Annotated in this window: 57 protein-coding genes, 1 riboswitch and 1 other annotated feature (2 of these 59 only partly in view); of the genes, 19 read left to right on the top strand and 38 right to left on the bottom strand. The window is 55.8% G+C overall.

Going from position 1 to position 56,083, the window contains the following annotated elements; all coding sequences use genetic code 11:
- A protein-coding gene (locus ACFFK0_RS12125; RefSeq protein ID WP_377470458.1) for a hypothetical protein crosses the window boundary here: on the bottom strand, positions 1 to 709 show its 5' portion. 152 nt of this gene lie to the left of the window's left edge; 709 of the gene's 861 nt are visible here — the first part of the coding sequence; the start codon lies at positions 707 to 709; its stop codon lies off the left edge, out of view.
- An 86-nt stretch (positions 710 to 795) separates the two neighbouring features.
- Complete coding sequence (locus ACFFK0_RS12120) at positions 796 to 2,574, bottom strand: diguanylate cyclase (RefSeq protein WP_377470457.1); 1,779 nt, start codon at positions 2,572 to 2,574, stop codon at positions 796 to 798.
- A gap of 360 nt (positions 2,575 to 2,934) precedes the next feature.
- Here ACFFK0_RS12120 and rpsD point away from each other — a divergent pair, with 360 nt between their 5' ends.
- Entirely contained in the window at positions 2,935 to 3,534 is a 600-nt protein-coding gene (gene rpsD, locus ACFFK0_RS12115) for a 30S ribosomal protein S4 (protein ID WP_377470455.1), read from the top strand.
- A gap of 55 nt (positions 3,535 to 3,589) precedes the next feature.
- On the opposite strand, the gene tyrS is transcribed toward rpsD, so the two are convergent.
- Positions 3,590 to 4,846, bottom strand: coding sequence for a tyrosine--tRNA ligase (tyrS, locus tag ACFFK0_RS12110; protein WP_377470454.1), 1,257 nt, complete (start codon positions 4,844 to 4,846; stop codon positions 3,590 to 3,592).
- A gap of 53 nt (positions 4,847 to 4,899) precedes the next feature.
- Positions 4,900 to 5,182, bottom strand: a binding site (T-box leader).
- A 126-nt stretch (positions 5,183 to 5,308) separates the two neighbouring features.
- On the opposite strand from tyrS, the gene ACFFK0_RS12105 reads away from it, so the two are divergent.
- A complete protein-coding gene (locus tag ACFFK0_RS12105; protein ID WP_377470452.1) occupies positions 5,309 to 8,491 on the top strand; it encodes a transglycosylase domain-containing protein in 3,183 nt (1,060 codons plus the stop codon).
- Between the two features lie 85 nt (positions 8,492 to 8,576).
- On the opposite strand, the gene acsA is transcribed toward ACFFK0_RS12105, so the two are convergent.
- Positions 8,577 to 10,301, bottom strand: a complete 1,725-nt coding sequence (gene acsA / locus ACFFK0_RS12100) for an acetate--CoA ligase (protein ID WP_377470451.1) — start codon at positions 10,299 to 10,301, stop codon at positions 8,577 to 8,579.
- Between the two features lie 332 nt (positions 10,302 to 10,633).
- Between acsA and ACFFK0_RS12095 the strand changes: the two genes are divergently transcribed.
- Complete coding sequence (locus ACFFK0_RS12095; RefSeq protein ID WP_377470485.1) at positions 10,634 to 11,272, top strand: GNAT family N-acetyltransferase; 639 nt, start codon at positions 10,634 to 10,636, stop codon at positions 11,270 to 11,272.
- 40 nt (positions 11,273 to 11,312) lie between these two features.
- The gene (locus ACFFK0_RS12090) at positions 11,313 to 12,491 is read left to right on the top strand and encodes an acetoin utilization protein AcuC (RefSeq protein WP_377470450.1); all 1,179 of its coding nucleotides are present in this window, start codon (positions 11,313 to 11,315) and stop codon (positions 12,489 to 12,491) included.
- 50 nt (positions 12,492 to 12,541) lie between these two features.
- On the opposite strand, the gene ACFFK0_RS12085 is transcribed toward ACFFK0_RS12090, so the two are convergent.
- From ACFFK0_RS12085 to ACFFK0_RS12075, 3 genes are all read right to left on the bottom strand, one after another.
- Positions 12,542 to 13,243 (bottom strand): 5'-methylthioadenosine/adenosylhomocysteine nucleosidase, encoded by a 702-nt coding sequence (locus ACFFK0_RS12085; RefSeq protein ID WP_377470449.1) that lies wholly within the window; start codon positions 13,241 to 13,243, stop codon positions 12,542 to 12,544.
- Between the two features lie 108 nt (positions 13,244 to 13,351).
- Positions 13,352 to 14,359, bottom strand: coding sequence for a catabolite control protein A (gene ccpA / locus ACFFK0_RS12080; RefSeq protein WP_377470448.1), 1,008 nt, complete (start codon positions 14,357 to 14,359; stop codon positions 13,352 to 13,354).
- A 119-nt stretch (positions 14,360 to 14,478) separates the two neighbouring features.
- The gene (locus ACFFK0_RS12075) at positions 14,479 to 14,859 is read right to left on the bottom strand and encodes a hypothetical protein (RefSeq protein WP_377470446.1); all 381 of its coding nucleotides are present in this window, start codon (positions 14,857 to 14,859) and stop codon (positions 14,479 to 14,481) included.
- Between the two features lie 224 nt (positions 14,860 to 15,083).
- On the opposite strand from ACFFK0_RS12075, the gene ACFFK0_RS12070 reads away from it, so the two are divergent.
- Positions 15,084 to 15,608: a type 1 glutamine amidotransferase domain-containing protein gene (locus ACFFK0_RS12070; protein ID WP_377470445.1), complete on the top strand. Its 525-nt coding sequence runs from the start codon at positions 15,084 to 15,086 to the stop codon at positions 15,606 to 15,608.
- 7 nt (positions 15,609 to 15,615) lie between these two features.
- Here the strand turns inward: ACFFK0_RS12070 and ACFFK0_RS12065 are convergent, their stop codons facing one another.
- From ACFFK0_RS12065 to ACFFK0_RS12025, 9 genes are all read right to left on the bottom strand, one after another.
- Positions 15,616 to 15,984 (bottom strand): hypothetical protein, encoded by a 369-nt coding sequence (locus ACFFK0_RS12065; protein ID WP_377470443.1) that lies wholly within the window; start codon positions 15,982 to 15,984, stop codon positions 15,616 to 15,618.
- 86 nt (positions 15,985 to 16,070) lie between these two features.
- Positions 16,071 to 16,172, bottom strand: a riboswitch (cyclic di-GMP riboswitch).
- 79 nt (positions 16,173 to 16,251) lie between these two features.
- Positions 16,252 to 18,003 (bottom strand): phosphoenolpyruvate--protein phosphotransferase, encoded by a 1,752-nt coding sequence (gene ptsP, locus ACFFK0_RS12060; protein WP_377470442.1) that lies wholly within the window; start codon positions 18,001 to 18,003, stop codon positions 16,252 to 16,254.
- Positions 17,996 to 19,888 carry a glucose PTS transporter subunit IIA gene (locus tag ACFFK0_RS12055; protein ID WP_377470441.1) on the bottom strand — a complete coding sequence of 631 codons (1,893 nt, stop codon included), beginning with the start codon at positions 19,886 to 19,888 and terminating at the stop codon, positions 17,996 to 17,998. Before ACFFK0_RS12055 ends, ptsP begins: the two co-directional genes overlap by 8 nt.
- A gap of 103 nt (positions 19,889 to 19,991) precedes the next feature.
- Positions 19,992 to 20,663 (bottom strand): hypothetical protein, encoded by a 672-nt coding sequence (locus tag ACFFK0_RS12050; protein ID WP_377470440.1) that lies wholly within the window; start codon positions 20,661 to 20,663, stop codon positions 19,992 to 19,994.
- 465 nt (positions 20,664 to 21,128) lie between these two features.
- Positions 21,129 to 21,554: a CoA-binding protein gene (locus ACFFK0_RS12045; RefSeq protein ID WP_377470439.1), complete on the bottom strand. Its 426-nt coding sequence runs from the start codon at positions 21,552 to 21,554 to the stop codon at positions 21,129 to 21,131.
- Positions 21,555 to 21,568: 14 nt separating this feature from the next.
- Positions 21,569 to 22,393, bottom strand: a complete 825-nt coding sequence (locus tag ACFFK0_RS12040; protein WP_377470438.1) for a C39 family peptidase — start codon at positions 22,391 to 22,393, stop codon at positions 21,569 to 21,571.
- Positions 22,394 to 22,420: 27 nt separating this feature from the next.
- The gene (gene aroA, locus ACFFK0_RS12035; protein WP_377470437.1) at positions 22,421 to 23,716 is read right to left on the bottom strand and encodes a 3-phosphoshikimate 1-carboxyvinyltransferase; all 1,296 of its coding nucleotides are present in this window, start codon (positions 23,714 to 23,716) and stop codon (positions 22,421 to 22,423) included.
- Between the two features lie 14 nt (positions 23,717 to 23,730).
- Positions 23,731 to 24,090, bottom strand: coding sequence for a fluoride efflux transporter CrcB (gene crcB, locus ACFFK0_RS12030; protein WP_377470436.1), 360 nt, complete (start codon positions 24,088 to 24,090; stop codon positions 23,731 to 23,733).
- A complete protein-coding gene (locus ACFFK0_RS12025; RefSeq protein WP_377470435.1) occupies positions 24,087 to 24,470 on the bottom strand; it encodes a fluoride efflux transporter FluC in 384 nt (127 codons plus the stop codon). The genes crcB and ACFFK0_RS12025 overlap by 4 nt, the downstream gene beginning before the upstream one ends.
- A gap of 214 nt (positions 24,471 to 24,684) precedes the next feature.
- Here ACFFK0_RS12025 and ACFFK0_RS12020 point away from each other — a divergent pair, with 214 nt between their 5' ends.
- Positions 24,685 to 24,984 (top strand): rhodanese-like domain-containing protein, encoded by a 300-nt coding sequence (locus tag ACFFK0_RS12020; protein WP_377470434.1) that lies wholly within the window; start codon positions 24,685 to 24,687, stop codon positions 24,982 to 24,984.
- On the opposite strand, the gene ACFFK0_RS12015 is transcribed toward ACFFK0_RS12020, so the two are convergent.
- Positions 24,981 to 25,511, bottom strand: coding sequence for a shikimate kinase (locus ACFFK0_RS12015; protein ID WP_377470432.1), 531 nt, complete (start codon positions 25,509 to 25,511; stop codon positions 24,981 to 24,983). The genes ACFFK0_RS12020 and ACFFK0_RS12015 overlap by 4 nt on opposite strands.
- 193 nt (positions 25,512 to 25,704) lie before the next feature.
- Here ACFFK0_RS12015 and ACFFK0_RS12010 point away from each other — a divergent pair, with 193 nt between their 5' ends.
- Positions 25,705 to 26,031 carry a hypothetical protein gene (locus ACFFK0_RS12010; protein WP_377470431.1) on the top strand — a complete coding sequence of 109 codons (327 nt, stop codon included), beginning with the start codon at positions 25,705 to 25,707 and terminating at the stop codon, positions 26,029 to 26,031.
- Here ACFFK0_RS12010 and gnd read toward each other — a convergent pair.
- The 8 genes from gnd to ilvD form a co-directional block, all read right to left on the bottom strand.
- Positions 26,028 to 27,440: an NADP-dependent phosphogluconate dehydrogenase gene (gene gnd / locus ACFFK0_RS12005; RefSeq protein ID WP_377470429.1), complete on the bottom strand. Its 1,413-nt coding sequence runs from the start codon at positions 27,438 to 27,440 to the stop codon at positions 26,028 to 26,030. The two genes, ACFFK0_RS12010 and gnd, sit on opposite strands and share 4 nt — an antisense overlap.
- A gap of 31 nt (positions 27,441 to 27,471) precedes the next feature.
- Positions 27,472 to 28,239: an SDR family oxidoreductase gene (locus ACFFK0_RS12000; protein WP_377470428.1), complete on the bottom strand. Its 768-nt coding sequence runs from the start codon at positions 28,237 to 28,239 to the stop codon at positions 27,472 to 27,474.
- 77 nt (positions 28,240 to 28,316) lie between these two features.
- The gene (locus ACFFK0_RS11995; protein ID WP_377470427.1) at positions 28,317 to 29,867 is read right to left on the bottom strand and encodes a gluconokinase; all 1,551 of its coding nucleotides are present in this window, start codon (positions 29,865 to 29,867) and stop codon (positions 28,317 to 28,319) included.
- Positions 29,864 to 31,141 (bottom strand): nickel pincer cofactor-dependent isomerase, group 22, encoded by a 1,278-nt coding sequence (locus tag ACFFK0_RS11990; protein ID WP_377470426.1) that lies wholly within the window; start codon positions 31,139 to 31,141, stop codon positions 29,864 to 29,866. Before ACFFK0_RS11990 ends, ACFFK0_RS11995 begins: the two co-directional genes overlap by 4 nt.
- Before the next feature lie 28 nt (positions 31,142 to 31,169).
- Positions 31,170 to 32,192, bottom strand: a complete 1,023-nt coding sequence (locus tag ACFFK0_RS11985; protein WP_377470425.1) for a LacI family DNA-binding transcriptional regulator — start codon at positions 32,190 to 32,192, stop codon at positions 31,170 to 31,172.
- 108 nt (positions 32,193 to 32,300) lie between these two features.
- Positions 32,301 to 32,897, bottom strand: a complete 597-nt coding sequence (locus ACFFK0_RS11980; protein ID WP_377470424.1) for a YkzI domain-containing protein — start codon at positions 32,895 to 32,897, stop codon at positions 32,301 to 32,303.
- Between the two features lie 233 nt (positions 32,898 to 33,130).
- On the bottom strand, positions 33,131 to 34,006 hold the full coding sequence (locus tag ACFFK0_RS11975; protein WP_377470423.1) for a stalk domain-containing protein: 876 nt from the start codon (positions 34,004 to 34,006) through the stop codon (positions 33,131 to 33,133).
- A 178-nt stretch (positions 34,007 to 34,184) separates the two neighbouring features.
- Entirely contained in the window at positions 34,185 to 35,855 is a 1,671-nt protein-coding gene (ilvD, locus tag ACFFK0_RS11970; RefSeq protein WP_377470484.1) for a dihydroxy-acid dehydratase, read from the bottom strand.
- A gap of 197 nt (positions 35,856 to 36,052) precedes the next feature.
- On the opposite strand from ilvD, the gene ACFFK0_RS11965 reads away from it, so the two are divergent.
- From ACFFK0_RS11965 to ACFFK0_RS11955, 3 genes are all read left to right on the top strand, one after another.
- Positions 36,053 to 36,904, top strand: a complete 852-nt coding sequence (locus ACFFK0_RS11965; RefSeq protein WP_377470422.1) for a WGxxGxxG-CTERM domain-containing protein — start codon at positions 36,053 to 36,055, stop codon at positions 36,902 to 36,904.
- A gap of 104 nt (positions 36,905 to 37,008) precedes the next feature.
- The gene (locus ACFFK0_RS11960; protein WP_377470421.1) at positions 37,009 to 37,665 is read left to right on the top strand and encodes a DUF1054 domain-containing protein; all 657 of its coding nucleotides are present in this window, start codon (positions 37,009 to 37,011) and stop codon (positions 37,663 to 37,665) included.
- Between the two features lie 107 nt (positions 37,666 to 37,772).
- Positions 37,773 to 38,489 carry a hypothetical protein gene (locus ACFFK0_RS11955; RefSeq protein WP_377470420.1) on the top strand — a complete coding sequence of 239 codons (717 nt, stop codon included), beginning with the start codon at positions 37,773 to 37,775 and terminating at the stop codon, positions 38,487 to 38,489.
- A gap of 152 nt (positions 38,490 to 38,641) precedes the next feature.
- Here ACFFK0_RS11955 and ACFFK0_RS11950 read toward each other — a convergent pair whose 3' ends face one another.
- Entirely contained in the window at positions 38,642 to 39,970 is a 1,329-nt protein-coding gene (locus tag ACFFK0_RS11950; protein ID WP_377470418.1) for an MFS transporter, read from the bottom strand.
- A 109-nt stretch (positions 39,971 to 40,079) separates the two neighbouring features.
- Between ACFFK0_RS11950 and ACFFK0_RS11945 the strand changes: the two genes are divergently transcribed.
- A complete protein-coding gene (locus ACFFK0_RS11945) occupies positions 40,080 to 41,549 on the top strand; it encodes an aminotransferase class I/II-fold pyridoxal phosphate-dependent enzyme (RefSeq protein ID WP_377470417.1) in 1,470 nt (489 codons plus the stop codon).
- A gap of 64 nt (positions 41,550 to 41,613) precedes the next feature.
- Positions 41,614 to 42,042 (top strand): DUF1885 family protein, encoded by a 429-nt coding sequence (locus ACFFK0_RS11940; protein ID WP_377470416.1) that lies wholly within the window; start codon positions 41,614 to 41,616, stop codon positions 42,040 to 42,042.
- 567 nt (positions 42,043 to 42,609) lie between these two features.
- Here the strand turns inward: ACFFK0_RS11940 and ACFFK0_RS11935 are convergent.
- The 4 genes from ACFFK0_RS11935 to ACFFK0_RS11920 form a co-directional block, all read right to left on the bottom strand.
- Positions 42,610 to 42,915 carry a DUF1292 domain-containing protein gene (locus ACFFK0_RS11935; protein WP_377470415.1) on the bottom strand — a complete coding sequence of 102 codons (306 nt, stop codon included), beginning with the start codon at positions 42,913 to 42,915 and terminating at the stop codon, positions 42,610 to 42,612.
- A 111-nt stretch (positions 42,916 to 43,026) separates the two neighbouring features.
- Complete coding sequence (locus tag ACFFK0_RS11930) at positions 43,027 to 43,650, bottom strand: stalk domain-containing protein (protein ID WP_377470414.1); 624 nt, start codon at positions 43,648 to 43,650, stop codon at positions 43,027 to 43,029.
- Between the two features lie 99 nt (positions 43,651 to 43,749).
- On the bottom strand, positions 43,750 to 44,652 hold the full coding sequence (locus ACFFK0_RS11925; RefSeq protein ID WP_377470413.1) for an alpha/beta hydrolase: 903 nt from the start codon (positions 44,650 to 44,652) through the stop codon (positions 43,750 to 43,752).
- Positions 44,653 to 44,684: 32 nt separating this feature from the next.
- Positions 44,685 to 45,170, bottom strand: coding sequence for a CcdC family protein (locus ACFFK0_RS11920; RefSeq protein WP_377470412.1), 486 nt, complete (start codon positions 45,168 to 45,170; stop codon positions 44,685 to 44,687).
- Positions 45,171 to 45,334: 164 nt separating this feature from the next.
- On the opposite strand from ACFFK0_RS11920, the gene ACFFK0_RS11915 reads away from it, so the two are divergent.
- From ACFFK0_RS11915 to ACFFK0_RS11900, 4 genes are all read left to right on the top strand, one after another.
- Complete coding sequence (locus ACFFK0_RS11915; RefSeq protein ID WP_377470411.1) at positions 45,335 to 46,078, top strand: MBL fold metallo-hydrolase; 744 nt, start codon at positions 45,335 to 45,337, stop codon at positions 46,076 to 46,078.
- 127 nt (positions 46,079 to 46,205) lie between these two features.
- The gene (locus ACFFK0_RS11910) at positions 46,206 to 46,439 is read left to right on the top strand and encodes a DUF3892 domain-containing protein (protein WP_377470410.1); all 234 of its coding nucleotides are present in this window, start codon (positions 46,206 to 46,208) and stop codon (positions 46,437 to 46,439) included.
- Between the two features lie 26 nt (positions 46,440 to 46,465).
- The gene (locus ACFFK0_RS11905; protein ID WP_377470483.1) at positions 46,466 to 47,395 is read left to right on the top strand and encodes a cation diffusion facilitator family transporter; all 930 of its coding nucleotides are present in this window, start codon (positions 46,466 to 46,468) and stop codon (positions 47,393 to 47,395) included.
- A 231-nt stretch (positions 47,396 to 47,626) separates the two neighbouring features.
- Complete coding sequence (locus tag ACFFK0_RS11900; protein ID WP_377470409.1) at positions 47,627 to 49,231, top strand: ATP-binding protein; 1,605 nt, start codon at positions 47,627 to 47,629, stop codon at positions 49,229 to 49,231.
- 72 nt (positions 49,232 to 49,303) lie between these two features.
- Here the strand turns inward: ACFFK0_RS11900 and ACFFK0_RS11895 are convergent, their stop codons facing one another.
- A complete protein-coding gene (locus ACFFK0_RS11895) occupies positions 49,304 to 49,741 on the bottom strand; it encodes a GNAT family N-acetyltransferase (protein WP_377470408.1) in 438 nt (145 codons plus the stop codon).
- Positions 49,742 to 49,935: 194 nt separating this feature from the next.
- Here ACFFK0_RS11895 and ACFFK0_RS11890 point away from each other — a divergent pair, with 194 nt between their 5' ends.
- Complete coding sequence (locus tag ACFFK0_RS11890) at positions 49,936 to 50,364, top strand: CBS domain-containing protein (protein WP_377470407.1); 429 nt, start codon at positions 49,936 to 49,938, stop codon at positions 50,362 to 50,364.
- A 60-nt stretch (positions 50,365 to 50,424) separates the two neighbouring features.
- On the opposite strand, the gene ACFFK0_RS11885 is transcribed toward ACFFK0_RS11890, so the two are convergent.
- From ACFFK0_RS11885 to ACFFK0_RS11865, 5 genes are all read right to left on the bottom strand, one after another.
- Positions 50,425 to 51,663, bottom strand: coding sequence for an ArnT family glycosyltransferase (locus tag ACFFK0_RS11885; protein WP_377470406.1), 1,239 nt, complete (start codon positions 51,661 to 51,663; stop codon positions 50,425 to 50,427).
- Entirely contained in the window at positions 51,660 to 52,004 is a 345-nt protein-coding gene (locus tag ACFFK0_RS11880; protein ID WP_377470405.1) for a DUF2304 domain-containing protein, read from the bottom strand. Before ACFFK0_RS11880 ends, ACFFK0_RS11885 begins: the two co-directional genes overlap by 4 nt.
- Entirely contained in the window at positions 52,001 to 52,708 is a 708-nt protein-coding gene (locus ACFFK0_RS11875) for a glycosyltransferase family 2 protein (RefSeq protein WP_377470404.1), read from the bottom strand. The genes ACFFK0_RS11880 and ACFFK0_RS11875 overlap by 4 nt, the downstream gene beginning before the upstream one ends.
- Positions 52,709 to 52,994: 286 nt before the next feature.
- The gene (locus ACFFK0_RS11870; RefSeq protein ID WP_377470403.1) at positions 52,995 to 53,537 is read right to left on the bottom strand and encodes a hypothetical protein; all 543 of its coding nucleotides are present in this window, start codon (positions 53,535 to 53,537) and stop codon (positions 52,995 to 52,997) included.
- Positions 53,538 to 53,650: 113 nt separating this feature from the next.
- On the bottom strand, positions 53,651 to 54,043 hold the full coding sequence (locus tag ACFFK0_RS11865) for a VOC family protein (protein ID WP_377470401.1): 393 nt from the start codon (positions 54,041 to 54,043) through the stop codon (positions 53,651 to 53,653).
- A gap of 215 nt (positions 54,044 to 54,258) precedes the next feature.
- Here ACFFK0_RS11865 and lepB point away from each other — a divergent pair, with 215 nt between their 5' ends.
- On the top strand, positions 54,259 to 54,864 hold the full coding sequence (lepB, locus tag ACFFK0_RS11860) for a signal peptidase I (RefSeq protein ID WP_377470399.1): 606 nt from the start codon (positions 54,259 to 54,261) through the stop codon (positions 54,862 to 54,864).
- A gap of 134 nt (positions 54,865 to 54,998) precedes the next feature.
- The gene (locus ACFFK0_RS11855; protein ID WP_377470481.1) at positions 54,999 to 55,754 is read left to right on the top strand and encodes an MBL fold metallo-hydrolase; all 756 of its coding nucleotides are present in this window, start codon (positions 54,999 to 55,001) and stop codon (positions 55,752 to 55,754) included.
- 54 nt (positions 55,755 to 55,808) lie between these two features.
- Here ACFFK0_RS11855 and ACFFK0_RS11850 read toward each other — a convergent pair whose 3' ends face one another.
- Positions 55,809 to 55,991, bottom strand: coding sequence for a hypothetical protein (locus tag ACFFK0_RS11850; RefSeq protein WP_377470398.1), 183 nt, complete (start codon positions 55,989 to 55,991; stop codon positions 55,809 to 55,811).
- Positions 55,992 to 56,040: 49 nt separating this feature from the next.
- Positions 56,041 to 56,083, bottom strand: partial view of a YolD-like family protein gene (locus tag ACFFK0_RS11845; RefSeq protein ID WP_377470397.1) — the final stretch only. The gene runs 284 nt beyond the window's last position; 43 of the gene's 327 nt are visible here — the last part of the coding sequence; the start codon falls outside the window, past its right edge — the gene reads right to left on this strand; it ends in the stop codon at positions 56,041 to 56,043.

The following is a 56,083-nucleotide window of genomic DNA, read 5'->3' as shown; positions in this document are numbered from 1 at the left end:
ATAGCGTGATTGTCCCTTCCGCCTGCAGACCGCCTAGAGACTCGTCCAAACGCCGGATCGCAGCCTGTGCAGCCTCCGTCATAGCCGCATCGCGAGCCGCCGCCTGTGCGGCGCTCAAGCCCTGAGGCACCGCGTTCCGTTCCGCCAAGAGCTTAGCTTCCAATCCGTTGCGCTCCCGTGTCAGCTCATCGGTCACGAGCCGCTTGACCTCGGAGGACTCCAGTGCAATCGTGACCGCTCTCGTCTCTGCGTCAGATTGCTTGGCGTCAAGGGCAGCCTGCCTCTTTACTTGCGGCAGCTGCTCCAGCCATGGAAGCGGGTTCCAGTTCAGCATCGTGAGTCCGCTGTTCTCCGCATTATTTTCCGTCGTCCAAACCCCGGCGCTGCCTCGCGTATATACCGTTTCTTCTCTCGTTCCATTGGCCGCCGCGTCGGGTCTTATTTCCAGCACTAAACGCTGCCCGCTGGTCACCGTCCCCGCAAAGGACGGGGATGTCGGAAGCGCGTGACCATTCACGCTCGTACTCGAAACTCCTTGATATACGAGCTCCTTCGCCTCGATGATAGAGCGAATTGCAGTGCCGGCCAGATCGTCGGCACCCGCCGGTTCTCCAGCGACGGCACAACCGGACAAGCCGATACCGATCCAAATCAACACAAAGCCGGCCGCCGCGGATGCTCGATGACCTAAGGAAACGTGATCGCCCATACGTAAATCTACCTTTCTGGGATCAGGCTTTACGCAAGTAGCTTTTCCTGAATAGGCTCGCTTCATCCGGCAGCGCCGGCTTTCGGTTAACCGACCTTTACTTGATTGCGGCCGCCGTGTTTCGCTTCGTATAGAGCCATATCCGCTCTATAGACGAGCGACTCCACACTAATTTTCTCATCTTCCCAGTTCCAATCCGATACCCCGCAGGACACCGTAACTTGCGGCTCCGTCTCCGTGCTGACCCGCTGCCGGATGCGCTCGGCTATGCGAACGGCCTGATCGCGTCCGACCTGCGGCAAATAAACGGCCAGCTCTTCCCCGCCCCAGCGGGCTGCGATATCGCTGTCGCGGATACTCGTCTTGATTATGGAACTAACAAGAATAAGAATTTTATCGCCGACCTGGTGTCCGAACGTATCGTTCACCCTTTTGAAGTGGTCCACATCGACGAGAATGAGCGATCCGCAGTAATCTTTTTTCTGCAGCACATTCACCTGCTCATCCAAATAATGCCGTACATACAAGCTCGTCAGACGGTCGGTGATGACCATACGCTGAACCTCTGCATGCAAAGATGCATTCGACATGGCTAATCCGATGTGGACGGACAGCACTTGCAGCAGCTTGAAATTCTCATAGGAGAAAAAGTTCGGACGGTGATGCGTAACATGAATTAAACCAATCACTTGCCCTTTAACTGTAATCGGAGCGGATATGAGTGAACGCGCGCCCGTGACCTCCATAAGTCGCGAAGGCACTTTGCGTCCAGTCTCGTAATCCGATACGATAACCGGTTCATTGGTAGCGAATACGATTCCGGAATAGTCCTGATCGATCGGATACTGTTCGTGAAACAGTTCCGGCAGCGTACCCGCCTTGACGATAAATTGACGGTTCGCCTCGTCAGCTTGCAAAATGCAGCAGCAGTCGGCATGAAACACTTTGCATAGCTCGGTCGAAGCATAATGAAATATTTCGTTCAAGCTTAAGCTCTGATTCAACCGCTTCGTAATTTCGTTAATCAGTCTCAACTCGGTAATAAGCAGGTTGGACTGCTCGTACAGCTTCGCGTTCTCGAATGCATTGCCCGCAATGTCGGCCAGCATCGAAATAAACTGCAGGTCGGTGGAATCGAAGCAGTCGTTCGGCGTTACAAGGTGAAGGATTCCGTATACCCCTTGCTTCCCCGTCAATGGAGCCGCGAGCTGCGAGCAAGGTATGCCGTTCTCGTCGTCTCTGGCTACGTAGATCAATTGTCCTTCCATGAACGCACGCGTACAAATGTCGTTTTCCGGATCCTCGAACGAAAGCAGCTTGACCGGAACTTGTGTCGTCGGATTATCCTGCGACAACAACAGCTCGGCACGAACTTGCGGATATACGCTCTGAATGCTGGACATCACTTCCTGAAGGACGCTGTCGACATCGATTTTGTCGTGCAGTTTCTTAGCCGAAAGAAACAGCATTTCATGACGTCTGGACTCTTTGTAAGCATCCATCTGGCGATTGGCCTGTTCCAGCTTCTCGCTCTGCAGAAGCGCCAGCTGGCACGACTGAACAAACGCAACGGCAATGAATTTGCGCTGCGACGAATCGGTGACGCCGGGAGGAAAGCACAGCTTTCCTGCCCATTGTCCGTTATTGGTATAAAGCTCAAGGCAGAAGCCGGCTCCGACTGCGCATTCGTTCGGCTCTGTCGTTAATACCAAACGGTCCGCGAAAGGAATCGCCTGTTCGCCGAGCTGTTGAACGTAATATGCAAAGCCGCTGCGCAGCGTCTGCCGGATCTGCTGTAATTCGGAACCGAGCGGCGGCAGGGTGTACGTATCTATCTTAGGAGCTTCATGATGTGTATTGGTCATACGAACGTTCTCCTTTGTCGACTCCTTGGATAAGATAGCAGGAAGTCCGCTTATTCCGAGGGTCTAAACACCTACTACTACTATACTATGTTTTTGGTATCGTTGCACCGTTAAATTGTTTTTACTTGACACCTAACATCGTATTTTATAAAATTAGAAGTCGAGTACTACCAAGACACGGTGAAGGACTGCGTGTTTCACCCTCTCTGATACACTCCAGACGGGACAGCGGCTGAATTACATTCCCGTTTGGCGCTGCCGGCCTCCAATCCGGCATTGCTGCGGAGTCGTATCGGGCACGAGCGTTCACCAACAGCATCGCTCACCCAAACTTACAATTAAAAGGAGTGCGTATCGCACATGGCACGTTATACAGGCCCTAAATTTAAGTTAAGCCGCCGCCTCGGCATCTCCCTTAGCGGCACAGGTAAAGAATTGAAGCGTCCTTTCCCTCCAGGCCAGCACGGCCCGGGCCAACGCAAGAAGCTGAGCGGTTACGGCGTACAGCTGCAAGAGAAGCAAAAGCTTCGCCACATGTACGGTCTCGGCGAGAAGCAGTTCCACAACCTCTTCGTGAAAGCTTCCAAGATGGCCGGCAAATCCGGTGAGAACTTCATGTTCCTGCTCGAAAGCCGTTTGGACAACCTGGTATACCGCCTTGGCTTCGCGAACACTCGCGCCGGCGCTCGCCAGCTCGTTTCCCACGGTCACGTTACCGTTAACGGCAAGAAGGTTGACATCGCTTCCTACATCGTATCGACTGGCGACGTTGTCGGTCTTCGCGAAAGAAGCCGCAACCTGACTTCGATCAAAGAAGCTGTTGCTAACCGTCATCACGTTCCTGCATACCTCGAGTTCAACGAGCAAGCTATGGAAGGCCGTTACGTCCGTCTTCCTGAGCGCGCAGAGCTCTCCCAAGACATTGACGAGAAGCAAATCGTCGAGTTCTACAGCCGATAATCAGATGAAAATCCCCCTTGGATCTCAGATCCAGGGGGATTTTTTTGTGTGTATGTTATTTGAAACGAATCAGGTAGTAATTTTTCTTGCCGCGGCGCAGGACGAGATATTTGCCTTCGATACGGTCTTCCGCACGGAGTACGGCATCAAGCTCCGTCATTTTGTTGCCGTTTACCGCTACGGCGCCCTTCTCGATAAATTCCCGCGCTTCGCGCTTGGACGAGGCTGCCTTCGCCGTAATCAGCAGGTCGACGAGCGCAATCGGCTCGTCCGCCAGCTCCGTTGACGGCTCATCCTTGAACGCCTCTTCGATTTCCGCCGCCGTCAGCTCGCCGACGCTTCCGTCAAAGAGCGCTTTGGTAATGTTCATGGCGCTTTCCAGTGCCGCCTGTCCGTGAACGAGTGCCGTTACTTCCCGGGCCAGCACGCGCTGCGCTTCCCGCTTCTCCGGCGCCGTCCGCACTTCCTGCTCCAGACGTTCGATCTCCGACCGCTCCAGGAACGTGAAATATTTCAGAAACTTGACGACATCGTTATCGTCTGTGTTGATCCAGAATTGATAGAACTGGTACGGAGTCGTCTTTGCCGGATCAAGCCAGACCGCCCCGCCTTCCGACTTCCCGAACTTTTGACCGTCGCTCTTGGTCACGAGCGGCATCGTCAAGCCGAACGCGCGCGCGCCCGACGTTTTGCCGATCAGCTCCAGCCCCGCCGTAATGTTGCCCCATTGATCGCTGCCGCCTACCTGAAGCGTACAGCCGTGCGTTTCGTTCAGCTGGAGGAAATCGTAAGCCTGCAAAATCATGTAGCTGAATTCGGTAAACGAAATCCCCTTCTCAATCCGCGAGTCGACGGAGTCTTTGGCCAGCATGTAATTGACCGTGAAATTTTTCCCGACATCCCGCAGGAAACCGATCACATCCAGCTTGCTTAACCAGTCATAGTTATTCGCCATCATCGCGCCGTTGTCACCGCTGTCGAAGGAAAGAAAACGCGACAGCTGTTTGCGCAGGCTTTCGGTCCACCCCGCAACCGTTTCCGGCGAATTCAGCGTCCGCTCGTTCGCTTTACCGCTCGGATCTCCGATCAGACCGGTGCCGCCCCCGACCAAGGCAATCGGCCGATGACCGGCCAGCTGGAAGTGGCGAAGGCAAAGGATCGGCAGCAGATGCCCGACATGGAGACTGTCCGCCGTCGGATCAAATCCGGCATACAGCGTAACCCGCCCTTCGGACAGCTTCTTCTCCAGCTCCTCGCGGTCTGTTGTCTGTTTAATCAGACCTCTGAACTCCAATTCTTGCAAAATGCTCATGTCATCCACTCCTTGTGTATTATCTCGCGACAACATAAAAAGCCTTCTCATCCCCAAGGGACGAGAAGGCTGCTCTCGCGGTACCACCCTAATTAAAGCAGCGCTGCCGAATCGATATCGGAACACGCCTGCTTTCGCTCGGAGCCCGGTAACGTGGGCAAATCGGAAAAAGCTACTGATCGGACCGCGGGCGCATCTTGCCTGTTCCCGGTATCCGATGTTCCCCTCTTCTGCTCCGGAGTGTAATTCACTGCGTCCGCCGCCGCCGGTTCGCACCATCCACCGGCTCTCTGAGGGCAAATCAAACGCGCTACTGCTCTCCATCGTCGCAATCATTTTTGTTTATCTTACAGAAGCCGCCGGCAATTGTCAACCGTCGCCGCGGTCGCTATCGACGGATGTCCACATATAACGGAATATGGTATAATGGAAACGGTTGTTCGAAGGAGGATTTTGGAGTTCATGAATACTATATCGGCATTTTTTAAGAAAAAATGGGTTCGCATGACCGGAGCCATCACGCTGGCTACCTTCAAATGGCTCATCATCTTCATTGTGCTCGGCGGCATCGTCGGCGGAGGCGCAGCCTTCGGCTATGTCTCGGCTTTGGTCAAGGACGATCCGGTCCGCAGCCGCGAGTCCATGATGCAGCTCATTGAAGAGAATTCGATCACCGGCTTCGTCCACTTTGCCGACGACACCATCATCGGACAATTGCGGACCGATGAAGACCGCCGGATGGCTAAGCTGAGCGATATCCCGCAGGTGCTGCTGGACGCCGTGCTCGCGATCGAGGATAACAGCTTCTACGAGCATTTCGGCATCGACGTTCGGGCTACTACGCGGGCGGTGTTTCAGAAAGTGCTGAAAGACGATGTGCAAACCGGCGGCTCCACGATTACCCAACAGCTAGCCAGACGCGTCTTCCTGACTCTGGACCGCGACGAGGGACGGAAAGCCAAAGAAATTTTACTCGCGATGCGCATGGAAAGGCTTATGTCGAAGGAAGAGATTTTGCTGGCGTATTTAAACAAAATCCCTTACGGCAACGGATCAAGCGGCTACAACCTGTACGGCGTCAAGGCTGCCGCCAAGGGCATCTTCGACATCGACGATCTCAGCAAGCTGAATGTGGCGCAAGCGGCTTACCTCGCCGGATTGCCGCAGCTGCCGAGCAATTATACGGCGTTCACAAGCAAAGGCGAGTTCGATCAAGCCGGCTTTAACCGTGCCGTAGCACGGCAGCGGCTCGTGCTGAAACGAATGCTCGAAGAAGGGAAAATTACCTCGAGCCAGCATGACGAGGCGGTCGCCTTCGACCTGAAGGGCTCCCTGGCCAAGCCGCAGGAGAAAGCGTACAATACATATCCATATCTGATGATCGAAGCGGAACGCGAAGCGACGGAAATTTTATTGAAGCAGCAGAAGCCGGACCTGGATCCCGTCAAGCATGCGGCCGACTACAAGGAAGCCTATAATGCGATGCACGAGAAACTGCTGCACGGCGGCTACCGTGTGTATACGACGATCGATAAGACGATTTATGACGCCATGCGCGACATTGCGGAGAATCCGAAAAACTTCCTGCCTAACGATCCTAAGGATCCTAAGAAAATTGAACAGGTCGGCGCCATCATGCTCGACAACCGGACGAGCGCGATTCTGGGCATGATCGAAGGCCGCGATTTCCAGGTGGAGCAGCTGAACCATGCCACACAGGCGCTTCGCCAGCCAGGCTCGACGATGAAGCCGATCGCCGCATTCATCCCTGCCCTGGAGAAGGGGCTCATCCAGCCGGCCAGCGTGATCGACGACGTGCCCGTTATTCTCAAGGACGGCTCCAAAAATTCCGGCGGCTACCATCTGCCGGAAAACTGGGACAACAAGTTCCACGGTCTGATTACGGCGCGCAGGGCACTGAATCAATCATACAATATTCCGGCCATCAAGCTGTATTTGGACGTCGTCGGTATCAATCAGGCGTGGGACTTCGCCAAGAAGATGGGCATAACGTCAATCCATAAAGATGATTACAGCGCGCAAACGGGGGTTATCGGCGGTCTGAAGTATGGAACGTCGGTGAAGGAGCTTACGAATGCGTATGCGACAATCGCCAACAAAGGCGTATTCAACGAAGCGCACATGATTAGGAAAATTACCGATCCGAACGGTAAGATCATTTATGAGCACAAGCATAATCCGAACACGGTGTTTTCACCGCAGACGGCTTACCTTATGACCGATATGCTGCGTACGGTCATCACAGAGGGCACGGCTACCGATCTGAAGTCCAAATTCGCTTATTACGGTCAAATTCCCGTTGTCGGCAAGACAGGCTCGACGCAGGACGATACGGACGCCTGGTTCGAAGGCTTCAGTCCCGACATTACGACTGGCGTATGGATCGGGTATGATCAGCCGGTCAATAAGCTCAGCAAGAGGAACGGTTCGACGGAGCACGCCAAAAACATATGGGCGCAGGTCATGAACGTCACAGTCGAGAGACGCAATGACCTGTTCAAGACGAAGAGCTTCGAGAAGCCGGACGGCATCGTTTCCGCGACCGTTTCCAATTTGTCCGGCAAGCTGCCAAGCGAGCTGACGACGAAGTCGGGCCATGCCGTTACCGACATTTTCAATAAAGATTACGTGCCTACCGAGCAAGACGATGTCATGGTCGGCGCCAGAATTATCGCCTACAACGGCAGAAACTATTTGGCGCAGTCCACAACTCCGGACGACATGACACAGAATCGTACGGTCATTAAGCGAGCCAAGCCGATCAATCAGCTGCTCGATGAAATTCAGAGCATTATGGCGAAGCTGCCCCCGGATCGTCAGCGGTCCATCGACAGCTACAAGCCGCTTGATTATGACAGCGACGCGCCGTCCGAGATGGATCCGCGTACGGATGACGGCAAGGAACCGGCTCCGCCAGCCGGCTTGACTCTGGCCAGATCGGCCGAAGGTATCGCAATTTCGTTCCAGGCTAGCCCAAGTGCCGACGTTGTCGGTTACAGGCTGTACCGCTCCGACAATCGCGGTCCGTACCGCCTGCTGCCGGGAAAAGTCGTCACGGCCGGACCGGAGCTCAAGCTGACCGATACGCCGCCGGTCGGTACACAAGTCGTCTACGCGATTAAAGCCGTCGATGTCGCCGGCAATGAATCTACGACGAGCATCCCTGCATCGCCTGACGGACCGATCGACCCGCTCTTCCTGCCGCAGAGCGAAGGCTCCGGGGCCGATCCGCTTATGCCGGAAGGAGCGGCCGGGCAGGAAGACGCTGCCGAATCATCAGCAGCAGGCAATAAGTCCAATGACGGCGGCTCGACGGGAGCCGGCAAGCAAGCGAAGACGGCGCCTTCCACTCCGGTGCAGTTGACGGTGAAGCCGGTGCAAAATTCCGGCGTCTCTGTCAGCTGGAAACCCGCAAATGCGAAAGATCGCATCGTCGGCTATAACGTCTATTATAGCGACAAGGAAAACGGCACGTTTAAGAAGATCGGCTCCACGCCTTCCAATTCTACGGAATTCCGTTCGTTCGCCAAGGAGCGGGACGGTTATTACCGGATAACAGCCTATAATGAATCCGGCGAATCGAAGCCGACGCAAGCCGAACCGTATGCATCGCTTCTCCAATAGAGCATTTTGAAAAGCCCCGCAGCTGAGCCGGTTTGACCGGACAGCTGCGGGGCTTTATACATTGCTTTATGCCGAAAATCACCTATTAATCTTCAATTGTCGATAAGTCGCCGGTCGGCAGGTTAAGCTCCCATGCTTTCAGCACGCGACGCATAATTTTTCCGCTTCGTGTCTTCGGCAGCTTGTCTTTGAACTCGATCTCGCGCGGCGCCGCATGAGCGGACAGCCCTTCCTTGACGAACTTTGCGATGTCGGCTTTCAGTTCGTCCGACGGTGTGAAGCCTTCACGCAGCGAGATGAACGCTTTGATGATTTCTCCGCGCATCGGATCCGGCTTCCCGATCACGCCGGCTTCGGCCACAGCCGGATGCTCGACGAGCTTGCTCTCGACCTCGAACGGTCCTACGCGCTCGCCGGACGTATTGATCACATCGTCAATACGGCCTTGGAACCAGAAGTAGCCATCCTCGTCCATATAAGCCGAGTCGCCGGAAATGTACCAGCCCGGAATACGGAAATATTCTTCATACTTGGCCGGATTGTTCCAAATCTTCCGCATCATCGAAGGCCATGGCGTCTTCACGGCCAAATTACCCATCCGATTCGGAGGCAGCACATTGCCTGCGTCATCGATAATCGCCGCTTCGATGCCCGGCAGCGGACGCCCCATCGAGCCCGGTTTGATCGGCATGCCCGGATAGTTGCAAATGAGCTGCCCGCCCGTCTCCGTCATCCACCACGTGTCATGTATACGCTGGTTATACACTCGCAGACCCCAGCGCACGACTTCCGGATTGAGCGGCTCGCCGACGCTCAGGACGTGACGGAGCGACGACAAGTCGAATTGCCGGACTACGTCGTCTCCGGCCCCCATAAGCATCCGGAACGCAGTAGGAGCACTGTACCAGACCGTTACTTTATATTTTTGAATCGTATTATACCAATCCTGAGGACTGAAGCGTCCGCCGCGGATTACATTCGTTGCCCCGTTCAGCCATGGAGCGAAAATGCCGTACGACGTTCCGGTTACCCAACCCGGATCGGCGGTGCACCAGTATACGTCGTCTTCTTGCAGATCAAGCACGACGCGCCCCGTGTAATAGTGCTGAATCATCGCATTGTGGACATGGTAGACGCCCTTCGGTTTACCCGTTGAGCCGGATGTATAGTGCAGAATCAGACCATCCTCGCGGTCAACCCACTCGATATCGAGGCTGTCGGACGCTTGCGCCATCTCCTTGTGGAAATCGACCTGCCCTTCCTCTGCCTGCACATCTTGACCGACTAAAATGATATGCTTCAGATTCGGCAGCTCAGCAACCGGAACGCGTGACAGCAGAGCCGGCGTTGTGACGATGGCGACTGCCTCGCTGTCCTGCAAACGGTCACGAACGGCCGTTTCCATGAAGGCCTCGAACAGCGGTCCGACGACGGCGCCGACTTTGATCGCCCCCAGAAGTGCGAAGTACAGCTCAGGCGTACGCGGCATGAAAATAAAGACGCGATCGCCCTTGGCTACGCCGAGACCGCGCAGCACGTTGCCGAACTTGTCGGACTCGCGCTTCATATCCGCGAAGGTATACGATTCATCCCGCTGCGGATCGCTGTAATGGAGGGCGATTTTCTCCGCGCGCCCGGATGCGGCATGGCGATCGATCGCTTCGTAGGCCATATTGATTTTGCCGGTTGTCGACCAAGAGAACGAATCCTCCACTTGCTTCCAATCAAAGGTTAGACGAGTTTCCTCGTAATTGTTCATATTCGGATGCTGTGCTGTAACTTCAACAACTTCACCTTTCAACTGGCTCACACGGACAACCTCCCATCAAAAATTAAACGCTTACATTTAAAATACCGTTGCTTCTTCGTATGAGTTCAAATCCAGGAATTACGAATATAACAAACTTATTATAGCACACAGATGTCCATACGCCTATGTATTTCATGGGATAAAACTCCATTTTGCCCTACACGCTAAGTGTACCTCCTTCCGTGCCCCGAATCGCCCCTTCCCAGCGGGACAAAAATTTGTTATAAGTGTACTAAACGGCACATCCCGCCAAATTGGAGTTACCCGTCCATATGTTTCGATGGTTTCGGTTCGTCAAGATGATCGCTACGTCCAGAAGGAGCATTCCCGCTATGGAGCATATCAAAATATACCGGACTCAAACTTTGCTGACGGAGCGCTACCCGAATGGCATCGTCATTGCAGGCCCGATCCCGCCGGAGGAGCTGGGAAAGCTTGGCATGCACCCCTCGCTCGATGCGTTTCGCCGTCCGAAGGAGCAGCTCGAAGCTCTGATCGAAATTGCCGGCCTGCCGGAAGGACGCATTATTGCGGCTATAGACGGCGAAACCATTGTCGGTTATGTTACGTTTCATTACCCCGACCCGATTGAACGATGGTCGCAAGGCAATATGCCCGATCTTATTGAATTGGGTGCGATTGAGGTCGCCGACGAGTACCGGTCCATCGGCCTTGGCAAGAAGATGATTCAGCATGCTTTTGCGGAAGAGCAGCTGGAGAATGTCATTACGTTTACTACTGAGTATTATTGGCATTGGGATTTGGAGAAGAGCAAGCTATCCGTATGGGAATATCGTGCGATGATGGAGAAGCTGATGAAATCGGTCGACATGGTTTGGTATGCCACCGACGATCCGGAAATTTGCTCCCACCCGGCAAACTGCTTGATGGTGCGTATCGGAAAGAAAGTCCCCTTATCTTCCGTCGAGCAATTCGACCGAATCCGCTTCCAGCAGCGGTTCATGTATTGATGAACGAAGCGTTCCTCGCTGACCAAAGGAGTTTGAAGCCATGAAGCCCCGCTCCCGTTTTATATATAACGAGAACGAAACGCGATACCATTTTCACGATACCCATCCGTTCAACCAGAGGAGACTGCTCCTGACCGTAGATTTGCTGCGGCGGGCTGCCGCGCTGCCTCCGGAAGCGATCGTCGCTCCGCAGCTTGCCACGGAAGCGGAACTGCTGCGCGTACACAGTGCCGCCTATATCGAAGCGGTGCGGCAGCTGAGCAAGCCCGAGCCCGACGAGCATTGGATTCGGCTGTCCGGGCGCTATGGATTGGATACCGAGGATACGCCTTATTTTCCCGGGATGCATGATATAACCTCTTACGTCGTAGGCGGTTCGATCGCTGCCGCCGAGCAAGTGATGTCCGGCGCTGCGGAACATGCCCTTCACCTTGCCGGAGGCTTGCATCACGCTCTGCACGGCAAAGGCGCAGGCTTCTGCGTATACAACGACGCTTCCGCAGCGATCGCCCATATACGCGAGAAGTATCAGGCACGAGTCTTGTATATCGATACGGACGTTCATCACGGCGACGGCGTCCAATGGTGCTTTTACGCCGACCCGAACGTGTGCACGCTGTCCATTCACGAGACCGGCAAGTATTTGTTTCCGGGTACGGGGGACGTAACCGAACGCGGAGAAGGCGAAGCCTTCGGCACGTCCATCAATATGCCCGTCGAGCCTTATACCGAAGACGAATCATGGATGGACTGCTTTGCAGAGGTGCTTCAGGCGACCGTACGTCGATTTCAGCCCGATGTCATCGTCTCGCAGCACGGCTGCGACGCCCATGCCAGCGATCCGCTGGCTCATGTCCACTGCTCGATGCGCATATACCGCGACATGCCGCGCCTGATCCGTAAGGCGGCGCTGGACCATTGCGGCGGCCGCTGGATTGCTCTCGGAGGCGGAGGTTACGATATATGGCGCGTCGTACCGCGGGCCTGGAGTTTGCTATGGCTGGTCATGACCGACCATCCGCTGGTGGAGCAGCTAGCTGCCGACCCTCTGCTACCGCTCCCCGCGGATTGGCTGCAAGCTTGGCAAGGCGCCAGCCCCGATCCGCTGCCCGGTACATGGCTCGATCCGGTCGGACAATGGACACCGATCCCCCGAAGACAGGCCATTGAGGAACGAAATCGGCAAGTAAAAGAACTCGCACTCATGTATTTATCATGATACGTAAAAGAGCCCGTCCGGCAGTCTGCAGCCGAACGGGCTCTCTTCACTTACATGCGTTTCAGCATCTCTTCGACGATACGGTAGGAATTTTCCGATGCCAGCACCGTAAACTCGGCAAAGTTCACATGGGCCGAACCGTCGGCCTTGTCGGACATCGAGCGGATCACGACATAAGGGATGCCGTTCATCGAGCATACTTGCGCCACAGAAGCACCTTCCATCTCCGTGCAGGTGCCTTTCAGCTGTTCATGAAGCTCTCGCACCGTATCCCGGCTCGCCACGAACTGGTCACCGGACAGCACCCGACCTTGTTTCGATTTGCCCGGGAACAATGCTGCGCTTGCGGCATAAGCAAGTTCGGCCAGCGCCGCGTCCGCCGCAAATACCGACGTCCGTTCGTAAGGGATGACGCCCCGCTCAAAGCCAAGCGCCGTAACGTCCATATCGTGCTGCATACATTCTGTCGAAACGACGATATCCCCAATGTTGAGCTCCGGATCCAAAGCCCCCGCCACACCGGTGAAAATAACCGCATCGACGCCATAGCGGTCGATCAAAATTTGCGTGCATACCGCTGCATTCACTTTGCCGACGCCGGAGCGGCAGACGACAACGTCTTTGCCTTGAAAACGGCCTTCCCGGTAAACGATGCCAGCCCTTTCCGTCTCCGTCACGTTATCCATATGTTGAACGAGCAGCTCAATCTCCTCATTCATCGCTCCGATCAATCCGAGCTTCTTCCATGCCATACGCGTCTGTCCCCTTCCTCGATACACTGTTCCCGGATAAGTTTGCTTGCATGCGGGCATGCGAATGCCGCTCTGCGAAGGCTTCGCAAAGCGGCATTGTTAGCCGAATTACACGCTGCTGCGCGTTGATTTGCGGCGAATAATTTCGTGCGGCAGAACGACTTGCGACTGCTCTACGGCATCTTTGTTCATCAGCTTCGTCAACAGCCGCATCGATACCGCACCGATATCGTACATGGGCTGAGCGACCGTCGTCAATTGCGGACGAACCATTGATGCCATCCGGATGTTGTCGATCGAAATGACCGATACATCTTCCGGTACCCTGAGCCCTTGATCCTGGATCGCATGGATCGCTCCGATCGCCATCTCGTCCGTTGCGGAGAAGATCGCTGTCGGACGCTGCTCCTGCTCCAAGAAATATTTTGCCGCTTCCATGCCCGATTCGTACCGATAGTTGCCGACACGAACGAACTGCTCGCGAACCTGGATTCCAGCCTCTTCCAATGCGCGCTTGTAGCCTTGGTAACGGGCGTAGCCGTTCGCCGGGTCTTGCAGCGTACCTGTAATCATAGCGATATCGCGGTGCCCTTCCCGAATGAGCTCGTTCACGGCGTCGAACGCAGCTCCTTCATGATCGATATCGACGGAAGGCATCGTCTTCTTCTCGTCAGCCGTGGCACACAAAACAACCGGAACGGAAGCGGTTTTAAACGCTTGCAGATGGTCATCCGTTACGACGCCGCCCATGAACAAGAGCCCGTCCACCTGCTTCTCCAGCAGCGTATTGACGACACGAATCTCTTTTTCCTTGCGCTTGTCCGAGTTACACAAAATAATATTATAGTGATACATGTTCGCAATATCTTCAATGCCGCGGGCGACTTCCGCAAAGATCGAGTTCGAAATGTCCGGAATGACGACACCGACCGTCGTCGTCTTCTTGCTCGCGAGGCCTCGAGCTACGGCATTAGGCCGATAACCGAGTCTCTCGATTGCCTCGAACACTTTCTTGCGCGTTTGCGGCTTTACATTCGGATTATTATTGACGACTCGGGATACAGTCGCCATGGAAACCCCGGCCTCTCTGGCAACATCGTAAATCGTAACTGTCACGTTGGCTCTCTCTCCATTTATCGTAAAATAATAAGCGCACACTTTACATTTACGATAATGATACGACAAAATGCGCCTTCTTGCAATGAAAACCAAATAGGACTTTTCATAAGTCCCGTTTAGGCCGATAACGAATGCTGGGTAATTTGCGCAAGCCGTTTCCGAATCTCTTCCATCCAGATCTCATCGCCGAGGGATTGGGCAATCAGCATAATGTCAAGCAGCTCGTTGATTCGCTCCTCCACTATACGCTCGATGCTGTCGGTTCGATGCTCCTTCTCCGACACCTTACGCATGAGATACGCAATTTCCGATAATTCGTCAAACGACAGCTTCTTCTTCGCCGGCATGTTGCCGAGATCGGCAATGAGACCGGTCAGCTCCGCTTTGACGCTGGGCAGCACTTCACTTCGCTGACAAGCATCGCAGGTGTAGATCGGGACATTCTCGATATCTACTTTGTTCAGGTAAATGACGGTGCGTAGGCGGATATTCATCATACATCCGCACTTGCAAGTCTTTTGCACAAAATCCTCTCCTTCAGACCCCCATGAAAAGAGCACACACCAAGCAAATTGGGCTTAGCGCCGTTACCCGATATATTCGATTCGGACGAGCATATTCCTGCTCCTGAAGCGCAGTTAGTTTTTGACAACACGGGACATATGGTAAAATGGGAGCGAAGCATTGGCGCAATAATGGAAACATCAGACGGAGGGATCGCATGAGGCTGACAGGTAAGAAAGTCTTAAGCTTGGTCGACGAGGAATTTGAAGACTTGGAGCTTTGGTATCCGGTTTACCGGGTTCGCGAGGAAGGCGCGGAGGTACACTTGGCGGGTGCGGAGAAAGGCGTAATTTATACCGGCAAATATGGTGTTCCTGCGAGGAGCGACTTTTCCTTTGATGAAGTGAACGCAGCGGACTATGACGGCTTGCTCGTACCGGGGGGCTGGGCGCCGGACAAGCTGCGGCGTTATCCGAAGGTACTGGAGCTCGTTCGGGAGATGGACCGGTCCGGCAAGCCGATCGGACAAATATGCCATGCCGGATGGGTGCTTATCTCAGCGAAGATTTTACAGGGTCGCAAAGTGACGTCAACCCCGGGGATCCGCGACGATATGGAGAATGCCGGCGCGGTGTGGTTCGACGAGGAGGTTGTCGTTGACGGACATCTTGTATCCGCACGCCGTCCGCCGGACTTGCCGCCATACGCGAAAGCGTTCTGCGACGCCTTGGCCGGCAAATGAATTCGACTCAATACGAAGCTGTAACGCGTATTTCCCCATAAAACGGAGTCTGAACAGGAGCGATGACGAGCTTATGATTGCCGCTCGGCAAGCTCCTGCTCAGCTGCTCGAGATCGGTTAAGAACGCTTCAGGTTCGTTCCAGGCTTCGCGTACGGATGCCTCGTCCAGCTGAGGCAGCACATATTGCGCAACGTGCGTAGGCAGGCCCAGCATCATATGTTGTTCGCCGTTATCCGTCCCCAGCTTCATCCAGAACAACTGCTCCGAACAAGCTGCGGCCGATAATCTCCATGTACTGCCGTCCTTGTTCGGCTTCAGCTGGTCAATGAGATATCGAACGAGTTCAGGCATAGTTGGCACGAAAGTCCCTTGCATTCTCAAAACCCCTTCTTGGAAAAAAATAAAAACTGCTCCCGAAATGAGCAGTCTCTCTCCGTATGGTCCGGAAATGCACTACAAATTTCGGCAACCCAGCCGCCTTTGCGGGCATCGGCGAACGATGCGGCCGCGTTAGGCCTGTGGCTTTGCGTCCTTGATTTTCACCAAGTTTGCCCTTTACGATTTGTATAACTTTGGAACTACTTCCATTGTACCATAAACGAGCGGTTTGGCAACGGATTTTTATGAAAATATGTGCAGCATTCAGTCACGGCAGCTCGATGCCGACACCGAATACTGCCTTTCCGCTTCGCTTAGCCGTTCATGAATTTCTTTAGCGGTCGGCAGCTTGAGCAGCTCCTCGAGCAGCTTCCGGCACTCCGCTTGATCGCTTTGCAGCAGCCTGTCCTTAACCTGAAGGATGGACTGCACCGAAATGCTCAGCTCCTCAATGCCAAGGCCAAGCCAAATTGGAAGCGCCTTGACGTCGCCGGCGAGCTCCCCGCAGACGGCGACGGGAATACCGGCGTTTTTCGCGGCCTCCACCGTCATGTTGAGCAGCCGCAGTACAGCCGGATGGAACGGCTCATACAAATGGGCAATCGTTTCGTTCATCCGATCGACTGCAAGCACATACTGGACGAGATCGTTCGTCCCGATCGAGAAGAAGGCCGCCTCTTTCGCCAAAGCATCCGCAATCATAACGGCCGCCGGAACTTCAATCGTGATCCCGACCTCCATCGCGGCATTGTAGGGAATCCCTTCAGCGGTCAGCTCCCGCTTCACCGAGTCCAGATGCGCATTCGCGGCACGCACCTCTTCCAGAGAAGCGATCATCGGATACATCATCTTGATATTGCCGTAATGGCTGGCTCTCAGTACGGCTCGCAGCTGCGTGCGGAACAGCTCCGTCCGGTCAAGCGAAATGCGAATGGCCCGATACCCGAGGAACGGGTTATCTTCTTTGGCCAGCGCCATATAATCGAGCCTCTTGTCTCCGCCGATGTCGAGCGTACGAATGATCAGCGGTTTGCCGCCCAGCTTCTCCGCCACTCGTCGGTAAACATCGAACTGTTCCTCCTCAGACGGCGCGCTGTCGCGGTCCATGTACAAAAATTCGGTGCGAAACAGGCCGACCCCGAGAGCTCCGCTGCGCAGCGCGTGTTCGACTTCCTTCTCCGTATTAATATTCGCCGCCAGCCTTACAAGCTTCTGATCGACCGTCACCGGTGCGATGTCCGCAATTTGCTGCAGCCGCTCCTTCTGCTTGAGCAGCGCTTCCTTCTTGGCCCGGTACCGCTCGACGATAGCCGGCTCCGGATTCACATACACCATGCCCTCTACACCGTCGACAATCAGCAAATCTCCGTTCTGAATCGGCTTGATCAGCTTTCCTTCCATGCCGAGTACGAGCGGCAGCGCCATCGCTCGGGCCATAATCGCCGTGTGTGACGTCTTTCCCCCGAGCATTGTGGCAATACCGAGCACCTTCGACGGGTCGAGCTGGGCGAGCTGGGACGGGGCAAGCTCCTTTGCGACCAAAATGTACGGATGATCGGTCGGCGGTATGGCTTCCTCCTCCATATCTCCAAGCAAATGCTTCAGCAGCCGATTGCCGACGTCTCGAATATCGAGCGCCCGTTCCTTCATGTATTCATCGTCGATATGATCGAACATGCCGACGAACTTGTCGATGACTTCCTTCACCGCAACTTCAGCCGCTTTGTATTGGCGCTCGATGATCCCCTGAATTTCGTTCATGAAGATCGGGTCTTCCAGAATGGCCAAGTGCGCATCGAAGATCGTCGATTGTTCCTGCCCGACGACTTCTTTGAATTCCTGCTTAATATATTCCAGCTCGTCCTTCGAAGAACGAATACCTTCGTACAGTCTTTCGAATTCGTATGCCAAATCCGTCACATCGATCGCTTTATCCGGAAAATCCCACTCCCATGCAGGAACGACGAACGCTTTGCCGATCGCGATGCCCGGAGATGCTCCTATCCCTTTAATCATGTGCACTCCCCTTTGCCGTTTGCTCCGATTTCAGTACGACCGACATGACGGATGCTTGGCCGCGCTTTACGGTTTTGAACGGCGCGAAGCTCCAGGAACGTACTTTATCTGAATTCGTGATGACCATAGGTGTGGCTAGAGAAGTGGCGAGCTTCTTCACCTTGCTGTAGTTGAACCTTACCAGCAGCTGACCAGGCTCGACGCGGTCGCCTTCCTTAACAACGGCCGTGAACGGCTTGCCGGGCAAATTCGATGTGTCGATGCCGATGTGGAGCAGCACCTCGAGTCCTTGCTCGGTCTCGATGCCCAGCGCATGATGCGTCGGATATATATGCATGATGCGCCCGGCTACGGGAGAGACGAGCTCACCGCGTTCCGGATAAAAGGCAACTCCGCCGCCGACAAGCTTCTTTGCAAAAATTTGATCCGGCACTTCCTCGATCGGGATCATTCGTCCCTGCATCGGCGCATTGAACGACACGAGCTGGACATCCTTCGTAATGGCCTTCATAATTTCTTCGCGGATCAGTTCCGAATATGTGCCGAACACAACCTGTACGTTTCCTGCGCCCAAACGAATGACTCCCGCTGCACCCAGGTGGCGTAGCGCCGCAATATCGACCAGCTTGTCGTTCACCAGCGTTAGACGAAGCCTCGTTATGCACGCCTCGAGCTTCTTGATATTCGACTTTCCTCCCAACGCCTGCAAAATGAGAGGCGAGCGGTACGGAATACTGCCTGCCCACTCCTCGAGCGGCGAGCCTTCTTCACGGCCCGGCGTCGGAATGCGGAAGCGGCGGATCGCCCACCGGAATAACAAGTAATACAGCAGCCCGAACAGAATTCCGATCGGCAGGATCAAGATTCCGTTATGGGAGAGGTGGAAGTTGATCACATAATCGATAAATCCGGCCGAGTACGAAAATCCATGATGAATATCCAGCATGTAGGCGATGCCCATCGCAAGACCCGACAGCAAGGCGTGAATGATGAACAAATACGGAGCCACGAACAGGAAAGCGAATTCGATCGGCTCGTGCACGCCGGTCAGGAACGATGCCAGTGCGGCCGTCATGAACGTCGCGCGAATGCTCGGCTTCAGATCCTCGCGCGCTTCCTGAATGATGGCGAGCGCGATCGCCGGCAGTGCGAACATCATGATCGGGTACAACCCCGCCATATAGATACCTGCAGTCGGGTCGCCCGCAAAAAAGCGCGGCAAATCGCCGTGAACCAAATGACCGTCCGGAGACTTGTACTCTCCGACTTGGAACCAGAAAAAATTGTTGATAATGTGGTGCAGGCCGCTTGGTACGAGCAGCCGGTAAATAATGCCGTAAATCGTTACACCGACAGGTCCGAGCCCAAGCAAAAAGGTGCTGAGCCGCTCCATTACTGTCTGCAGTCCGGGGCCGATAAGCACAAACAAATAGGAAACAACAATGGTTGCAGCGCCCATAAATAATGGCACGATACGAGGCCCGCCAAAAAACTGAATGTATTCCGGCAGCTGCACCTCTTTCAAACGGTTGTACAGAATCGCCGCGATCAGTCCGATCAGGATCCCGCCGGATACCCCAAGCTGGAACGTATCCCCCAAATAATGCTGTGTTATGCCTGTCAGCAAGACATAGCCGAGCAAGGCCGACAAGGCCGAAATTCCGGCGTTATCCGCCAGGCCCAGTGCAACCCCGACGGCGAAAATAACCGGTAAATAATGAAAAATGCTCATGCCCGCCAAATACAGCACTTCACCGAGCGGTCCGGCGTTTATCGCATCCCAAGGCAAGTCCGCAAGACGCAGCAAAATCGCTGCAACCGGCAGCGCGATGGTGGGGATCATGAGCGATCGACCCAGCTGCTGCAAATTGCCCATCCAGTTCAAGTCAGCCGACCTCCTCTATTACTTACGATGGTATCGATTAGAAGCGATTTTGTCAAAAAGAAAAAGCGGGTCCGAAGACCCGCCAGGCAGTTATTGCCAATTATTAGAATGCGTTGTTGAAGCCGAACTGGGATTGAACGTTGTTTTGACCGCTGTAAGCTTGCTCGTTGCCGCGCACGCCGTAAGCGAAGGAGCCGTAGTTCACATTGCTTTGGCCGCCGAATTGCTGCTGCTGTGCAGGCGTGAAGGAGTCGCCGCGCAGGCCAGCGTCATGGCCGAGCTGGTTACCGCGGTAGTTGGCCGTGTGATAGCTCTCCGAAGAAGGATAGCTGCCGTATTGCTGGCCAAAAGAAGAAGCTTGGTTAATAGCAGTACCTTGGTTGAAGGATGTGCCGATTTGGCCGAAGGAACGGGATTGCGTGCCAAACGGGCTGTTGAAGCCGAATTGGGATTGCACGTTGTTTTGACCTGTGTACGCTTGCTCGTTGCCGCGTACGCCGTAAGCGAAGCTGCCGTAGTTCGTTGCCGTTTGACCGCCGAATTGCTGCTGTTGCGCAGGTGTGAAGGAGTCGCCGCGCAGGCCGGCGTCATGGCCCAGTTGGTTGCCGCGGTAATTAGCCGTGTGGTAGCTATCCGAGGAAGGGTAGCTGCCGTACTGCTGCTGTTGGCCTTGAGACTGACCGTAGAACGATTGTACTTGACCGACCGGCTGATATTGGCGCTGGAAACCTTGGTACTGGGAACCGATGTTGCTGCCGAACTGTTGGTTGTACATGGATGTTCTCCCTTCTATTTTCGAGGTTCAAAGGTCTTCATTAGGATGCCTGTATCCGGTTCTCCCTGAAGCCTTTATTAGTGTGAACAGGATTTATTTTTTTATGTGTAAATTTTAGAAAAAAAAAGTCCCGATTTCTCGAGACTTGTGAATGGAGCTGTCGGCCTGAGGCCGGGAGTGGACTGCGAATTGAAATATGAGGGCTGCGGCTTCGTAAACTCGTGTTCCCTGCATGAAATAACACAAGTTCAAAGGCGCACGCTTACGCTCTTCGTAACACAAGTTCAAAGGCGCACGCTTACGCTCTTCGCCCCATCTCCTTGCTCCGTCCACGCCCCTTGGGCTCGGCGACATTCTAAAGTCTTTAGACGGAAAATCTTAAACCCGAAAAACTTGAGCTTAAACTCTGATACAAAAAAACGCCCACCTGCAGCGGTAGAACCGGATACAGGCGGGCGAGGGAGATTAGGAGCGGTTCGGTCTCAGCACAGCGTCTTCGACCTTGATGCAGCGGTCCATGATCACTTCAAGGCCGCCTTCCCGGGCGATCGATGCGGCTTCATCGGATGCGATCCCAAGCTGAAGCCACAGTACTTTCGCCTTGATTTGGGCGGCGTCGCGGGCTACCTCGGGAGTGTGCTCGCTGCGGCGGAAGACGTTGACGATGTCAACCGGCTCCGGTATGTCCGCTAACGTCGGGTAGCTCTTCTCCCCGAGTATCGTTTCGGCGTTCGGGTTCACCGGGATGACCCGGTACCCCCGATTCTGCATCGCTGCAGCGACCATATGCGATGTTTTCTCCGGGTTGTCGGACAAGCCGACAACCGCGATATTGCGGGCCGATTCCAAGATTTCCTTGATTCGCTCGCGCGAAGGATTTTCGAAGGCCACCGGACATCCCCTCCTTAAGTGTTCGTATAGGACAGCGCCTGCTTCCCCATTGTTTTCCATACCTCGATGAATTGCGCCTTGTTGATGCGCTGCGCTTTTGCGCCGGATATCGGATCGTTCACATAGACGTTCTCAGCGTCGTAGCCAACGAGCAGCACAGCGTGCTCGGCAAACGTCGTCCGAATCGGGCCGATGGCCGTATCCCATATCATCCAGCGGGTCGGCTGGTTATAATCAACCGTATTCCAAACGACAACCGGATAGCCCGCCGCTACTTGCTGCTCCAGGGCGTCAAACGATTTGCCCGTCAAGTCGACTGCACCGGGCAAATACTTCTTCAGAAGCGGAAAAAGCCCCGCGTGGTAAATGCCGAAGCCCCTGCCGGTCTTGCCGGTAACGTCCCCGACAAAACCGACATTCGGATTGCCCCAATATACAATATTGCCTTTCGAATCGGTCTGCATTGCCGTTCCGTCTTTCGGCAGCTCGGCAGCCAGCTCCAGCTTGTTCTTGGATATGCCGGCATACTGCAGCAGCATCGTTAGGCTGGTTACCTCGCAGCCAGTAGGCAGCTCCGGATACTGCTTGATCGCCGGGGCCTCAAGCATGGCGGACGCCGCCTTCGTCTCTGCAGCAACAGGCGCAGCGGCCGGCACGGCAGACTGCGGAGCGGCCCCTAGGTCAACCGTTACAGCCGGAGCAGCCTCGGCGATCGAAGCCGATTCGTTGCCGATGTATTTGTCGTAAAGCAGCACGGTAAACAACCCGCTCGACAGCGTCAACACAACAACGGTCAAAAAGCCTATTGTCACCTTGATGCCTTGCCACAAAATCAGCATACCCAGTCACCCGTTTCAGAATGTATGCTACTCGCGAACCAGTTCCACCTGGGCGCCGAGAGCTCGAAGATGATCAAAATAGTGAGGGTAAGACTTAGCGACGTGATGTGCATCACGAATCGTCAGACCTTGGCGGGAACGCAGTCCCACAACCGTCAACGCCATAATGACGCGGTGGTCGATATGCGAATCGATTTCGACTCCGCCTTCGACGCCTTCCGGACGTCCGTGCACGATAATCTCGCTCTGCCGCTCTTCAACGTCAGCTCCCGCTTTGCGAAGCTCGTTCAAGAAATCGGTAATCCGGTCGCATTCCTTATACCGCAAATTTTCGACGTTGTAGAAGCGCGAAGTGCCTTCGGCGAACACGGCTGCCGCCACCATCGCCAATACAGCGTCGGTGAAATGGTCGCCGTCGAATTCGCCTGCCTTCAGCTTCTGGTTGCCGCGAACGTGTACGGTGCCATTTTCGTGAGTCAGGTTAACGCCCATCGCCTTCAATACGTCGACAACGGCACGCTCGCCCTGCCGGCTGTTCTCTTCGAGCCGGTGCACCAGCACATCGGAGTTCGTAACCGCAGCCGCCGCCAAAATCGCTGCGGAGCCCGGATAATCGCCCTGCACGACGTATTTCTTCGCCTCATAGCGTTGCCCGCCCGGGATGCGGTAATGCATCAAATCTTCGGAAGCTTCGATCTTCACGCCTGCTTGCTCGATAACCTCCAGCGTCTGTCCGACGATGACCTTCGATTTCAAATCGTGCAGAACGACGATCTCGCTGTCTTCGTTCAGGAGCGGCGTCATGAAAAGCAGCGAGCTCAGGAATTGCGACGATACGTTGCCCGACACTTCGATGCGGCCGCCCTTCGGCTCCCCGCCGTAGATCGTAATCGGCAGCTTGCCGCCTTGGTGGTCGACGCGAACGTTCATTTGCTCCAGCGCCGCAATCAAATCGTCGTGCGGCCGCTTGCCGAGCGAATCCGGATACGTATTCACAAACGTCAGCTCCGGGCAAAACGCCGCAACCGACATCAGAAAGCGGAGCACCGCTCCTGCGTTGCCGACATTCAGCTCGGAAACGTGCTTCGGATGACGGCCGAAGCCTTGAATCGTCATTTTCTCCTCGTCTTCTTCAACGACCGCGCCCAGATCCCGAATGCAGCGCCGCATTGCATCGCTGTCTTCGCTGTGAGCGGGATAGTAGACGGTGCTCGTTCCTTCGGCCAACGCTCCGATAAGCAAATAGCGGGTCGTATAATTTTTCGAGGAAAGAGCTTGGATTTCTCCTTGCAGATTCGGGGTAGGGCGGACAATGGCTCGCACGATTAGGTAACCTCCTAAACATAATAAAGGCCGATAAAGGCAAACAAAATCCCAAGTATGTACGTTAAAGCGATATAAGCGGCAAAATGTGCCCAAGCCTTCCGCCGGGCAAGTCGAACGCTTTCCAAATTGAACGTGGAAAACGTAGTGAACGCGCCCATAAAACCGACGGCAATGATCAGCCGTACCGATTCCGGAGCCGCATGTCCCGCTACGATCCCGATCAAAAAAGAACCGATTGCATTTATTGTCAGTGTACCATAAGGGAGCATGGTTGGGAACCTTGTCGACACGAATGTCGACAGCAAGTAACGGGCCGTTGCTCCTACAAATCCGCCGGCGGCTACGAGAAGCAGCTTCGAAAGTGTCATCATTTTTCATAGCCCCCAAGTGCCTCGCCAAGCCGGGCAAGAGCGAGACCTCCGATGCCGCTTAGAGCGGCATAAGCCGCGGCCGTCCCAGCATGGCCTGCCTGCAGCAGCTGGACCATCTCCAGGCTGAAAGTCGACAATGTCGTAAAGGTGCCGATCAAGCCGGCGGTTATTCCGAGCTGCACCGCCGCAGGCAGCCGGGCTCCGACGGCTGAAGCGGTGTATCCGAGCAGCAAACACCCCGCCAAATTGCAAGCCAGCGTACCCCAAGGGAAGCCTTGTGCCGTTACGGGATTCCACAGCAGCGACAGGCCGAACCGGGCTATAGATCCAACGATGCCGCCTGCGCCGACGGCCAGAATGCGGCTTAATGAGTATGGCATAAGCTTTTAGACTCCCGCCCAGCGGCAGGCCCGCCGAATGCGAGCGTACCGAGCTTGAAGAAGACGAGCGCCGCCCCGCCTGCCGCGTTAAGCTTGCCTTGCAACGTCAAACTCCTCCCTTGCACGAACTTCCTGCCCTCTTGCAACTTCACAGGAAGTCCGGTACCATCATACTTGAATGGCCGACATATCCTTCGACCGAAAGGCGGTTCCCATGAACGACACGATTACTCCAGAGGAAGTCAAGCAGCGTCTGGACGCCGGCGAGAAATTGAATTTGATCGACGTCCGCGAGCCGGAGGAAGTGCAGCAGCTTCACATTCCGGGCGTCAAGAACGTTCCGCTCTCTGAATTGGCCGAACGCCATACGGACATTCCGCAAAGCGGCGAAATCATCCTCGTTTGCCGCAGCGGAGCCCGCAGCAGCCGCGCCCAGCAATACTTGCAATCGATAGGCTACCAAGGCCTGCGCAATATGACCGGCGGCATGCTCGCATGGGAGCAGCTCGACTAGAGCTGCTCAACCTCCCGGTTCGTCCCTTGAATGGCTGCGACGATCCGCTCGGCAACCTCTTCCGGCGACAGCCGCTCCGTATCGATCTTCACTTCGGCAAAATCGTACGCCCCCTTCCGCGCCTCCAGCAAAGCCGTCACTCTTTCTTCGACACCGCCTTGCAGCAGCGGACGGTTCGTATCGCCCTGAACCCGCTCGATGATCGCTTCCTTCGAAGCGGTCAGCGCCACGACCAAGCCGCCTTCCTTCATCAGCTCGCGGTTTTCCGCCGACAGCACGGCGCCGCCACCGGTTGCGAGCACGCAGCCCTTACCGCTTAAGAGCTCGCGGATCGCCTCCGTCTCCAGCCTGCGAAATTCCGCTTCGCCCCGCTCTGCGAACAGCTCGGGTATCGACATTCCCGACTTCTGCACAATCCAAGCATCCGAATCGACGAACGACCAGCCGAGACGAGCAGCCGCCAATGTGCCCACTGTCGATTTGCCTGTGCCCATAAATCCGACGAGAACTACGTTGCTTCGTATCAACCTGCATTCTCCTTCTTTCGCGGCTTAACGCTGTAATCCAAGACGGTTGCCGTAGTTTGTCACATTTTACTATACCACAGGGCTCGTTTCGATGAATACCATTCACGGAAAAAACATAAGTATGTTGTGAATAAATTCCAGTCTAAACATGAAAGCTAAGACGTGGAGAAATGTCGAAGGAGAGATGATTCGAGTGGCCACCCCCGCCCCTATTCCGCAGCACACCAGACACAAGCTGGAGCAAATCTTCAAGCCGGACTACCCCATTTGTAAAGAAGACGTCATATGGGTTCTCGAGCTCATCAAGAAAAAAGTGGCTGAGGAAGACCCGATGCTGCTGGATCTTTCCCAACCACGTCTGCTAAAAAGCTATCATTACTTTGCCGAGATGGCGATGATGCTGGTGCACCGCAGACATCTGTTCGACCAAGAGGCCGACCGTCTGCGGGCCTGGCTGATCGAAGCCGCAAGCGGCATTATCGACCTGCCGCCTTCCGCCTTGCGGAAAGCCCGCTATTAAGCGTCCATCCACTGGTAGTGGAATGTTCCTTCCTTGTCCACCCGCTGGAACGTATGCGCACCAAAGTAGTCGCGCTGTGCCTGGAGCAGGTTCGCCGGCAGGCGCTCGGAACGGTAGCTGTCAAAGTAAGCAAGCGCCGACGAGAACGCCGGTACCGGAATGCCGCGGGCGACCGCAACCGACACGACTTCGCGCCATGCAGCTTGATACGACTCCACAACGCCTTGGAAATATTCGTCAAGCAGCAGGTTCTTCAGCTCCGGATTGCGGGCATATGCATCTGTAATATTTTGCAGGAACTGCGCACGGATAATGCAGCCGCCGCGGAAAATTTTGGCGATCTCGCCGTATTGCAGATTCCAGCCGTACTCGTCCGACGCCGCGCGCATTTGCGCAAAGCCTTGGGCGTAAGAGCAAATTTTGCTGGCGAACAGCGCTTTGCGAACCGATTCGATGAACGCCTGACGATCGCCGTCAAACGGCTTCTGTGCGGGTCCCTTCAGCACCTTGCTGGCTGCGACCCGCTCTTGCTTCATCGCCGACAGGAAGCGCGAGAATACCGATTCCGTAATAATCGACAGCGGCACGCCGAGATCGAGCGAGCTTTGGCTCGTCCATTTACCGGTACCCTTCTGTCCGGCCGAATCCAAAATCACGTCGACCATCGGCTTGCCTGTTTCCTCGTCGATCTTCGTGAAGATGTCTGCCGTAATTTCGATCAGGTAGCTGTCCAGCTCACCGCGGTTCCATTCGGCAAAAATTTCATGAAGCTCGGGAGTTTCCGCGCCTACTACATCTTTGAGAAGCTGGTACGCTTCGCAGATCAGCTGCATGTCGCCGTATTCGATGCCGTTATGTACCATCTTAACGTAATGACCGGCGCCGTCCGGACCGATATACGTGCAGCAAGGCTCGCCGTTTACTTTCGCGGAAATCGCCGTAAGAATCGGCTCTACAAGCTCGTATGCGGATTTCTGGCCGCCCGGCATGATCGAAGGCCCTTTCAGCGCGCCTTCTTCACCGCCGGACACGCCCGTGCCGATAAAGCGGATGCCCTTCGCTTCCAGCTCTTTCGTACGGCGCTGCGTGTCAGGAAAGTACGAGTTGCCGCCGTCGATCAGAATGTCGCCCTGATCGAGGTGAGGAACGAGCTGTGCGATCGTATCGTCGGTCGGCGCTCCCGCCTTGACCATGATCAGAATGCGGCGAGGCGTTTCGAGCGAAGCGACGAACTCTTCCACGCTGTATGTACCTGTCAGCTTCTTGCCCGGATTCTCCTCCAAAATTTCTTTCGTCTTCTCCGGAGAACGGTTGTAGACCGACACGGTGAACCCTCTGCTTTCGATATTGAGAGCCAGGTTTTTCCCCATTACCGCGAGTCCGATAACGCCGATTTGCTGTTTAGACATGATTCCAGATACTTCCTTTCTCCTTGAAAAATTATATGGTCATGGCGCCAAATCCGCCATCAACACGCACAATGGAGCCGGTCACGAAGCTGGATGCCTTCTCGGAAGCCAGGAATACGGCCGCGCCCTGCAGCTCTTCGGCTTCGCCAAAACGATTCATCGGCGTGTGGCGCATAATCGATTCGACCCGTTCCGGCGACAAAATCTTGCGGTTCTGCTCCGCCGGGAAGAAGCCCGGGATAATCGCGTTGACGCGAACGCGAGCAGGAGCGAACTCCCGCGCCAAAAACTGCGTCACATTGTTGACGGCAGCCTTGGAGGCGGAATACGTGAACACCTTCGACAGCGGCGGATCGGAAGAAACGGAAGAGATGTTGATGATCGAGCCGCCTTTGCCCGCTTCGACCATATGTTTGCCAAAAACCTGACAAGCTAACACGACGCTCTTCAAATTCACTTCCATGATCGAATCCCATTCTTCCATCGTGATGTCAAAGAACGGCGTCGCACTGTTCTTGCCCGGGCAGTTCATCAAAATATCGACGCTGCCGGACCAAGCCAGAACCTCGGTGAGAACGCGCCGCAGATCGTTCTCGCTGGTAGCGTCGGCTTCGAAGCAATGCGCTTCGCCGCCCGCTTCTTCGATGCGCTTCTGCACCTCGCGGGCCTTTTCCTGATTGCGGCCGACGACGGCTACTTTCGCGCCGTGTCCGCCAAGCGCGACAGCCATTGTGCCGCCGAGCGTCGAATTGCCGCCGATAATGACGGCGGTCTTGCCGGATAAGTCAAACAAATTCATGATAAGTTCCTCCCCAATGATTAGTATACAGGTTTGGCGAAAGATTGCTTATCATCCGTTGTCAGCGTCTTCTCCGCTCACTCGGCCGACTGTTCGTTCTGGAACGCGGCGATGTCGGAAAAAGGCGCTTCTAACTGATGATATACTTTCGCATAAATAGCTGTCAATTTTTCATAAGTTGCATGGCTGCCCGGATTCGGTTCATAACGGGTGCCCCCGCTATCAACCCAGCCGTCCAGCTCGCTAAGACTGCCCACTTCGCCGACGGCAAGAAGACCCAGCATGGCCGCCCCGAGGCCGGATGCTTCGATCGACTCCGGTACGGTCACCGGTACGCCAAGCACATCCGCCAGCAGCTGCAGCAAGAACGGCGAGCGGGCGAACCCGCCGGAGGCGCGGATCTCGCGGATGTCGGCGCCGTTATCCCGCAGCGCTGCGGCTACCGAATGCAGGCGGTACATGATGCCCTCCAGGACGGCGCGCACCATATGCTTCTTGCCGTGCTGCAGCGACAGGCCGAAGAAGACGCCCCGGGCGTTCGGGTTCCAATACGGCGCCCGCTCGCCGGCCATCAGCGCAAGGAAGATCAGGCCTTCGGAGCCCGGCTGCACTTCGGCGGCCAGCGCGGACAAATAATCGTACGGATCTTGGCCGAGCTTGCGCGCCTCCTCCGCCTCCAGCGTGGCGAGCTCGTCGCGCACCCAGCGGAACATGATGCCGCCGTTGTTGATCGGTCCGCCTACAACCCAGTATCCTTCCTGCAGGGCATAGCAGAACAGCCGGGCTTCGGCGTCGGTGCGGGGCTCGGCGACTACGCCGCGGATGGCGCCGCTCGTGCCGATCGTCACTGCGTAGACGCCGGGCTCGTGGGCGCCGACGCCGAGGTTGGCCAGGACGCCGTCGGAAGCGCCGACGACGAACGGCGTTTCGGCGCCGAGTCCCATGCGCGCCGCAAGCTCGGGCCTCAGTCCGGTCAGCTTGTATGTCGTCGGAACCGGCTCCGGCAGACGGGAGGCGTCGATGCCCGCCGCCCGCAGCGCGCCTTCATCCCACTCAAGCTTCTCCAGGTTGAACATGCAGGTCGCACTGGCCAGCGAGTGGTCGATGACCGTCCGTCCGAAGCAGCGGGCGAATACAAACTCCTTGATGCCGAGGAATTGATAAGCGCCGTTATAGATTTCTGGCTCATGATCCCGCATCCACATCAGCTTCAGCAGCGGCGACATCGGATGGAGCGGCGTTCCTGTGCGGCGGTAGATGCCGAGACCGTCGTAGCGCTCCTTAAGGATATCGACATACGCTGCACTGCGGTTATCCGCCCAGGTGATGCACGGCGTAAGCGGCCTCATCTCCTTGTCCACGGCAATTAAGCTGTGCATCGCGGAGCTGAACGTTACGCATAGGACATCTTCGGGGCGAAGCTTCAGCTTATCGACAACGGCACGAATACCGTCCGCAACCGCCGCAAACAGCTCTTCCGGGTCTTGCTCCGCCCGGTCGGCCGCGGGAGCGTGCAGCGGATAGCCGATGGAATGCGATTCCACAACGCGCCCGTCCCTGCTTACCGCCAGCGTCTTCGTAGCGGTGGTACCAATATCGACGGCGATAACAACGGAAGTCGTGGTCATTTCGGCAAATTCCCTTTCTCGTCGAATGTCAGGTCATACGGAGCCGGGCTCAAAATTTCGATATCCGGGTGGCGGCGGGCTTCCTCCAGCAGGTTCACGGAAATCTCGATTTCTCCCAGATGCAGCGTATCGCGGATGCGAACGAGTCTGCAGGTCGTATAATCCAGGATGTTGCAGGTCTTCACTGCCGCCTTGATTGCGTACAGGTCGTTCTCCAGCGTCGTCGCCTGCTTCGTCGGGGCGCACACCGTCGACGTCAGCCCGTTCGCATAAGTGCCCGGCCAGTCGGCCTTGTCCGCGAGCGTCTGCGTCGTAAAGTCCGCAGTACCGACTCCGTTTACGTTGCCCTTCGATTCCGGCGTCAGGTCGAGCACGACCATCTTCGAGACGTCGGGGCCGCCGCTTGCGTACGGTGTCGGATAGCGTCCCGTTACGTTCGGGTCCATACCGTCGCCGCTGATATTCTTGCCGATATAATCGATGACAAGCACGTCGATCTGATCGAACAGCAGCTTCGGCAGCCGCGCCTTCGCCTCGACAAGCAGCTCTTCCTCTCTCGCCTCGATTTGCTCGGAAGGCAGCACTTCGACGCGGCACGTCTTGTCGTAGGCGTTCTCTACGAGCGCAACGCCGAAGACGATCGGCAGCTTAGCCAGCATCCGCTTCGCCATCTCCGGCACGTTCTCGGCCATATATTTAAAGCCGAGCTGATGGCAGGCTTCGGCGCCCTTCTGCTTGCCGAGCCCGATCGCGATCATCTTCATGATCCCGCTTTCGATCCGGCCGCGGAACGCCGTATGCGGCTTCACACGGTTAATGACAATGATCGCGTCGGCTTCTTCGGCGGCGATGCGGTCCACGTACACCGGAAGGCCGTTCGGCAGCTCATCGATTTTCACTACGTCCATGGACGAGCGCACCGGCGCTCCCATCGTCTGCTCCGAAATGCCGAGATGCTTGAGCACCTCAGCCTGGCCTTCGGCCGTAGCGCCGCCGTGGCTGCCCATACAAGGGACGAGGAACGGAACGCCGCCCGCCGCCTTAACCGCATCGACCGTCACCTTCGTGAATTTGTCGATATTGGCGATGCCCCGGCTACCGACGGCAATCGCAACGCGCTGCCCCGGCCGAATGCGCTCGATGCCGCCGGGCTTGGCCAGCTCCTTGCGCAGCTCCTCCTCCGGGTTCTGAAGCTCGGTCGCGTCAAACGATTGGCGGATGCGGACCATTTGCGGCAGCGGAATCGGGTCAAGTAATTGTCGTAATACGCTCATCTACGTAAGCCTCCCACAATGATTAATGTTATAGTTCCCGGCGGGCAGCCGGCGGTGCGGCGGAATCCCGAACGACGAGCTCCGTGCGGACGTATACGGTTTCCGGCGCGGCGCCCTTGCCTTCGATCGCACCGAGCAGCCGTTCCGCCGCCATGCGGCTCATCTCGGCCATCGGCCTGCGGACGGTGGTCAGCGCAGGAGTCACATAAGCGGCGAACGTATCGTCGTCAAATCCGGCCACGGTCATATCCTGCGGAACCCGCAAACCTGCTTCGGCGATCGCCTTCAGCGCGCCCAGGGCCATCTGGTCGTTGGCGCAAAACACCGCCGTCGGCCCATTCCGGTTCCGAAGCAGCCGGCGCATGGCGGCGAAGCCGCTTTCCACCGTATACTCGCCGGAAACGATATACTCGCTTCGAATCGGCACACCGGCGTCCGTCAGCTCGGTCATATACCCTTCGCGCCGCACCTTCGTCGACCTGAAGCCGGGGATTCCCTCGATCAGGCCGATCGAACGGTGACCAAGCGCAAGCAAATGCCGGACCATGGACCGTACGCCGTCCGATTCGTCGGAGACGACGTTGATGCATTGTCCTTCCTCGAGCTGGCGGTTCATGACCACATAAGGGATCCCCTTCTGCTGGACATACCTGAGAAAATCGTCATCCTCCTCCGTCTGGCTGACGACGACGATTCCGTCGAGGCTCTTTCCCGTCACCGAGTGAAACCCGCTTAATCGGCAATCGTCGATCCCTTTGACCACAAGCTGATAGCCTTCGCGAAACACTTCGTTCGCTCCGCGCACGGCGTCGTGGAAAAAGCCTGAAGACGTACCGGTATACAAAGTAGAGAAAAAGAGTCCGATGTGATGCGAGCGGTCCGAGACGAGACTTTTCGCGTACAAGTTGGGCGTGTATCCTAGCTCGGCGGCGAGGTGGCGGATGCGCTGCTTCGTTTCCTCATTGATCAGCGGACTGTCGTTCATCGCCCTCGAGACGGTCGTATGCGACACCCCTGCTAGCTTCGCGATGTCTTTGATGGTAACGCTCATAGGTTCACCTCTTAATCCCATCGTAACACACTTTGCACACGTGAACAATCGTGAATATGAAAAAGGACGGCACCGTTCGCCGTCCCCGTTACGTTGCGCTATTCAACGTCACACCTCCAACTGCAGCATTTCTTGCCTAAGCGCCATCAGCTTTGCCTTACAGTGCGCAGCCAGCTCCTCGTCGCCGCTCTGCAGCGCGTCATGCAGTGTCGCCAGCTCATAATCCAATTCCAGGCGCAATACGGGAATCCGTTCGTCCGGACGCTTGGAACGAAACGCTTGCATAATCTCCTCGACCGTCACTACCGGTTCACGTTGGAACAGCACCTTGTGCTCGATTCCGGAAATTTCCACCATCCGGATGATTTCGCCGAACATAATATTTTCAATCAATATTTGCCTATCGCGGAACCGTTTCACAATCGCATGACCGCGCGTATCGCCGATCAGCTTCTCCATCATTTCGGCCAGCTTCTCATCCTTCACCGAGTAGTTGCCGACAATCTTGTACCTTTCCCCGATTCTTTCAAATCTTAGCTTCATCAGCTTGCGCCCCGTCCGGATGGAGATTATAAACTGCTGCTCGGATTCGTTCCAGTAGAGCGAATATCCTTCCTGGATGAGCGCCTTGATGAAATTGCGGATTAGCCGGCGATCGAATCGCAGCTCTAGGTTGCAATATTCCACTTCGTAACTTTTACCCACGGCTATCCCCTCCTCGGGAGTCAAGCTCAGTTTCGATAGCATGAAAGCGTTTAGTTGAATGAATATTTAGACAACTCCTCCGCTTACCTCTATCTTATTATGATTCATATGTTTGTGCAACTTGGTTTATTGACACATTTATTGCCAGGAATGGCCTGCGGAATACGTGATTTTTTCCACAAAAGCAAATCGCCCCCGTCCTGCCTGTCGGCAGGAACGGGAGCGGCTACATGTTAACGGCCATATGTATTGTAAGGATTTTCATCGGGGTATCCGGCTTGGATATCTTCTTTCTTGTAGTCTCTAATGTATTCGGCGTCCGGATTGTTCTTATCAAGTATTTTCAGATTGACAAAGTAATAGTACAAGTGGCCGTTTTCCATCCCCAGCAGTCGATAGGTATCCGGCTCGTCCGTTTTGTCGGCAACAATAAATTGGGTGTACACCGGCGGGTTGTTCGTTGGACTGGTGCTCCAGTCTTTCATAAAAGCCTGAATCGCTTTCAGCTTCTTCGGATCCTTCTCGTCTACCGGACCGGAGCTGTAATTCGTTTGTATTGTATAATTCACAGTAAATTTCTGCTTTAGACGCTTGTCGACTTCACTTTGGGGAACAAATACCCACTTCGTATATTTGTCTTGGACTTTGCGAAGCCCCCCTACATCGACGCCCATCGCGATCAAATCGGATTCACGGTAAAGCGCTTCTTTGGCTCCTCTAAATTGGAGAAGGATATACGTACCGCCCAAGTAATCGACGTAATTTGCCGTCGGCCACGACATCGCAACCTGCTCGTAAGCTTGTTCTTCCTCCTCCTGCTGCTGCGGGATAAGCCGGCTGTTTACGTAGATCGATTTCGTTTCGCCTTTCCAAATCACTTGGGCGCCGAGCGACTGCCCGAGGTCCTTGAGAGGTAAATATGTCTTATCGTTATAAATGAGCGGCGGCTCCTCGAAGACGACCGTCGCGCCATCGACAATAATTTGAAAATCGGGACGAAGATATGCTTGCACCTGCTCCAGAACGTCGTCGGCGTATGCTCCTGCAGTGAACACTGCACTGAAAGCAGCGGTCATCCCGAGCGTCAATAACCATTTGTTTCTTTTCATGTCAGGCTCCTTCCTTATCACATCCTCTTCCTGTATTCGGCAAAAATCAACATTTTCCTTCTTCGAACATGACTTTGTATCGATGACAAAAGCCGCCCCTTCCGATAAACGGACGAAACGGCTCGACATGAAAATCCCTCCTTCGCCTATTTAAGCGAGAGGAGGGACGGTTATCAGCTTAAATTTTCATAACGCCGCCCGAGGAGGCGTTCGTAACGAGCTTGGAATAGCGGCCAAGGTAACCGGACGTAATTTTCGGCTCGAAGCCTTTCCAGTTCGCTTTGCGCGCGGCCAGCACGTCGTCCGCCACCTGCAGGTTGATCGTGCGCTCCTGAAGATCGATTTCAATCGTGTCGCCGTCTTCGATGAACGCAATCGGTCCGCCCTCTGCAGCTTCCGGAGAAACGTGGCCGATGGAGATGCCGCGGGATGCGCCCGAGAAGCGTCCGTCGGTAATCAGTGCTACTTTGGCGCCGAGACCCATACCGACGATCTGAGACGTCGGAGCGAGCATCTCCGGCATGCCCGGACCGCCTTTAGGCCCTTCGTAGCGGATGATGACAACATGGCCTTCCTTCACTTTGCCGTTGGCGATGCCGTACAGCGCGTCGTCCTGGGAGTCGAAGCAGATTGCCTGGCCGACAAACTTGCTGCCGACGGATTTGTCTACGGCACCGACTTTGATGATGCTGCCTTCCGGTGCGACATTGCCGAACAGGACGGCAAGTCCGCCTTGCTCGGAATGCGGGTTATCGATCGTACGGATGACGTCCGTGTTCTTGATTTCGTGGCCGGCCACATTTTCGCGGAGGGTCTTGCCCGTTACCGTAATCCGGTCGCCGAACAGCGCTCCTTCTTTCTTGAACAGCTCGTTCAGAATCGCGCTGACGCCGCCCGCATGGTGCACATCCTCGATATGATAATCGGACGCCGGAGCGATTTTGGCCAGATGCGGTACCCGCTTGGCGATTTCGTTGATGCGTTCGATCGGATAGTCGATGCCCGCTTCATGAGCAAGCGCGAGTGTGTGCAGAACCGTATTCGTCGATCCGCCCATCGCCATATCGAGCGCAAACGCGTTGTCGATCGCTTCGATCGTCACGATATCCCGCGGCTTGATGTCCTGCTTGATCAGCTCCATCAGCTGCTTCGCCGATTGCTTCACGAACTCCTTGCGCTCTTCCCAGATGGCGAGAATAGTGCCGTTGCCCGGCAGCGCGAGGCCGAGACCTTCAGCCAGACAGTTCATCGAGTTTGCCGTGAACATGCCGGAGCACGAGCCGCAAGTCGGACAGCCGTATTGCTCCAGCTCAAGCAGTCCCTTCTCGTCGATCTTGCCGGCCTGGTATGCGCCGACGCCCTCGAATACCGAGGAGAGCGAGATCGAGCGGCCGGAGCTGTCTTTGCCGGCTTTCATCGGACCGCCGCTGACGAATACGGTCGGAATGTTGACGCGCAGCGCACCCATCATCATTCCGGGAGTGATTTTGTCGCAGTTCGGGATACACACCATGCCGTCGAACCAATGCGCGTTGACGACCGTTTCCAGCGAGTCGGCAATGATTTCGCGGCTCGGCAGCGAGTAGCGCATGCCGATATGGCCCATCGCAATGCCGTCATCAACGCCGATCGTATTGAACTCGAACGGCACGCCTCCGGCTTCGCGAATCGCTTCTTTGACGATTTTGCCGAATTCCTGCAAATGCACGTGACCCGGAACGATATCGATATAAGAGTTGCAGACCGCGATGAACGGCTTGCCGAAATCCTCTTCTTTAACGCCGGCCGCACGCAGCAAGCTGCGGTGCGGTGCCCGGTCGAAGCCTTTCTTGATCATATCACTGCGCATACGAGCTTTTTCCACTTTCCGGTACCCTCCCTTAAGGCATGTACATCTAGTAATTTGCGTTACACTCTTAACTGTTAAGTGTACAACTTCAAACCTATTCTGGCAACAATCCGCTTTGATATCGTCAAATCGGCGGGGCAACCTAAGATCAAGGCGACCATTGCCTATCTACTAGACGAGAGGATGGATGGACCGAAATGAAAAAAGTTGCAGCTTGTCTTTCGACGCTTTGTGTGTCCGCTATGCTGGCCGTTCCCGCTTTCGCCGAGACCGGCGGGAGCACTGGCGGAACCGGCGCTTCCGCCGCGGGCAGCACGTCGACGAGTCATTCCGTTGTCGTGAGCGAAAACATTCCGGGGACGCGAAGCACCAGCTTCGGTCCGGGTACGGTGGGCATCAGCGGTTATGGCGGCAACGGAACCTCGGCGTTCGGGACAAGCGAATTCTCGACGGGAGCGACGAGCTCGCCGGATTCTCCGGCGAATCGGAATACGAACGGTACGGGTACGAACGACAACAATGGCGGCAATAATGGCGGTGTCGTCGGCAATGCGCTAAATAATATGGGGAATGCGATGAATAACGCCGGAAATGCCATTGGCAATTCGGTAAACAGCGCCGGGAATGCCATTGGCAGTTCGGTAAACAACGGAGTATCCCGTGTGCAAAACATTTTCGACGGCAATGACGCCAACGATACAAACATGAACCGCGCACGGGGATTCGATTATTCCAACAATTTTTTGAGCAATAATACGGACAGCAGGGACGGAACTCTTACGTCGCGCGGCACGACTTTTTCGACGAACAACAACAACAACAACAACAACAACAACAACAACAACGCAAACACTTATAGGACGAATTCTTATGGCACGAACGCTTATAACGCATACTCCGCAGGTAACGGAACGAATACGAACGGTTACCGGGCGGCAAATTATTCTGCAACAGCTGCGGACAACTCAACGGACTGGGGCTGGCTCGGTCTGCTCGGTCTTGTCGGCCTCGCCGGCCTGTTCGGACGCAACCGTTCCGATATCCGCTAATCCGATAGGACTGCCCCTTCGCTTTGCGGAGGGGTATTTTCTTGATATAGTTAGCTATGTGTCGCGATTTCATTATTTTTTATGCAGAGAGAGGCCTTAACGCTATGAGTTCAATTCCAGTTGTTCCCGTATCCGACCCGTTTACCGGTTTTGCCGCCGAAGATTTCGGCTCCTTTCATATCGACGGCTTGGAGCCGCGCATGGAAGCGATCCGGACTCGGATTCAACCGAAATTCCGGGCCATTGCCGCCGAGCTGATCCAGCCCCTGTCAGCCTTTGCCGGTACCGAGCTGTATCTTCATATTGCCAAGCATGCCCGCCGTACGGTCAATGCGCCTGTTGACACTTGGATGGCGTTTGCACACGATAAGCGGGGCTACAAGCAGCATCCGCATTTTCAAATCGGCCTATTCGACGATCATGTTTTCGTTTGGCTTGCCTATATTTACGAACTGCCGAACAAGCAGCAGATGGCCCGGCGTTTGCTGGACCAAACGGACGACGTGCTTCAGCTGCTAGACGGCGGCTATCAGCTGTCATTCGATCATATGAAGAAAACGAACGTGACGCTGCAAGAGCTTGGCGAGTCCGGCTGGCGCGACGCCGTCCAGCGGTTCCACGATGTCAAGAAAGCGGAGCTGCTGATCGGACGCACCTTTCCGGCGGGTTCACCCATTGTGGAAGACGGGGAACGGTTCATCCGGGAAGCGCTGCAAACGTTCGAAACGCTTGCGCCGATCTACCGGATGACGGCGGGGTGATCGTTTTTTTCATTTTTTATCTGAGATTAAGGTTTGCTTACGTAGAATGCAGCCTGCCTGTATAGACTAAGATGCGAATCCGACTAGTCTAGAGAGGTGAACATCTTATGAAACGAATCTTTGCAGCGCGCCTGTTTGCCGGTACCTTGGCGCTAACCTGCGCCGCAGGCGGAATGTACATAGGAGTGCCGGGAACGGCTACCGCTGCGCTGTCGGCAGCGGTAGCGTCCTCCTCCAGTCAGCCCCAGGCTACTGCGCCCAGGCAGGACCGCAAGGAAACCGCCGAGCCCCGCAGCGCCAAATCGCATGACGGCGCGCCGCCGATTGTCGCGGAAGCTGCCTCCGTACTCCGCATGAAGGAGAACGAGCTGATTGACAAGCTGAAGAAGGGCGTTTCGCTTGCCGATGTGGCCAAGGAGCGCGGAATGAGCAGCGACGATTTGACGGCCAAGCTGCTGCAGCTGCGCAATGCCCGAATTGACGAAGCGGTGAAGGCAGGCAAGCTGGACGCAGCCAAGGCTGAGAAAATGAAGCAGAACATGGGCCGGCATCTGAGCTACATGATTGCCGAGAAGAACTTGCTGGATATGCATTCCATGCATATGCATAAGAGGCGGGACTTCTTGAAGCCGGATCCGGAGCAGCTGGCCGCTATGCTGGGGATTACCGAAGCGGAGCTTCGCCGGCAGTTGAAATCGGGCAAGTCGCTCACGGAGATTGCAGCGGGCAAGGGCATCGGCCGCGAGCAGCTGATGGCCAAGCTGCAGGAGCTGATGACGCCGAAGCTGGAGCGTTGGATCGACCGCAAGCGTTCGGCGCAGTAAGTTACGGCAGCAAACACCGCCTGTTCGGGGCGGTGTTTTGCCGTGTATGGCGGATTACGTCTCATCCGCTCCTGGACGGCAAATGCTTGGAACCTTGACTTGACATCCAACAGCCGAAGAAAAACCGTTAGCTGCCGTCGCATGTCCAATCCTCAGCCCGCCTTCATACGCTCCTCCTTACCGCTCCTTTGCACGAGCAAAAGCTGCAGCACGAACAGCAAAGCGAGCACGCCGCCGCTCGTCATAAACGGCACGCGAGGGCCGAATACATCCCACAGCTTGCCGGAAACGATCGGTCCGATGACGCTGCCCAGCCCCTCAATGGTTAAGAAAAAGCCCCAAATCGCCCCCCGCTTTTCCTCCGGAACGGCCGCGGCGATCAAGACGTTCCAGGCCGGAATAATGCAGGCGTAGGCCATCCCGATCAGTGTCACATAACCGTAAAGCACATAAAGCGATCTTGTGAAAGTAAACAGAAACAGCGTCGCTGCTCCGAGACCGAAGCCAGCCGCCAGGAAGAACTTCGTTCCATACTTGTCGACCAGCTTGCCGACCGGAACAAGCAGCACTACGGTTACCGCTCCCCCGGCGATTAAAAACAGACTGAACTGGGTCGGCGTCAGCGAAAGCTCCTGCCGGGCATACAGCGTCAATATCGGCGAAAGGATTCCGATCGCAAACGTCTGCAAGAACATCGCCGGGAATAGCAGCGGCGAAACCGTCAGCGATGCGCGCACCTCCCGGAAATAAGCTGAAGCATGCTCCAGCCACCCCTTGCCGTTCCCCTTGCTCCCGTCCCCGTCCATGTTAGCAGCCCTTTCAGCCTCCCGCTGCTTTCGCCCGGGCAGCAGCAGCGCCACAACGACGACAACCGTCATACAGCCGAGCAGGATCCGGAAAGCGGGTCCGAATTCGCTGCCTTTCAGGAAAAAGTTGATGACGACCGGCCCGATTCCTGTCCCCGACAGCCATGCCAGATGAACGACGCTGAGCACGGTTCCTTTGCCCTCGTCGCCCGCCACCTCCGTCGCTCCGGTGATGACGCATGGCCACAGCGGCGCCGTACCTAGCCCAAGCAGCGCACAAGCGGTAATCGTCCATGCGTAATGTCCGGCAACAGCAATGATCACAACCGATGCGAACGTAACCAACACCCCGCTCAGCATACAGGCGCGGTACCCGATACGGTCGATAATCCAGCCGACGGGCGCCCGCAGCGCGTTGTCTCCGATATATTGCGCGGCCAGCGTCCAGCCGATGGCGTATGCGCTCGCCCCGAGCACTACAGCCATATATACAGGCAGAATCGTCAGCAATAGCGCTCCCTTCACGAACTCCACAACGAACATAATGACCAGCAGCTTGATGACGAACGGCGAGAATAGGGCTGTTTTCACGTTCTTTGCTGCCGAGGCTTCCATCGCCTTCATCTCCTTCAACCGGACTTTGTCGTTATTTTTCGCCGTTCTTTGCAAAATCATGAAAGAAAAACTTGCATCCGCGTCCCATTCTGCTATACTCGTGATGTTTGTGGGTGGGCACCGCCATATATAGACAAGCGATGCAGCAGGTGCAGAAAGGATGGGATCCATGACAGATCAAGAACGTACGCCGTTATTTACCGCGTTGAAGCGGCACGCGGAGCGTAATCCAATTCAGTTTCATATTCCCGGGCATAAGAAAGGGATCGGCATGGACCCGGAATTTCGCTCGTTCATCGGCGATAACGCCTTGTCGATCGACTTGATCAACATCGCGCCGCTGGATGACCTGCATCAGCCGACACATGTGATCGAAGAAGCGCAGAAGCTGGCCGCCAAGGCCTTCGGTGCGGAGCAGACGTTCTTCTCCGTACAAGGCACGAGCGGAGCCATCATTTCCATGATCTTATCCGTTGTCGGCGAGGGCGACAAAATCATCGTCCCCCGCAACGTCCATAAATCGGTTATGGCCGCCATTATTTTCGCGGGAGCGCGTCCCGTATTCCTGTCCCCCGTACGCGACGAACGGCTGGGCATCGACCACGGTGTGACGACCCGCTCGGTGCGCAGAGCGCTCGAGAAGCATCCGGACGCCAAGGCCGTGCTGATTATTAACCCGACGTATTTCGGTGTCTGCACGAACTTAAAGGAAATCGTCGAGCTGGTGCACAGCTACGACATTCCGGTCCTCGTCGACGAAGCTCACGGGGTGCTGATTCATTTTCACGACAAGCTTCCGATGTCCGCCATGCAAGCCGGTGCCGACATGGCCGCGACCAGCGTGCACAAGCTCGGCGGCTCGATGACGCAAAGCTCCGTTCTGAACGTTCAGGGGCCGCGGATCAATACGAAGCGCATTCAAACCATTATGTCGATGCTGACGACCACGTCGACGTCTTACATTTTGCTGGCTTCGCTCGATACGGCTCGCAGGCAGCTGGCGCTGCACGGCCGGGAAATCGCGGAACGGACGATTGAGCTCGCTCAATACGCACGCAAAGAAATCAATCAAATTCCCGGCTTGTACTGCTTCGGAGAAGACATTCTCGGCACGGAAGCAACCTACGATTACGACCCGACCAAGGTGTGCATCCACGTCCGTCATCTCGGCATCACGGGCTATGACGTTGAGAACTGGCTGCGCGACCGGTACAACATCGAAGTCGAGCTCAGCGACATGTACAACATCTTGTGCCTGTTCACCCCGGGAGATACGCGCGAAAATCTCGATACGCTGCTGACGGCGCTGCGGGCATTATCCGCGGAGCATCAAAACCGCGAAGCGCAGGAGCTCGTCATCTCCATTCCGGAAATTCCGCAGCTGTCGCTCTGGCCGCGCGATGCATTCTACGGCGACACGGAGGTCGTACCGTTTAAAGAATCGGCCGGCCGCATTATCGCCGAATTCATTTACGTTTATCCGCCGGGCATTCCGATTTTGCTCCCGGGCGAAGTGATTTCGCAGTCTCTGATCGATTATATCAGCGAGCACGTCGAGGTCGGCCTACCGGTGAAAGGTCCGGAAGACCGCTCCGTCGAGTTCGTGAAGGTCATTGTGGAAGAGAAAGCCATTTTCTGATACGATAGAAGTCATGTAAGTGTTTGCATGAACCATTCCTATCAGGGCAGGTGCACATACCGATATGAGTCAGAGCGCATATATCCGTTTCGTCCAAGGCTCCGCGATTGCGACGCTAACCGTCGACGAGCTGAAGCAGCAGCTGCTTGCTTACAAAGATCAGCTGGCCAAGACCGGCACCCAGCTCGATTGGAAGTACGACGAGGCCGGCTTTCCTTACACGATCGAGTCGAAGCCGGAAGGCGAAGGCAAATGGTTTTACTTGAAGGGTAAGGACGCTCTGTACCGCTATATTCTTATGGGCGTCGGCACCGAAGCTGCCGGAGAGGACGGCGCGGAGCCCCGCACGTATGTGCAGGTTACGCTGCCGGATGACGCTACGCACGGCGATAAAGCGAAGGGCAACGAGCTGTGCAAATATTTGGCCCGCTTGTGGAAGGCGGAGCTGCGCATGTTTAACGGACGCACGATGTATTTCAATCCGCGCAAATAACAACAGTATTATATAGCAGAACGGTAGCTTTAGCGGTTTCACAATCCGCTATTTTGGTGATTTGTGTGCAGAGAGTGGGAATAGCGGTACGAGAGGGCGTTAATTATTGGCGAACCATGAATTTCGGCTTGTCACAAGTCAAGTTTGTCAAATTAAAGCCCTGTAAATCCTTTATTTCCTGCTAATGTCTTGACTCGGCTTAAATAGAGCCTTGCCAGTCCGTTATCTAGGCGAGTCAGCTGCCTGGTCTCTATAGGAGGCCAGGTTTTTTGCTTTCAATTTCGCAAGCAGCCATGCAAGAGCTCCGCTCCATTCCCCTGCTCACCTCATTAGTTCTGCGGCCGCCAGCCATGGATAAACGGCTTGCACCATCCTATGGACCCAGCGCGATTGCGGCGTTAAGCCGGTTACGTGTCGTTCTGCCAGTTGCTCGGCGTCTCTCCTCCAGCTCGTAGCTGCCGCAGCGAATCAGCCAAAGGATAGAGCGAAACTTAGACTTTCCGGTACAAAAAAGCCCTTCCATCGCTGTCTAGTCAGCGGCGGAAGGGCTTTCCTGCCCGTCTATCGTTACTCGTCTTCCTCTTGGGCCACAATCTCATTGTAGATTTGCGCAACCCGGTTCCATTCTTCCTCGTCTTCGATACCGATCAGGAACGCCTCGTCGTTCTCCTCTTCAATCCGGAAAATAACGCCGTCAGCATCAGGATCGTTACGATCCAGCAGCACTGCGTACCCCTTATCCTGCGATTCGAACGTGTAGACGATCACCATCTCGTGCTCGACGCCGGCTTCATCCGTGACGAGAAACACTTCTTCTTCATGCTCGTGGTCGTGATCGTGGTCGTGATTGTGATCGTGCTTATGGTCGCTCATTCGAGAACCTCATTTCACTGGATTTAACTTCCTCCGATACATACTACCATTAAGCTTAGGGGCAGGTCAACGCGAAGAGGCGCCCGCAAGCGCCTCTTTCCAATTTCCATATTATTGACGCACAATTTGCTTCTCGCCGATCACCATATAATCGGAGCCGTCATCCAGCTTCGCGGCGAATTGAACCGTATACTTGCCGTATTCGGTAAACTCAACCCGCTTGAACTGCCAGGTGTAGATGAAATAGTCCGACGAAACGGAGGAAACGACCGGTTCGACAAGGTCGCCGCCGCTCGGCGTCTTGATCGAAATTTTGAACGATTGGATGTTCGTCTTCAAGTTGTCCACGCTCGCATACAGGTAGAAGTTGAGCGCATCCGACGTATTCACCACATCGAACGGATTGCTGATCGTATAATTGTTGTCCTTCTGCGTCAGGCCGCTGGATGTAATGATCTGAACGTTCGGCTTATAGATCGATACCGTCTTGTTGCTGTTGTCCCATCGAACGAGTGCCATCAGCGATTGCGACAGCGTGCGAAGCGGCAGCACCGTCGAGCCGTGCGTAATGAACGCCGGCACCTCCGAGTCCGAGAACGTCTTCTCTTCATCGTTCACGAACAGTCTCGCTTTCGCATTTCCGTCATAATCCCCCCACATCGACGCGCCTGTCACGACACCGGTGCTAAGAATAAAGGCGGCGATCATCAGGGTGAGCAAACGTTGTGCTTTCATGTAAACCCGAACCTCCATCGTGTGAGTACTTAGTACTTGTTTATACTCCGAACGATGGCGATAGTTGCGCCTGCACCAGGCACAAATCTTAAGAAATTTTCAGTCTGGCCGCACCCGTTCCAGAAACGCCAGTATCCGCTTCGTATACGCGTCCGGATCGGCGCGGTACGAGCCGACATGAGTACCGTCGTCCGTCAGCCAAAGCTCAAAGCGGTCGGGGTGACGGGCGGCCAGCTCGGCGCTGTTCGATGACGGAATGGCGCCGTCCCGCTCGCTATGGACGAACAGGACCGGCCGCGGGTAAATCCGCTCGACAGCTGCCTCCGCATCGACTTCGTCCGGCTTCGTCCCGGTCAAGAGCGGCAATATCGTCAGGATGAGGGGAGTGAACGGGAAATTGGGCAGACGAGTCCAAACCGGCAAATTACGGCGCAAGTAGCGCGTCAGATGCGAGAATGGACTGTCGGCGATCACCGCCGCCACAGCCGGCTCCTTAGCAGCCGCGAGCAGCGAAGACGTCGCCCCCATGGAAAAGCCAAGCAGCACGATTCGATCCGCTCCTTGCTGCAAAGCCCAGTCGACGGCGCCAAGCACATCCTTGTGCTCGTGATAACCGACCGAGGTTAACGTTCCGGTAGACTGGCCGCTGTTGCGGAAATCGTACATCAGCACGTTGCAGTCCGCCTTCACGAGCGCCGCAGCCAAAGCGAGCGCCGGCAGCCCTTCCTCAAGCCGGTTCCCCGCATAGCCGTGCGAGAAAATAACCGTCGCCTTCGGCTTCGTTCCCGCAGCGGCCGGAATCCACCAGCCGTCCAGCGTCTCTTCGCCGCCCCGGCTGGGAAAACGGACGCAAGAATACGATAAATCCATATCCGAAGGCGATGCCGTCACCGGCTTGCGGACCGGATGCGTCAGCTTCCAGCCGACCGCCGCCGAATAAGCGGCTGTCCCGACGGCCGCCGCAACGCCCAACGCTCCTATCCCCCATAAAGCAGCGAACATAGTCGACTCCACGCTTTCTTGTCCCGATTGTTTCAGCCGATCGAACGAATCAGCTTGCGATACTGCACGAACATATAAATGCGCCACGGTACGATCATACCGAAGGCGAGAATGAAGAAGACGGCCGCCGTTTGATAAATCGTAATGAATTCTTCGATATAGCCGTGCGCAGCTACCCGCAGCACCAATAAAGCGAGAAGGATGAAGATGAAAGCCTTGGACCGTCTCGCATATACGGCGCGCTGCTCCACCTGGAGCTTGGTCGTCAAAATGAGCGGATACGAGAAGAATACGACGCCTACGGCAAAAGCGATCGCCGCCCACAGGAGCGGGATATGCGTCGGCGGGTATACGAACATCATAAAGCCGGTGCTCATGCCGAGCGGCGGGGCTACGATTTTCGCTGCGTTGATAGGCCTGCTGGAAGCTCTGAGCCGAATGAAGATGAGTGCGCTCGCCGCAGCGAGCGTTAAAATGAAGGAAATTAAATGAAGCCCTGAATTGAACGATACTGGCATGTTCCATCCTCCGTTGATGTGTCGACTCTCATTATAACATTCGTCCCCTTCTGAGAAAACTTTCCGGATAGGTCCCATGACTCGTCATCTTTCGGTTGAAAATTCAAGCATCGAATGATAAAGTAAAATAGGCATATTTTGTCGAATGTAGGAGGTCGCTTCGGTTGACGGTTCGCATCCAAATGATCGGCACGGGCAGCGCGTTTGCGAAGAAATATTACAACAATAACGCTCTCGTATACGGCACCAATTTCAACCTGCTCATCGATTGCGGCGTCACGGCACCAAGATCGCTGCATGATTTGCAGTTTCCTCTAGACCGGCTTGACGGCATTCTCATTACTCACCAGCATGCGGACCATATCGGCGGCCTGGAGGAAATCGCTCTCCGCTTGTGCTATTCCTACGGACGCAAACGCATCAAGCTGTTCCTTCCGGAAGCGCTGGAGAAGCCGCTGTGGAACCATTCGCTTCGCGGCGGACTCGAGAATGTTGTAGAAGGATTTCACGGACTTTCGGACTATTTCGACGTCGTCTTGATGAAAGAGAACGTCAATACGCCTATTGCCGACAACCTTACGATCGAACTGATTCGTACCGATCATATTCAACAAAAGTTCAGCTGCTCGCTGATCATTAACGATTTGCTGTTTTACACCGCCGACATCGTATTCACGCCGGCGCTCTTGAAGCGGATCGTGGAGGAGCGCGGCTGCAAATACATTTTCCATGATTGCCAGCTCTCCTCCCCGGGTATCGTTCATGCAGCCTTAAGCGAGCTCTTGACGCTTCCGGAGGAGCTGCAGGAGCGCATTACGCTCATGCATTACGGAGACGACATGGATCTGAACGCGGAAACGGGACGTATGAAATTTGCGGTGCAGCATTGCCTTTACGAGCTTGTGTAATCCAGGAAGCCGTTCTATCCTGCCCGGGATGGAACGGCTTCTTCGTTTCGGGGGATAAGACCCGGGCGAATGCGCAATACTAACAACGGGCCCAGCCCTATTATCACCTATTCAGGAGGGTGCATCCATGACAGAACAACAGCTGCAGGTTACCGCGGTTCGGAAAAACGGCGACGGAGACATCGTAGAGCTCCAGCTCAGCAACGGTCAAAGCGTCGACTACAAGACGGCGCAGCAAATGGTTCGGGGCGGTCAAATCGCAGGTCTTAACGTCTTCACCGGCAGAGACGGGGAACCGCACCTTCGTTCCAATGCGGACGGCGACCCGTCGAACAACCTCGACAATCTGCCTGAATTCTGACAACGGAGCACGACACGTTGACGACGATATCGAAAGACCATTTGGAGCGCAATGGCATGCGGGCCGCCTGGATCAGCCTGGTCAGCAACGTCGTCTTGACCTTGATGAAGCTGATCGGCGGCTTCTTCCTGCGCAGCAGTGTCCTTATTGCCGACGGCATCCATAACGCCGGCGACGTCGTGGCTACCGTAGCGACGTTCGGCTCGATGCGCATCTCCCGCAATCCCGCCGACGAAGACCATCCCTACGGGCACGGCAAAGCCGAAGTGCTCGGTGCGGCCTTCGTCGCCGTCGTGCTCGCGGCCGCCGCCATCTATATGGCATATCACGCCCTCGAAGCGCTCTTCGAGCCGCCGCCGCCCGCCCATTATTTGGCGCTCGGCGCCGCAATTGTCTCGCTGGTGTGGAAGCAGTGGCTGTATACGTATACGATGAAGCTCGGCCGCGAGCTGTCCAGCAAGGGACTCATCGCTACCGCCTACGATCATTTGGCCGACGTATACGCCTCGATCGCTGCCGTCATCGGAATCGGCGTCGGCCTGGTCGGTGGCTGGACCGGCTATCCGATTCTCGGCTACGCCGATCCGATTGCCGGCTTCGCCGTTTCCTTACTTGTGCTGAAGCTTGCTTATGAGATGGGTAAAGAATCCATCGACGTGCTGATGGAGAAAGCTGTCCCGGCGGAGCAGCTGAAGGCTTATGCCGAGCTCGTGCGTCAGGTGCCTTCCGTCAAGCGCATTGACCGGCTTCGGGCGCGGGAGCTCGGCACGCATGTGTTTGTCGACATACGGGCCAGCGTGCCGGAGCATATGACGATCCGGGAAGGCCATAACGTCGTCAAGCATATTCAGCAGACGATCCGTTCCTCGCGGCCGGAAGTCGACGAAGTGTTGATTCATTTGAATCCATGGTCTCATGATTCGAATGAGACGGCCGGGACGGCGAAGGAGCCCTAGGCGGGCACACCCGGTTTCCGAAATTTTCCGACGTGTTGCGACTTTGCTCGACCTATAACGTTAGCCCCAGACGCCCCCCCGCGTCGGGGCTTTTTCTTCATTTTTACAACTTTCGGCAGGTGACTTCAATTATTTGGCAGGGATTTCAAAGAGAATAGAGAACTTGTAAGGAAGAGTTCATCGAAAGTTCACATATGTAAACAGGTCGATTCACTTGGAGTGTGCACAGCTATGGTTTATAAGTGGATAATCGCTAGTTATGCCGCATTTATTGCGATTTCCTACCTTTCGATAGTCGATTTTACGAACGTCATTCCTACACTTGCCGCCCTTGCCCTATTCGTAACCTTGGTGTTGCTGCCCGACGGCGGACCGATTCGGCGGGGGATTCGGATCGCTTCCTTACTATTGCTGCATTGGTTCATCAATGACTGGTGGATCTTGTTCCTCTATTTCCTGGTCCTTGGGCGCGAATATTACCTGTCGCACAATCTGACTCGGCTCCGGGTGATTGGTCTCGTCTACTATACCATGTTCGCGGCTATATCGATCCCTCAAGCCATGAAGATCCATATATACGCCAACCTGGGGTATGCCGCTGTCTTCACCCTGCTTTTCATCGTCTTCGGGCACATTATGCTGGAGCTGATCGTGAGCCGGATGCGGCTCGCGGACAAGCTGCAACGAGAGCATTCCGCCCTTCTCGGTAAAGATCCGCTCACCGGCTTAACCAACTTTGAAGAGTCACACCGCATCCTGGAGAAGCTGGTCGCCGCTCCCGAGCCGCTGCTGCTCGTGCTGATCGATTGCGCCGACTTGAAATCGATGAACACCTCGCGCGGCTACCGTACCGGCAACCTGATCCTGAAGCAGATCGCCGATCTGCTCGTCATCTCGTTCGCCGATGCGAAGCTGATTGCCCGTTACGGCGGCGATGAGTTCGCCCTCGTGCTGCCGCTGCAGGACAGCGAGCCGGTCTACGAGCATACGAGACAGCTGCTGGACTCGGAGCTGCCGAAGCTGACCGGCATTCGCATGACCTATGGCATGGCCAGTTACCCCGGCGACGCCCGGACGAAGGACAGCCTGCTCGGGGAAGCCGAGAACCGGCTGTACATGAAAAAGCGGGAGCTGTGGCTCGAGAGGGAAGAGCATCTGCTGCGTTCGGAGAAGCTGCGGGTTGTCGGCGAGCTAGCCTCCGGCATGGCCCACGAGATTCGCAATCCGCTTACGGCGGTGCGCGGATTTCTGCAAATTTCCAAGTCGAACGGCTACAACATTGAAGCGTGGTATTCGCTCATTATGGAGGAGATCGACCGTATGAGCGAGCTGACCGCGGAATTTTTGCAATTTTCCAAGCCGCAGAGCACCGACTTCCGGGCCCATTCGCTCCAGACGTGCCTGCAGCGTGTCATTGCCCTGACCGAATCCGAGGCTTCGCGCCTTGGCCTCAAGCTCGTTTATGAGCATCCGCAAGCTCCTCTGCTGCTCTGGATGGATCCCGACAAGATGGTGCAGCTGCTGCTTAATCTCGTGAAGAACGCATATGAGGCAATGAATCCGGGCGGGGTGCTGTACATTCGCATGAAGGAGATTTCGAACCGCGCTGTCGTCGAAATCCAGGATACCGGCGTCGGCATACCGAGCGACCGTCTGGAAACGATTTTCCATCCTTTCTATACGACGAAGGACTACGGAACCGGGCTGGGACTGTCCATCTCCTACAAAATCGTGCAGGATCATGAAGGTACGCTCGAGGTGGAGAGCATTGTCGGCGAAGGGACCACATTCGTCTTGACGTTCCCCGTTTTGACGGCCGCAGAGGAAACAGGCTGACCCTTGAGCTTGAACAATCCCCCCGGATGTACCCCGTATAGACTTAAAAAGAAGAAGCTGCAGCCCGGCGGGCTACAGCTTCTTCTTCATCCGAACGTGGAGAATGCCGGCGTCGTAGAACGGCTCTTCCGAAATGACCACATACCCTAGCTTACGGTAAAACGGCTCCGCCTGGCATTGTCCGTCCAGCACGGAAGCTTCACAGCCCTGCTCCTTCGCATCGCGCTCCATGTGCAGGATAAGCTCCCTGCCTAAGCCCAAGCCGCGATATGGCTTCCTTACCGCTACGCGCTGCAGCTTGGCCGTCTTCTCGTCATAATATCGCCAGCGGGCCGCTGCCACCGCTTCTTCGCCTTGAAGCATCAGAAAATGGCGGCAAGCGTCCGGCGACGCGTCGAATTCGTCGAGCTCTTCTTCCTCCGGCACCTGCTGCTCGGCGACGAATACTTCCTTGCGGATATCGAAGCAAGCCTCCAGCTCATCCTGGCTCCGCACATGAATGATGTTCACTTGAAGTCACTCCCTTGCAGTTACAATGTTGTCCTCTTGATCTTACCCGGAGAGCGGCCGCTTGTCCAATGAGAGGAATCGGCAAGCATATGAAAGCGCTAGCAAAAATGGGCTTGTTCGCCGCTTTAGCTGCATCCATATTTTTGGTACAATAGCGAAGGGGGAATCTTGTAAATCGAAGGAGCTTATGTTCGATGAACGTGGCCTTTTTCTTACTGCCGAAGCAAGATGTCATTACCGTGACGATTCATTCCACTTTGCGCCAGACGCTTGAACGCATGGAATTCCACCGCTATTCGGCGGTGCCGATGCTCACGGATGACGGCCGCTACGTTGGAACGGTGACGGAAGGCGACCTGCTCTGGTACCTCAAGAACACGGAAGGTGTGTCGTTCGAGAACGCTCATCGCCACCTGCTGGAGGATGTGCCGCTGCGCATGCGCAACAAACCGGTTCATATCCATGCACAGATGGAAGATTTGATCGATTTGGCCAAAACGCAGAACTTCGTACCCGTCATTGACGATTTCGACCATTTTATCGGCATTGTCAGACGCAGCGACATCATTGAATATTGCGCAAAGCAAATGTTCGGACGTTCGGAGGCCGCAGGTCGCGCCTAGATTAGACAACAGCAGCTTACAGGCGTTTGCGATTGCCGCGAACCGGAGGAGCGGGTTCGGTTACCGTCGCTGGGCGACGAGCCGGCCCGCTCCTTTGCCTGCCGTCCAAGCCAGCATCCCGCCTTGCACAGCGAAGTGGGCGGTCAGCAGCATCAGCATCGGCATCATCCCGTACGCATACCGGTTGACGGGGATAAAGATCATGTGCACGGCCAGGAACGTCAGCAGCGTGAGCACCGGGAAGCGGAACGGCCTGATCCACGGCGTCAATAGCGCCGCAGCGACCCAGCCGATGACGACGATATAACGATGCAGCCTCACCATCGCCGCGTAATACCACCCCGGTACCGTCCCCGGATAATCCCCCACCCACATCGACTTGAAGAAGATGAAAAATTTTCCCGCAGTCATCCATCGAATCCACAGCCACGGATCTTCCCGCAGCCCAGCTTGAATGCGCCGAAGCCCCTCTTGGAACTGCTCCTTCTCGTTAATTCGGCTCCAATCGATTGTTCCCCGGAAATACGGGTCCGTTCCGCCCAGAAACGGGTTGCCCACCTCTCCCTTGGCAATCGGAATAAACTCGTGGAACGTCACCCAATTGCGTACCCACCAGGGCAGCATGACAAGAGTGAAACACGCCGCAGCGGCAAGAGCGCCTCTCCACTCCGCCCGCTTGTCTTGGACATACAGCAGCACATACGGCACAACGCCCAGGGGCAGCACATTGGGCCTGATGAGTACGCAAATGCCGAGCAGCATTCCCGCAATACCATGATCCCGCCTGCCGCCTCCCTGAAGGACTCGCGTCTGCGCGTACAGCAGCGCCGTGAAGAAGGTCAGAAACGGCACCTCCGTCAAGATCAGCGAAGCCGAATATACATAGGGCGGGTAGACTGCGGCGAAGCCCGCGGCGAGAAGTCCCGTGAGCGGTCCGAACAGCCGCTTGCCGATCGCATAGATGAACCAAAGCGCGGGCAGGGCGAAGAAGCACTGCCATACGCGGATGATCATCAGCGTTCGTTCCAGCGGTTCGTAGCCGAATAGCTTAAAGAAGCCGGCAACGATCATCGGCCAGCCCGGCGTCACCATGGTGTTCGGCGTTGTGTCGCGGTACGCATAAATTCCTTTCTCCAGCAGCTGGATCGCCAGTCTGATGTACTCGGTCTGGTCCCCTATCAGCGACTCGGGGCCGTATTCCATCCTCATCACGAAGCGGAGGCGCAAATAACAGCCGACGGCTACAATGACCGCAAGGAGCACGGATGGCCAGCAGGACGCGACTCGCCTGAAGCTCATACCCGCCCCTCCTTGCCGATCCGTTCCTGCAGCAGCGCCAGCTCTTGAATGAGCCTCGTCACCCGGCGGTGCAGCTTGGAGATGACGATCGTCAAATGCAGGATGAGCGCCAGCGAGCATAGCAGGCCGATCAGGAACAGCAGCGACGGCGCATACGCGATCCGGACCGTATCGGAAATGAACTGCAGCAAGTCCGGGAACAGGCTGAAGCCGGCCATAACGCAGCCGAGCAGCAGCCACAGCAATGCGTACTGCTCCTGCAGCTTGCGGCGCCGGATGAGCTCGATCGTCACGAACAGGAACGCCAGACAAAATATCATGGACAGCATGTACACGTTCATAACGATCCTCCCGCTCCCCTCATTCTCGTCATGAGAACCGCTAACGACACCTTGGCCATATAATACAGTGATCTGAGCGGTGTGATGGACGATCTTCCCGCCTGCCGTTCGTGCATTTGCACCGACGTCTCGGCAAGCCGGTAGCGCTGCCTCAGCAGCAGCACAATCGCTTCCACTTCGGGGTAGTCCTCCGGGTAATAGCGGGCGAACAGCTCGATGACGCGGCGATTGACCGCCCGGAAGCCGGATGTCGGGTCCGTCGCCTTGCGGCCGGTCATCCAGTGCACCATCCAGGAGAAAAAACGAATGCCGATTCGTCTCGACCAATTCGAGCGATACGACGTCCGGGCAAGGAAGCGCGAGCCGATGCAGCAGTCCGCTTCATCCGCCAGCAGCGGCGCCAGCAGCTTGTCCAGCTCCTTCGGATCGTGCTGCCCGTCGCCGTCGAGCTGAACGGCGATATCGTAGCCGCCTCGCGCCGCATACATATAGCCGGTCTGCATCGCTCCGCCGATCCCGACATTGACCGGCATATGGATGACCGCAGCCAGCCCTGTCGCCTCGGCCTTCTCTCCGGTGCGGTCCCGGGACCCGTCGTTGACGACGAGGATATCGGCCTCCTTCCTCCATTGCTTGATATTGTATATGACCTCGGCAATGCTGCCTTCTTCATTGTAAGCCGGAATAATAATCAGCAGCTTCATGCTGTCGAATGACTCCCCTCTTGCCGCCATGATGTCTTTACCATCCAGCTTACCCGCGTTTTCCCCCGGATAAACGAAAATCTGTCTATTTTCGTACTAGCTCAAGAGAATGGCTGCAGGTACCGGTGCTCGTTCCAATGCTGAAAACGGGAAGTGTACGCAACCCGTCACGGAAATGCCGAATCGGTTTTCGGCAGGAAACCGGTTTGGATACAAACAACGTTTGCAGGCCGTTTGGCGAGCGTACTGCAAAGAAAAAAGCCGCTTCCGCGGCTTGTCAGCTTCTTTATTGCATTTGTCCCGAGCCGGGAGATTGGCTGGAAATGTATTCGCTCGACCAGTCGACCATGCCATTAATGAGCGTCAACACCAGGTTTACGACATCTTTCTCCGTCAAGCCCCCGTTCGTGCTGCTCGATACGTAATTAGCGGTTTTCTTCTCCAGCTGCGCCACCATGTCTTTAATACGCAGCAGCTCGTTGGCCAGCTGGGCGGGTTGACTGCTGCCCGAGCTCTGCTGCTGCCCCTGCTGCTGTTGTTGTCCCTGCCCCTGCTGCTGTTGTTGTCCCTGCTCCTGATGTTGCCCTTGCTGCTGCTGGCTCATTTGGATGCTGTTGTGCTCACTGCTCTGTCCGTTGTCAGCCTGCTGCTCGCCCTGCTGATCCGCCTGCTGGTTCGCCTGCTTTTTACCCGCACGATCCGACGACCCGGACGCTCCGCGGCCGCTTTCGGCAATCAGCCGCTTCATCTGTTCCAACTCGACCAGCATCATATCGTTCTGTTTCGTCAGTTCCTCAATTTGAGCCTTCAGTTCCTGTGTCTTGATCATGATGTTGTTCCTCCATGAGCGAGTAATGCCTGCGGAGCGGCTCCGCTGCTGTAGACTTAGCTTTGGCATTTTTCGACGTACCTAGTCGCCCATGGAGCAAATTGAATTCGTTCCTAGCCTTTAACCGGTTCGAAAAACTCCAGCCATTCGCCGTCGGGACCGTAAAAGAAAAAATATCTCGCCCCGTTCGGCAGCGTCGTAATTTCGGTGTCGATGAACGGTACGTCCAGCGACTTCAGGCGATCCCACTCCGCGTCCAAGTCGTCTGTCGTGAAAGCGACATGGTGCACCCTGCCTTCGGCAGGCAGCCCGGCGTTATAGCCTTCGATCAGCTCCAGCTCCGTCTCCTCCGCGTCAGGATGCGACAAGAACGCGAGCCGGATCACGCCGTTCGTATGAAGCAGCGTTCCTCTCAGCTTCAAGCCCACGATCGTTTCATAGAATGTAATCGACGTTTCCAAATGCTTGACCATAATGCCGACATGTTCGATTTTTTTTGCAGGCACGTGCAGTCCTCCCTCAAGTTTATCCCTTCCACTGTATCCCAATCTCCGCTAGCGGTGCAAGCATGGCGGTCATTCGACAGGAGCTTCGGCGAAAACATTACATAGTTCTCTATACAAAAGCAGACAGCCTTTGCAAGTCCGCTCCTCTATGATGAGTAATACAAGTTGCTAGCTTACTAGCTTACGAGACCGTTATGAATTGGAGGAACCTTTCCATGCAATGGCTATTGCTGCTTGCCTTGCTTCTGACCCCGGAGCATACCGAACCGGCCTCCGCCGCCGCCGCCATCGAAGCTCCGCCGCCGGCTGTTTCTTTCCTAGAGCTAGCCCCCCCGCTCCATTCGGCTCATTCCGCTCCGGCAACCGCTTCCGCCCCGGCCGCAGATCAGACGCAGACGGCACCGGGCACCGGGGAAACGCTCCTACCTTTTATTACAGAGGGCGAATCGATGAGTCCGACCATCGAGTCCGGAGACGGGCTCAGCGTTGATCCCGAATATTACCGTAATCACGCTCCGCAGCGCGGCGATATTGTTATCTTCACGGCACCGGACGAGCGCAGCTTTGTCAAACGCATCGTCGGCTTACCGGGGGAAACGATCGCCATCCAGAAGACCAAGCTGTTCATTGACGGCAAGGTCGTTGCCGGTATGCCGCTCGCCGGGTGCGAATCGGTTGTGGACGAAATTCAGCTCGGTCCGGACGAGCTTTACGTGCTCGGCGACAATTACAGCCACAGCTACGACAGCCGGTTTATCGGCCCCATTCGGAAGTCCAGCATCGTCGGCAAAGTCGTCAGCATCGAGCATCGTTCCTCCTGAGAGACGAGGGCCGGACTTAAAACGGCTTACATAGGAACCCGCGTCGGCGCAAACGCTACCTGTACAACAAGGAGGGATTGCGCTTGACTACACAACTAGACCCTGCGCCCGGGCTGCCGGCGGATGTATCCTACATGCGCACAGTAATCGCCAACGTAGTGTTCCTCGGCGAGCCCGGCTCGGAGCACTGGGTGCTTGTCGATGCAGGCGTCGCCACATTCGCCGACAATATCGCCGAGGCCGCACGGCAGCGGTTCGGCTCTGCCGCTCCGCAGGCCATTATTTTGACTCACGGCCATTTTGATCACGTCGGCTCTCTGCAGGCGCTGCTGCAAAAATGGCATGTCCCCGTCTATGCCCATGAACGGGAGCTGCCTTATGTAACCGGCAAAGCGGCATACCCGCCTCCGGACCCGACCGTCGGCGGAGGTCTGATGGCCGACCTGGCGGGCTTATATCCGAACGAGCCGATCGACATCGGGGCCAGCGCCAGGGCGCTCCCTGCGGACGGTACGATTCCCGGCCTGCCGCAATGGCGCTGGATCGCCACGCCCGGACATACGGCCGGACATGTCTCGCTGTTCCGGGATCGAGACCGGACGTTACTTGCAGGCGACGCGTTCATCACAGTAAAGCAGGAGTCGGCGTTCGCCGTGTTGACGCAGCTCCGGGAAATTCACGGCCCGCCGACATACTTCACACCTGATTGGGAGGCTGCGCGGGATTCGGTCGAGCGCCTGGAGGCGCTTCGTCCCGAGACTGCGGTTACCGGACACGGCCTCCCGATGTCGGGAGAAGCGCTGCGCGCCGGGCTGGCGATGCTCGCCCGCGACTTCGTGCGGATGGCCGTGCCCGAACACGGGCGGTACGTCGGCACGATTCGCTCTTAATGCCGCTGCCGCAACAGAACGACCCGCCGTACGTTTCGGCGGGTCGTTCTCCTTCTAGCTATCGTGCTCCGAACTCGGCCGACTCACATCAATGACGCCGCAAGCCCCGGGATACCCGTCGCCGTGCATCGTCTCCTCCAAGTGTTCGCGCATTTCCTCGTCCCCCGGAATGTCGGCTACCAGTTTGGCCGGAGGCTGGCGAAATTCCACAAGCCCTTTCGGTTTCCGCTCCGTCACCCTCGCTTGTCACCCCCATCGCTTTCGTCGTAGGCAGCTTGACGCGTTCCTAGTTTGCCAAGGTTACCTCCACGATATCCCGCAGAGCGATC

It is taken from the genome of Paenibacillus chartarius, assembly GCF_042432825.1.
GTDB classification, from domain to species: domain Bacteria; phylum Bacillota; class Bacilli; order Paenibacillales; family NBRC-103111; genus Gordoniibacillus; species Gordoniibacillus chartarius.
This window is presented reverse-complemented; position numbering and strand designations above follow the sequence as displayed.

What these genes read in the sequence shown, in the direction of transcription:
- ACFFK0_RS12120 (WP_377470457.1), bottom strand. Translation starts at nt 2,574, where the DNA reads ATGACCAATACACATCATGAAGCTCCTAAGATAGATACGTACACCCTG.
- rpsD (WP_377470455.1), top strand. Translation starts at nt 2,935, where the DNA reads ATGGCACGTTATACAGGCCCTAAATTTAAGTTAAGCCGCCGCCTCGGC.
- tyrS (WP_377470454.1), bottom strand. Translation starts at nt 4,846, where the DNA reads ATGAGCATTTTGCAAGAATTGGAGTTCAGAGGTCTGATTAAACAGACA.
- ACFFK0_RS12105 (WP_377470452.1), top strand. Translation starts at nt 5,309, where the DNA reads ATGAATACTATATCGGCATTTTTTAAGAAAAAATGGGTTCGCATGACC.
- ACFFK0_RS12095 (WP_377470485.1), top strand. Translation starts at nt 10,634, where the DNA reads ATGGAGCATATCAAAATATACCGGACTCAAACTTTGCTGACGGAGCGC.
- ACFFK0_RS12090 (WP_377470450.1), top strand. Translation starts at nt 11,313, where the DNA reads ATGAAGCCCCGCTCCCGTTTTATATATAACGAGAACGAAACGCGATAC.
- ACFFK0_RS12085 (WP_377470449.1), bottom strand. Translation starts at nt 13,243, where the DNA reads ATGGCATGGAAGAAGCTCGGATTGATCGGAGCGATGAATGAGGAGATT.
- ACFFK0_RS12075 (WP_377470446.1), bottom strand. Translation starts at nt 14,859, where the DNA reads ATGATGAATATCCGCCTACGCACCGTCATTTACCTGAACAAAGTAGAT.
- ACFFK0_RS12070 (WP_377470445.1), top strand. Translation starts at nt 15,084, where the DNA reads ATGAGGCTGACAGGTAAGAAAGTCTTAAGCTTGGTCGACGAGGAATTT.
- ACFFK0_RS12065 (WP_377470443.1), bottom strand. Translation starts at nt 15,984, where the DNA reads ATGCAAGGGACTTTCGTGCCAACTATGCCTGAACTCGTTCGATATCTC.
- ptsP (WP_377470442.1), bottom strand. Translation starts at nt 18,003, where the DNA reads ATGATTAAAGGGATAGGAGCATCTCCGGGCATCGCGATCGGCAAAGCG.
- ACFFK0_RS12050 (WP_377470440.1), bottom strand. Translation starts at nt 20,663, where the DNA reads ATGTACAACCAACAGTTCGGCAGCAACATCGGTTCCCAGTACCAAGGT.
- ACFFK0_RS12040 (WP_377470438.1), bottom strand. Translation starts at nt 22,393, where the DNA reads ATGCTGATTTTGTGGCAAGGCATCAAGGTGACAATAGGCTTTTTGACC.
- crcB (WP_377470436.1), bottom strand. Translation starts at nt 24,090, where the DNA reads ATGATGACACTTTCGAAGCTGCTTCTCGTAGCCGCCGGCGGATTTGTA.
- ACFFK0_RS12025 (WP_377470435.1), bottom strand. Translation starts at nt 24,470, where the DNA reads ATGCCATACTCATTAAGCCGCATTCTGGCCGTCGGCGCAGGCGGCATC.
- ACFFK0_RS12020 (WP_377470434.1), top strand. Translation starts at nt 24,685, where the DNA reads ATGAACGACACGATTACTCCAGAGGAAGTCAAGCAGCGTCTGGACGCC.
- gnd (WP_377470429.1), bottom strand. Translation starts at nt 27,440, where the DNA reads ATGTCTAAACAGCAAATCGGCGTTATCGGACTCGCGGTAATGGGGAAA.
- ACFFK0_RS12000 (WP_377470428.1), bottom strand. Translation starts at nt 28,239, where the DNA reads ATGAATTTGTTTGACTTATCCGGCAAGACCGCCGTCATTATCGGCGGC.
- ACFFK0_RS11995 (WP_377470427.1), bottom strand. Translation starts at nt 29,867, where the DNA reads ATGACCACGACTTCCGTTGTTATCGCCGTCGATATTGGTACCACCGCT.
- ACFFK0_RS11990 (WP_377470426.1), bottom strand. Translation starts at nt 31,141, where the DNA reads ATGAGCGTATTACGACAATTACTTGACCCGATTCCGCTGCCGCAAATG.
- ACFFK0_RS11985 (WP_377470425.1), bottom strand. Translation starts at nt 32,192, where the DNA reads ATGAGCGTTACCATCAAAGACATCGCGAAGCTAGCAGGGGTGTCGCAT.
- ACFFK0_RS11975 (WP_377470423.1), bottom strand. Translation starts at nt 34,006, where the DNA reads ATGAAAAGAAACAAATGGTTATTGACGCTCGGGATGACCGCTGCTTTC.
- ilvD (WP_377470484.1), bottom strand. Translation starts at nt 35,855, where the DNA reads ATGCGCAGTGATATGATCAAGAAAGGCTTCGACCGGGCACCGCACCGC.
- ACFFK0_RS11965 (WP_377470422.1), top strand. Translation starts at nt 36,053, where the DNA reads ATGAAAAAAGTTGCAGCTTGTCTTTCGACGCTTTGTGTGTCCGCTATG.
- ACFFK0_RS11960 (WP_377470421.1), top strand. Translation starts at nt 37,009, where the DNA reads ATGAGTTCAATTCCAGTTGTTCCCGTATCCGACCCGTTTACCGGTTTT.
- ACFFK0_RS11955 (WP_377470420.1), top strand. Translation starts at nt 37,773, where the DNA reads ATGAAACGAATCTTTGCAGCGCGCCTGTTTGCCGGTACCTTGGCGCTA.
- ACFFK0_RS11950 (WP_377470418.1), bottom strand. Translation starts at nt 39,970, where the DNA reads ATGATTTTGCAAAGAACGGCGAAAAATAACGACAAAGTCCGGTTGAAG.
- ACFFK0_RS11945 (WP_377470417.1), top strand. Translation starts at nt 40,080, where the DNA reads ATGACAGATCAAGAACGTACGCCGTTATTTACCGCGTTGAAGCGGCAC.
- ACFFK0_RS11940 (WP_377470416.1), top strand. Translation starts at nt 41,614, where the DNA reads ATGAGTCAGAGCGCATATATCCGTTTCGTCCAAGGCTCCGCGATTGCG.
- ACFFK0_RS11935 (WP_377470415.1), bottom strand. Translation starts at nt 42,915, where the DNA reads ATGAGCGACCATAAGCACGATCACAATCACGACCACGATCACGACCAC.
- ACFFK0_RS11930 (WP_377470414.1), bottom strand. Translation starts at nt 43,650, where the DNA reads ATGAAAGCACAACGTTTGCTCACCCTGATGATCGCCGCCTTTATTCTT.
- ACFFK0_RS11925 (WP_377470413.1), bottom strand. Translation starts at nt 44,652, where the DNA reads ATGTTCGCTGCTTTATGGGGGATAGGAGCGTTGGGCGTTGCGGCGGCC.
- ACFFK0_RS11920 (WP_377470412.1), bottom strand. Translation starts at nt 45,170, where the DNA reads ATGCCAGTATCGTTCAATTCAGGGCTTCATTTAATTTCCTTCATTTTA.
- ACFFK0_RS11910 (WP_377470410.1), top strand. Translation starts at nt 46,206, where the DNA reads ATGACAGAACAACAGCTGCAGGTTACCGCGGTTCGGAAAAACGGCGAC.
- ACFFK0_RS11900 (WP_377470409.1), top strand. Translation starts at nt 47,627, where the DNA reads ATGGTTTATAAGTGGATAATCGCTAGTTATGCCGCATTTATTGCGATT.
- ACFFK0_RS11890 (WP_377470407.1), top strand. Translation starts at nt 49,936, where the DNA reads ATGAACGTGGCCTTTTTCTTACTGCCGAAGCAAGATGTCATTACCGTG.
- ACFFK0_RS11885 (WP_377470406.1), bottom strand. Translation starts at nt 51,663, where the DNA reads ATGAGCTTCAGGCGAGTCGCGTCCTGCTGGCCATCCGTGCTCCTTGCG.
- ACFFK0_RS11880 (WP_377470405.1), bottom strand. Translation starts at nt 52,004, where the DNA reads ATGAACGTGTACATGCTGTCCATGATATTTTGTCTGGCGTTCCTGTTC.
- ACFFK0_RS11875 (WP_377470404.1), bottom strand. Translation starts at nt 52,708, where the DNA reads ATGAAGCTGCTGATTATTATTCCGGCTTACAATGAAGAAGGCAGCATT.
- ACFFK0_RS11870 (WP_377470403.1), bottom strand. Translation starts at nt 53,537, where the DNA reads ATGATCAAGACACAGGAACTGAAGGCTCAAATTGAGGAACTGACGAAA.
- lepB (WP_377470399.1), top strand. Translation starts at nt 54,259, where the DNA reads ATGCAATGGCTATTGCTGCTTGCCTTGCTTCTGACCCCGGAGCATACC.
- ACFFK0_RS11855 (WP_377470481.1), top strand. Translation starts at nt 54,999, where the DNA reads ATGCGCACAGTAATCGCCAACGTAGTGTTCCTCGGCGAGCCCGGCTCG.